This window comes from Novosphingobium sp. KN65.2 (assembly GCF_001368935.1).
In the GTDB taxonomy this organism is placed as follows: Bacteria; Pseudomonadota; Alphaproteobacteria; order Sphingomonadales; family Sphingomonadaceae; genus Novosphingobium; species Novosphingobium mathurense.
In genome coordinates this window covers 54,994-109,429 of sequence record NZ_CCBH010000170.1, presented here as the reverse complement: position 1 = coordinate 109,429, position 54,436 = coordinate 54,994, and the positions used below count along the sequence as shown (strand labels likewise).

General features: G+C 65.1%; 59 protein-coding genes and 1 tRNA gene (1 of these 60 cut by a window edge). 45 read left to right on the top strand and 15 right to left on the bottom strand.

The features are described 5' to 3' along the window. Window positions 1-45: 45 nt before the first annotated feature. The 3 genes from SPHV1_RS16500 to SPHV1_RS16490 are packed head-to-tail and all read left to right on the top strand — an operon-like array spanning window position 46 to window position 2,643. Window positions 46-942 carry a pirin family protein gene (locus tag SPHV1_RS16500; protein ID WP_054947119.1) on the top strand — a complete coding sequence of 299 codons (897 nt, stop codon included), beginning with the start codon at window positions 46-48 and terminating at the stop codon, window positions 940-942. 29 nt (window positions 943-971) lie between these two features. Further along, window positions 972-1,358 carry an OsmC family protein gene (locus SPHV1_RS16495; RefSeq protein WP_054947118.1) on the top strand — a complete coding sequence of 129 codons (387 nt, stop codon included), beginning with the start codon at window positions 972-974 and terminating at the stop codon, window positions 1,356-1,358. A 25-nt stretch (window positions 1,359-1,383) separates the two neighbouring features. Then, window positions 1,384-2,643 (top strand): bifunctional alpha/beta hydrolase/OsmC family protein, encoded by a 1,260-nt coding sequence (locus SPHV1_RS16490; RefSeq protein ID WP_054947117.1) that lies wholly within the window; start codon window positions 1,384-1,386, stop codon window positions 2,641-2,643. Window positions 2,644-2,673: 30 nt separating this feature from the next. Here SPHV1_RS16490 and SPHV1_RS16485 read toward each other — a convergent pair whose 3' ends face one another. Together SPHV1_RS16485 and SPHV1_RS16480 are read right to left on the bottom strand one after the other, a co-directional pair. Then, the gene (locus SPHV1_RS16485; protein ID WP_054947116.1) at window positions 2,674-3,726 is read right to left on the bottom strand and encodes a tyrosine-protein phosphatase; all 1,053 of its coding nucleotides are present in this window, start codon (window positions 3,724-3,726) and stop codon (window positions 2,674-2,676) included. Between the two features lie 17 nt (window positions 3,727-3,743). After that, window positions 3,744-6,353: a TonB-dependent receptor gene (locus SPHV1_RS16480; protein ID WP_054947115.1), complete on the bottom strand. Its 2,610-nt coding sequence runs from the start codon at window positions 6,351-6,353 to the stop codon at window positions 3,744-3,746. A gap of 319 nt (window positions 6,354-6,672) precedes the next feature. On the opposite strand from SPHV1_RS16480, the gene SPHV1_RS16475 reads away from it, so the two are divergent. The 5 genes from SPHV1_RS16475 (at window position 6,673) to SPHV1_RS16455 (ending at window position 11,895) form a co-directional block, all read left to right on the top strand. After that, window positions 6,673-7,089, top strand: a complete 417-nt coding sequence (locus SPHV1_RS16475; protein WP_054947159.1) for a secondary thiamine-phosphate synthase enzyme YjbQ — start codon at window positions 6,673-6,675, stop codon at window positions 7,087-7,089. A 19-nt stretch (window positions 7,090-7,108) separates the two neighbouring features. Beyond that, window positions 7,109-7,963 carry a cytochrome b/b6 domain-containing protein gene (locus SPHV1_RS16470; protein ID WP_054947114.1) on the top strand — a complete coding sequence of 285 codons (855 nt, stop codon included), beginning with the start codon at window positions 7,109-7,111 and terminating at the stop codon, window positions 7,961-7,963. Then, window positions 7,960-8,727: a molybdopterin-dependent oxidoreductase gene (locus SPHV1_RS16465; protein ID WP_054947113.1), complete on the top strand. Its 768-nt coding sequence runs from the start codon at window positions 7,960-7,962 to the stop codon at window positions 8,725-8,727. The genes SPHV1_RS16470 and SPHV1_RS16465 overlap by 4 nt, the downstream gene beginning before the upstream one ends. A 121-nt stretch (window positions 8,728-8,848) precedes the next feature. Continuing rightward, window positions 8,849-10,228, top strand: a complete 1,380-nt coding sequence (locus SPHV1_RS16460; RefSeq protein WP_054947112.1) for an L-serine ammonia-lyase — start codon at window positions 8,849-8,851, stop codon at window positions 10,226-10,228. 158 nt (window positions 10,229-10,386) lie between these two features. Continuing rightward, a complete protein-coding gene (locus SPHV1_RS16455) occupies window positions 10,387-11,895 on the top strand; it encodes a sodium:alanine symporter family protein (RefSeq protein WP_054947158.1) in 1,509 nt (502 codons plus the stop codon). Between the two features lie 32 nt (window positions 11,896-11,927). On the opposite strand, the gene wecC is transcribed toward SPHV1_RS16455, so the two are convergent. Together wecC and wecB are read right to left on the bottom strand one after the other, a co-directional pair. After that, the gene (gene wecC, locus SPHV1_RS16450) at window positions 11,928-13,229 is read right to left on the bottom strand and encodes a UDP-N-acetyl-D-mannosamine dehydrogenase (RefSeq protein WP_054947111.1); all 1,302 of its coding nucleotides are present in this window, start codon (window positions 13,227-13,229) and stop codon (window positions 11,928-11,930) included. Beyond that, window positions 13,207-14,346: a non-hydrolyzing UDP-N-acetylglucosamine 2-epimerase gene (gene wecB, locus SPHV1_RS16445; RefSeq protein ID WP_054947157.1), complete on the bottom strand. Its 1,140-nt coding sequence runs from the start codon at window positions 14,344-14,346 to the stop codon at window positions 13,207-13,209. Before wecB ends, wecC begins: the two co-directional genes overlap by 23 nt. A 683-nt stretch (window positions 14,347-15,029) precedes the next feature. Here wecB and dcd point away from each other — a divergent pair. The 6 genes from dcd (at window position 15,030) to SPHV1_RS16415 (ending at window position 20,726) form a co-directional block, all read left to right on the top strand. Next, entirely contained in the window at window positions 15,030-15,584 is a 555-nt protein-coding gene (gene dcd / locus SPHV1_RS16440; RefSeq protein WP_054947110.1) for a dCTP deaminase, read from the top strand. 451 nt (window positions 15,585-16,035) lie between these two features. Continuing rightward, entirely contained in the window at window positions 16,036-16,524 is a 489-nt protein-coding gene (gene ectA / locus SPHV1_RS16435) for a diaminobutyrate acetyltransferase (protein ID WP_054947156.1), read from the top strand. Between the two features lie 17 nt (window positions 16,525-16,541). Beyond that, window positions 16,542-17,873: a diaminobutyrate--2-oxoglutarate transaminase gene (gene ectB, locus SPHV1_RS16430; protein WP_054947109.1), complete on the top strand. Its 1,332-nt coding sequence runs from the start codon at window positions 16,542-16,544 to the stop codon at window positions 17,871-17,873. A 67-nt stretch (window positions 17,874-17,940) separates the two neighbouring features. Then, the gene (locus tag SPHV1_RS16425; RefSeq protein WP_054947155.1) at window positions 17,941-18,354 is read left to right on the top strand and encodes an ectoine synthase; all 414 of its coding nucleotides are present in this window, start codon (window positions 17,941-17,943) and stop codon (window positions 18,352-18,354) included. An 18-nt stretch (window positions 18,355-18,372) separates the two neighbouring features. Beyond that, the gene (gene thpD / locus SPHV1_RS16420; RefSeq protein WP_054947108.1) at window positions 18,373-19,287 is read left to right on the top strand and encodes an ectoine hydroxylase; all 915 of its coding nucleotides are present in this window, start codon (window positions 18,373-18,375) and stop codon (window positions 19,285-19,287) included. Next, a complete protein-coding gene (locus tag SPHV1_RS16415; protein ID WP_054947107.1) occupies window positions 19,284-20,726 on the top strand; it encodes an aspartate kinase in 1,443 nt (480 codons plus the stop codon). The genes thpD and SPHV1_RS16415 overlap by 4 nt, the downstream gene beginning before the upstream one ends. A 33-nt stretch (window positions 20,727-20,759) precedes the next feature. Here the strand turns inward: SPHV1_RS16415 and SPHV1_RS16410 are convergent, their stop codons facing one another. Then, window positions 20,760-22,058: a HAMP domain-containing sensor histidine kinase gene (locus tag SPHV1_RS16410; RefSeq protein WP_054947106.1), complete on the bottom strand. Its 1,299-nt coding sequence runs from the start codon at window positions 22,056-22,058 to the stop codon at window positions 20,760-20,762. Window positions 22,059-22,265: 207 nt separating this feature from the next. On the opposite strand from SPHV1_RS16410, the gene SPHV1_RS16405 reads away from it, so the two are divergent. The 3 genes from SPHV1_RS16405 (at window position 22,266) to SPHV1_RS16395 (ending at window position 25,581) form a co-directional block, all read left to right on the top strand. After that, window positions 22,266-22,341: transfer RNA gene (locus SPHV1_RS16405), tRNA-Val, on the top strand. 225 nt (window positions 22,342-22,566) lie between these two features. Next, window positions 22,567-23,496: a LysR family transcriptional regulator gene (locus SPHV1_RS16400; protein WP_054947105.1), complete on the top strand. Its 930-nt coding sequence runs from the start codon at window positions 22,567-22,569 to the stop codon at window positions 23,494-23,496. 111 nt (window positions 23,497-23,607) lie between these two features. Then, complete coding sequence (locus tag SPHV1_RS16395) at window positions 23,608-25,581, top strand: TonB-dependent receptor domain-containing protein (RefSeq protein ID WP_082431038.1); 1,974 nt, start codon at window positions 23,608-23,610, stop codon at window positions 25,579-25,581. Window positions 25,582-25,717: 136 nt separating this feature from the next. On the opposite strand, the gene SPHV1_RS16390 is transcribed toward SPHV1_RS16395, so the two are convergent. Next, the gene (locus tag SPHV1_RS16390) at window positions 25,718-26,302 is read right to left on the bottom strand and encodes a TlpA disulfide reductase family protein (RefSeq protein ID WP_054947104.1); all 585 of its coding nucleotides are present in this window, start codon (window positions 26,300-26,302) and stop codon (window positions 25,718-25,720) included. 19 nt (window positions 26,303-26,321) lie between these two features. Here SPHV1_RS16390 and argH point away from each other — a divergent pair, with 19 nt between their 5' ends. The 7 genes from argH (at window position 26,322) to SPHV1_RS16360 (ending at window position 32,318) form a co-directional block, all read left to right on the top strand. Next, window positions 26,322-27,695 (top strand): argininosuccinate lyase, encoded by a 1,374-nt coding sequence (gene argH / locus SPHV1_RS16385; RefSeq protein WP_054947153.1) that lies wholly within the window; start codon window positions 26,322-26,324, stop codon window positions 27,693-27,695. 7 nt (window positions 27,696-27,702) lie between these two features. After that, entirely contained in the window at window positions 27,703-27,942 is a 240-nt protein-coding gene (locus tag SPHV1_RS16380; protein WP_007013028.1) for a hypothetical protein, read from the top strand. An 18-nt stretch (window positions 27,943-27,960) separates the two neighbouring features. Continuing rightward, on the top strand, window positions 27,961-29,241 hold the full coding sequence (lysA, locus tag SPHV1_RS16375) for a diaminopimelate decarboxylase (protein ID WP_054947103.1): 1,281 nt from the start codon (window positions 27,961-27,963) through the stop codon (window positions 29,239-29,241). Between the two features lie 7 nt (window positions 29,242-29,248). Beyond that, window positions 29,249-30,046 carry a bifunctional precorrin-2 dehydrogenase/sirohydrochlorin ferrochelatase gene (locus tag SPHV1_RS16370; protein ID WP_054947102.1) on the top strand — a complete coding sequence of 266 codons (798 nt, stop codon included), beginning with the start codon at window positions 29,249-29,251 and terminating at the stop codon, window positions 30,044-30,046. Between the two features lie 210 nt (window positions 30,047-30,256). Further along, window positions 30,257-30,430 (top strand): hypothetical protein, encoded by a 174-nt coding sequence (locus SPHV1_RS25060; protein ID WP_156367370.1) that lies wholly within the window; start codon window positions 30,257-30,259, stop codon window positions 30,428-30,430. Window positions 30,431-30,441: 11 nt separating this feature from the next. Beyond that, the gene (locus SPHV1_RS16365) at window positions 30,442-31,419 is read left to right on the top strand and encodes a hypothetical protein (RefSeq protein ID WP_054947101.1); all 978 of its coding nucleotides are present in this window, start codon (window positions 30,442-30,444) and stop codon (window positions 31,417-31,419) included. After that, window positions 31,407-32,318: a hypothetical protein gene (locus tag SPHV1_RS16360; protein WP_054947100.1), complete on the top strand. Its 912-nt coding sequence runs from the start codon at window positions 31,407-31,409 to the stop codon at window positions 32,316-32,318. Before SPHV1_RS16365 ends, SPHV1_RS16360 begins: the two co-directional genes overlap by 13 nt. Before the next feature lie 22 nt (window positions 32,319-32,340). On the opposite strand, the gene ruvX is transcribed toward SPHV1_RS16360, so the two are convergent. The 6 genes from ruvX to pyrE all read right to left on the bottom strand — a co-directional run bounded on the left by ruvX (window position 32,341) and on the right by pyrE (window position 36,849). Then, window positions 32,341-32,823 carry a Holliday junction resolvase RuvX gene (gene ruvX, locus SPHV1_RS16355; protein WP_054947099.1) on the bottom strand — a complete coding sequence of 161 codons (483 nt, stop codon included), beginning with the start codon at window positions 32,821-32,823 and terminating at the stop codon, window positions 32,341-32,343. Further along, complete coding sequence (locus SPHV1_RS16350) at window positions 32,802-33,959, bottom strand: DUF3089 domain-containing protein (RefSeq protein ID WP_054947098.1); 1,158 nt, start codon at window positions 33,957-33,959, stop codon at window positions 32,802-32,804. Before SPHV1_RS16350 ends, ruvX begins: the two co-directional genes overlap by 22 nt. Beyond that, window positions 33,959-34,927: a signal peptidase I gene (lepB, locus tag SPHV1_RS16345; RefSeq protein WP_054947097.1), complete on the bottom strand. Its 969-nt coding sequence runs from the start codon at window positions 34,925-34,927 to the stop codon at window positions 33,959-33,961. The genes SPHV1_RS16350 and lepB overlap by 1 nt, the downstream gene beginning before the upstream one ends. A gap of 24 nt (window positions 34,928-34,951) precedes the next feature. Then, window positions 34,952-35,380 (bottom strand): holo-ACP synthase, encoded by a 429-nt coding sequence (gene acpS, locus SPHV1_RS16340; protein ID WP_054947096.1) that lies wholly within the window; start codon window positions 35,378-35,380, stop codon window positions 34,952-34,954. Window positions 35,381-35,488: 108 nt separating this feature from the next. Further along, window positions 35,489-36,229: a pyridoxine 5'-phosphate synthase gene (locus SPHV1_RS16335; RefSeq protein ID WP_054947095.1), complete on the bottom strand. Its 741-nt coding sequence runs from the start codon at window positions 36,227-36,229 to the stop codon at window positions 35,489-35,491. 35 nt (window positions 36,230-36,264) lie between these two features. Beyond that, complete coding sequence (gene pyrE / locus SPHV1_RS16330) at window positions 36,265-36,849, bottom strand: orotate phosphoribosyltransferase (RefSeq protein ID WP_054947094.1); 585 nt, start codon at window positions 36,847-36,849, stop codon at window positions 36,265-36,267. 206 nt (window positions 36,850-37,055) lie between these two features. Between pyrE and coxB the strand changes: the two genes are divergently transcribed. From coxB to SPHV1_RS16255, 16 genes are all read left to right on the top strand, one after another. Next, window positions 37,056-38,120, top strand: coding sequence for a cytochrome c oxidase subunit II (coxB, locus tag SPHV1_RS16325; RefSeq protein ID WP_054947093.1), 1,065 nt, complete (start codon window positions 37,056-37,058; stop codon window positions 38,118-38,120). Between the two features lie 30 nt (window positions 38,121-38,150). Continuing rightward, entirely contained in the window at window positions 38,151-39,836 is a 1,686-nt protein-coding gene (ctaD, locus tag SPHV1_RS16320) for a cytochrome c oxidase subunit I (RefSeq protein WP_054947092.1), read from the top strand. A gap of 129 nt (window positions 39,837-39,965) precedes the next feature. Continuing rightward, entirely contained in the window at window positions 39,966-40,880 is a 915-nt protein-coding gene (locus tag SPHV1_RS16315; RefSeq protein ID WP_054947091.1) for a heme o synthase, read from the top strand. Between the two features lie 11 nt (window positions 40,881-40,891). Beyond that, window positions 40,892-41,020, top strand: a complete 129-nt coding sequence (locus SPHV1_RS26005; protein ID WP_255352304.1) for a hypothetical protein — start codon at window positions 40,892-40,894, stop codon at window positions 41,018-41,020. Window positions 41,021-41,025: 5 nt separating this feature from the next. Continuing rightward, window positions 41,026-41,616 (top strand): cytochrome c oxidase assembly protein, encoded by a 591-nt coding sequence (locus SPHV1_RS16310; protein ID WP_054947090.1) that lies wholly within the window; start codon window positions 41,026-41,028, stop codon window positions 41,614-41,616. 79 nt (window positions 41,617-41,695) lie between these two features. Then, the gene (locus tag SPHV1_RS16305) at window positions 41,696-42,517 is read left to right on the top strand and encodes a cytochrome c oxidase subunit 3 (RefSeq protein ID WP_054947089.1); all 822 of its coding nucleotides are present in this window, start codon (window positions 41,696-41,698) and stop codon (window positions 42,515-42,517) included. A 2-nt stretch (window positions 42,518-42,519) separates the two neighbouring features. Then, entirely contained in the window at window positions 42,520-42,909 is a 390-nt protein-coding gene (locus SPHV1_RS16300) for a DUF983 domain-containing protein (protein WP_054947088.1), read from the top strand. An 11-nt stretch (window positions 42,910-42,920) separates the two neighbouring features. Next, entirely contained in the window at window positions 42,921-43,487 is a 567-nt protein-coding gene (locus tag SPHV1_RS16295) for an SURF1 family protein (RefSeq protein ID WP_054947087.1), read from the top strand. 110 nt (window positions 43,488-43,597) lie between these two features. After that, on the top strand, window positions 43,598-45,001 hold the full coding sequence (thrC, locus tag SPHV1_RS16290; RefSeq protein WP_054947086.1) for a threonine synthase: 1,404 nt from the start codon (window positions 43,598-43,600) through the stop codon (window positions 44,999-45,001). Continuing rightward, window positions 45,001-45,891 carry a class I SAM-dependent methyltransferase gene (locus SPHV1_RS16285; RefSeq protein ID WP_054947085.1) on the top strand — a complete coding sequence of 297 codons (891 nt, stop codon included), beginning with the start codon at window positions 45,001-45,003 and terminating at the stop codon, window positions 45,889-45,891. The genes thrC and SPHV1_RS16285 overlap by 1 nt, the downstream gene beginning before the upstream one ends. A gap of 8 nt (window positions 45,892-45,899) precedes the next feature. Then, entirely contained in the window at window positions 45,900-46,271 is a 372-nt protein-coding gene (locus tag SPHV1_RS16280) for a dihydroneopterin aldolase (protein WP_013831889.1), read from the top strand. Window position 46,272: 1 nt separating this feature from the next. Next, on the top strand, window positions 46,273-46,608 hold the full coding sequence (locus SPHV1_RS16275) for a Rossmann fold domain-containing protein (RefSeq protein WP_054947084.1): 336 nt from the start codon (window positions 46,273-46,275) through the stop codon (window positions 46,606-46,608). A 9-nt stretch (window positions 46,609-46,617) separates the two neighbouring features. Further along, window positions 46,618-47,622: a GTP 3',8-cyclase MoaA gene (gene moaA, locus SPHV1_RS16270; RefSeq protein ID WP_054947083.1), complete on the top strand. Its 1,005-nt coding sequence runs from the start codon at window positions 46,618-46,620 to the stop codon at window positions 47,620-47,622. 5 nt (window positions 47,623-47,627) lie between these two features. After that, the gene (locus SPHV1_RS16265) at window positions 47,628-47,870 is read left to right on the top strand and encodes a MoaD/ThiS family protein (RefSeq protein ID WP_054947082.1); all 243 of its coding nucleotides are present in this window, start codon (window positions 47,628-47,630) and stop codon (window positions 47,868-47,870) included. Continuing rightward, the gene (locus SPHV1_RS16260) at window positions 47,809-48,333 is read left to right on the top strand and encodes a molybdenum cofactor biosynthesis protein MoaE (protein ID WP_231634709.1); all 525 of its coding nucleotides are present in this window, start codon (window positions 47,809-47,811) and stop codon (window positions 48,331-48,333) included. Before SPHV1_RS16265 ends, SPHV1_RS16260 begins: the two co-directional genes overlap by 62 nt. A gap of 125 nt (window positions 48,334-48,458) precedes the next feature. Then, the gene (locus SPHV1_RS16255) at window positions 48,459-48,878 is read left to right on the top strand and encodes a hypothetical protein (protein WP_054947152.1); all 420 of its coding nucleotides are present in this window, start codon (window positions 48,459-48,461) and stop codon (window positions 48,876-48,878) included. Window positions 48,879-48,968: 90 nt separating this feature from the next. On the opposite strand, the gene SPHV1_RS16250 is transcribed toward SPHV1_RS16255, so the two are convergent. After that, window positions 48,969-49,505, bottom strand: coding sequence for a hypothetical protein (locus SPHV1_RS16250; RefSeq protein ID WP_054947080.1), 537 nt, complete (start codon window positions 49,503-49,505; stop codon window positions 48,969-48,971). A 261-nt stretch (window positions 49,506-49,766) separates the two neighbouring features. On the opposite strand from SPHV1_RS16250, the gene rplU reads away from it, so the two are divergent. The 4 genes from rplU (at window position 49,767) to SPHV1_RS16230 (ending at window position 51,982) form a co-directional block, all read left to right on the top strand. Next, window positions 49,767-50,063 carry a 50S ribosomal protein L21 gene (rplU, locus tag SPHV1_RS16245; RefSeq protein WP_054947079.1) on the top strand — a complete coding sequence of 99 codons (297 nt, stop codon included), beginning with the start codon at window positions 49,767-49,769 and terminating at the stop codon, window positions 50,061-50,063. Between the two features lie 26 nt (window positions 50,064-50,089). Further along, entirely contained in the window at window positions 50,090-50,359 is a 270-nt protein-coding gene (gene rpmA, locus SPHV1_RS16240) for a 50S ribosomal protein L27 (RefSeq protein WP_038575881.1), read from the top strand. Between the two features lie 258 nt (window positions 50,360-50,617). Continuing rightward, entirely contained in the window at window positions 50,618-51,193 is a 576-nt protein-coding gene (locus tag SPHV1_RS16235) for a GNAT family N-acetyltransferase (protein WP_054947151.1), read from the top strand. A gap of 237 nt (window positions 51,194-51,430) precedes the next feature. Continuing rightward, on the top strand, window positions 51,431-51,982 hold the full coding sequence (locus SPHV1_RS16230; RefSeq protein ID WP_054947078.1) for a GNAT family N-acetyltransferase: 552 nt from the start codon (window positions 51,431-51,433) through the stop codon (window positions 51,980-51,982). A gap of 41 nt (window positions 51,983-52,023) precedes the next feature. On the opposite strand, the gene SPHV1_RS16225 is transcribed toward SPHV1_RS16230, so the two are convergent. Beyond that, entirely contained in the window at window positions 52,024-52,770 is a 747-nt protein-coding gene (locus tag SPHV1_RS16225) for a folate-binding protein YgfZ (protein WP_054947077.1), read from the bottom strand. 50 nt (window positions 52,771-52,820) lie between these two features. Continuing rightward, on the bottom strand, window positions 52,821-53,726 hold the full coding sequence (locus tag SPHV1_RS16220; RefSeq protein ID WP_054947076.1) for a LysR family transcriptional regulator: 906 nt from the start codon (window positions 53,724-53,726) through the stop codon (window positions 52,821-52,823). A 149-nt stretch (window positions 53,727-53,875) separates the two neighbouring features. Here SPHV1_RS16220 and SPHV1_RS16215 point away from each other — a divergent pair, with 149 nt between their 5' ends. After that, window positions 53,876-54,436, top strand: partial view of a pirin family protein gene (locus SPHV1_RS16215; RefSeq protein WP_054947075.1) — the 5' portion only. Its footprint extends 138 nt past the window's final position; 561 of the gene's 699 nt are visible here — the first part of the coding sequence; it begins with the start codon at window positions 53,876-53,878; its stop codon lies beyond the right edge, outside the window.

Below are 54,436 nucleotides of genomic sequence, written 5' to 3'. Positions count from 1 at the left end.
GCATGGCGCGCCCGCCGATCCCCGCAGTTCCTGAGGAGAGTGCCCATGTCCATCCGTTCCACTGACGTCGAAGGCGTCGATTCCGTCATCCTTCCGCCGGTTCGCGACCTTGGCGACGGCTTCAAGGTCCGCCGCGCGCTGCCTTCCGCCCACCGCCGCATGGTCGGCCCGTTCATCTTCTTCGACCAGATGGGACCGGCCGCCTTCGACAGTGGCGAGGGCCTCGACGTCCGCCCGCACCCGCATATCGGCCTTGCGACCGTGACCTACCTGCTGGAAGGCGAGATCCTGCACCGCGATTCGCTGGGATCGCTGCAGCCGATCCGTCCCGGCGAGGTCAACTGGATGACCGCGGGCAGCGGCATCGTCCACTCCGAGCGCACCTCCGATGCGGTCCGCGCCAGCGGCGGCAAGCTGTTCGGCCTGCAGACCTGGGTCGCTCTCCCGCTCGACCGCGAGGAAGTCGATCCCGATTTCGCGCACTACAAGGCGGACCAGATCCCGGTGACCGAGGATGGAGGCACCCGGCTGACCCTCGTCGCCGGCACTTCGGACGGGCTGGTCTCTCCGGTGAATACATTCTCGGACATGGTCTATGCGGACATCGTCATGGCCGAAGGCGCGCGCTACCAGGTCAAGGCCGAGCATATAGAACGGGCGGTCTACGTCGTGTCCGGCGAGGTCGAGGTGATCGGGCAGACGGGTTCCTTTACCACTGGCGAACTCGTGATCTTCCAGCCGGGCGCGGAAGTCGTGCTCAAGGCCAGGGGCGCGGCGCGGCTGATGCTGCTGGGCGGCGAGCCGTTCCCCGAAGGGCGAAATATCTTCTGGAACTTCGTGTCCTCCTCGCGCGACCGGATCGAGCAGGCCAAGCAAGACTGGAAGGCGCAGCGCTTTGCCCCCGTCCCGGGCGAAACCGAATTCATCCCGCTTCCGGCCTGACCGCCGCACACCGCAAGGGAGCATTGCACATGGCACATGGAACTGCCCGCATCGGCCGCGATCGCTATCGTACCGAGATCGAAGTGAGCGGCCACGCTCTCGTGGCGGACGAAGGAGCCGGGCTTGGCGGCGCCAACACCGGACCGGCGCCCTACGACTACATCCTGGCCGGGCTCGGTGCCTGCACCGCGATCACGCTGCGCATGTATGCGGACCGCAAGGAATGGCCGCTCGAATCCGCCGATGTCGACCTGCGGCTGGTGGGCGGCAAGGAGGGGGCGCATATCGAGCGTACCCTGACGCTGACCGGCGCGCTGGATCAGGAACAGCGTGCGCGGCTTGCAGACATCGCGGAGCGCACGCCCGTGACGCTCACGCTCAAGAACGGTATCGGCATCACGACCACGCTGGCCTGACCGGTGGCGCGCTGAGGAGCAGATCATGGCTGCAAGGGCATTCGATTTTACCGGAGCCAATGGACATCGCCTGTCGGGCCGCCTCGATGTGCCCGAAGGCCGGGCGCGGGCCTGGGCGATCTTCGCGCATTGCTTCACTTGCGGGAAGGACAACCTGGCCGCAGTGCGGGTCGGCCGGGCACTCGCGGCGCAGGGCATCGGCGTGCTGCGCTTCGACTTTGCCGGCCTCGGCGCCAGCGAAGGCGACTTCGCGGCTTCGAAGTTCAGCGCCGACGTGGCCGACCTGATCGCCGCCGCCGAAGTGATGACGGGCGAGGGCATGGCGCCTTCGCTGCTGATCGGTCACAGCATGGGCGGCGCGGCGGCGATTGCCGCTGCGGGCGAGATCGCCTCGGTGCGTGCCGTGGCGACGATCGGTGCGCCGTTTTCTCTGCAGGTGGCGATGCACCATTTCGGCGACGAGGCGCTCTCCGCGCTGGAGCGTGACGGGGAAGCAGATGTTCACCTGGCCGGGCGTCCGTTCCGCGTGGGCAAGGCGATGGTAGAGGAACTGCGCGCAACCGACCTCGGCGCAGCGCTCAAGGCCCTGCGCAAGCCGCTGCTGATCATGCACGCTCCGCTGGACGATACGGTGCCGCTGGCGCAGGCGACCAGGATCTTCACTGCGGCGCTGCATCCCAAGAGCTTCGTGACGCTGGACGATGCCGACCACCTGCTGACGCGCAAGGGCGATGCGGATTATGTCGCCGGCATCGTGATGGCCTGGGCGGCGCGCTATCTGGACCTGCCGCAAGCGGTTCCGGCACCGCGTCCCAGCGAGGACGTGCTGGCCGAGGAGACCGGCGCGGGCAAGTTCCAGCTTGCGATTTCGGCGGGCGGAGCGCGCTTCCTGGCCGACGAGCCGCGCAATGTCGGCGGACTCGGCTCGGGTCCTTCACCTTATGATCTGCTGTCTTCGGCGCTGGCGGCGTGCACGACGATGACGCTGCGCCTCTATGCCGACCACAAGGGGCTGCCGGTCACGCGCATCCGTACGGCTGTCGGCCATCGCCGTGAGACCGGGCAGGCGCAGCCCGATGTCTTCACCCGCCGCATCGCCATCGAGGGCGAGATCGACGCCGATCAGCGCCAGCGCCTGCTGGAAATGGCCGAGCGCTGCCCGGTCCATCGCACGCTCGAGAAGGGCGCGCGCTTCGACACGGTGATCGGTGAGCCGCCCGCGGCGGCCGAACCGGAATCGGCCCATGCGGCCGACATGCAGGTGGCGGTGGACGCCCGGGACTGATGCCCGGGCGTTCCGTTCAATAGGCTTCGGTCAGCCGAGCAGTTCGCGGCGCAGCTTGGCGAAGTCCGCGTCGGTCAGCCCGACTTCCTGCTTCAGGTAGCCTTCGGTACCGCCGTACTGCCGGTCCAGATAGGTGAAGAACTGGGCGAGGTGCGAGGCCCCGCTCGGCGTGTAGAGCGGCTGTACGACCTGCCGCTGCTTCTCGTCACCGGACATGTACATCGCGACGATGGGGTTGTTCGGATAGTCCTTCGGATCGACCTTGGGCATCTCGAATTGCGGGCGGCGCAGAGCGGTCGAGAGGTGATAGTCCTTGAGGATCGTCTCGCGGTCGACGCCCAGCAGGTCGTAGATCAGCGCGGTGGCGATCCCCGTGCGGTCCTGCCCGGCCGAGCAGTGGTAGATCACCGCGCCCTCGTCTGCCAGCAGGCGGCGGAACAGCGCCCGGAACTGGGGCACGAGCATCTTCTCCATGCCCTTGTAGGTGTTCTCGCCATCGCCGGCACCATAGGCCGCCAGCAATGGCTTGAGCGAATAGTCGTTGGCAAGGAACAGGGCGCCGGTGCGATCGTCGACCCAGTCGGGTGCGACTTCGCGTTCCTCGAGGGAGCGCAGGTCGACGACGCTGTCGATGTGCAACTGGTCGATCAGGGCATAGTCGGCATCCGAAAGCAGGGGCATGGCGCCCGAGCGGAACGCCTTGCCCCAGCGGACCTGATGGCCGTCCTTCGTGACGTAACCGCCGATATCGCGGAAATTGCTGCCTTGCTGCAGCGGCAGCACGCGCTCGGCAACGACGGTCGAATGTCCGCCTTCGCCAAGGAGGATGACGTAGCGATGCTCGTCGGCGGGGATCGCCAGCTTGACCTTGCGGTCCTTGCCGGTGGCGGTGACGCGCCGGTCGCCATCGTCGACGGTCGTGTCCGCGCTGATCCAGACCGAGACCGGGGCCACGTCTCCCCGATCAAGCTCGACGGTCTGCGCATCGAGACGGGTGAGGGTCGCCATCTCCCGCGCCGACGCGGGAGAGGATGCCAGCACGGCAATCGTGGCAATAAGGGCGGTGCAGGTGGTGTAACGCATGAGGATGTGTTTCCCGATCAGAAGCCGAAGCGTACGCCGAAGAGGTAGCGCGAACCGATGCGCTCGACTTCGGTCGGCATTGCCTGGGTGCCGGCATAGGCGATGTACGTTTCGTTGGTGAGGTTGGCGAGGTCCGCGAAAACCGTGAAGTTCTCGTTCACCGCATAACGCAGCGAGACGTCGAGGTTCTCGTAGCCCTTGCGGTGTTCGCCGCTGCCCATGCCGCCCAGCGTGTCCAGCCAGTCCGAACGCCACTGGTAGCTGACGCGGCCCGAGAAGCCGTACTTTTCATAGAACAGAGAGGCGTTGGCGATCTTCTTGGACATGCCCTGGAAGGGGATTGCCTTCTGCGTCGGGGTGTCGAAGTCGCCGTCGAGCAGGGTCAGGTTGCCCTGGAAGCCGAAGCCGTCGAAGGGCGCAGGCAGGAAGTCGAACTGCTTTTGCGCGTTGAACTCGACACCGTAAAGCTTGCCATGCTTGCCGTTGAAGGTGCCCTTGAGCAGGTAGTTCGAACGGTCGGTCCCGCCGAAGCTGTAGAAGTCGGAGCCGACCGGCTGCTTGCTGGAGTACAGCACATTGTCGACCCAGCGGGAGAAACCTGCAACCGAGAGCAAGCCATTGCCCGGCAGGTAGTATTCGACGCTGGCGTCGAGGCCCCAGGTGTATTCGGGCTTGAGCAGCGGGTTGCCGCCGGAGATTTCGCCGGGCGAAGTCGTATCGTTGATCGAGGCGCCGACGCGGATCGCGCCGTAGGCCGGGCGCGATATGCCGCGCTGGCCGGCAAGGCGCAGGACCAGGTCGTTGGTGGCTTCGTACTTGAGGTTGAGGCTCGGGAAGAAGTCGGTGCGGTTCTTGTGGAAGGTGAGCGGCGTATAGGCGCCGTTCGAGAGGACCGAGCCTGAATTGTCGAGCACGTAGTTCTCTACCCGCAGGCCGGCAATCGCGGTCAGCGCGCCGGTTTCCAGCTTGGCCGAGACATAGCCCGCTAGCGTCTTTTCACGCTGGGCGTAGCGGTCGCTGGCCGGAATGTCCTTGGCCGGATCGTAGAGACCGGCGGCCTCGAGCTTGCCGAGCAGGCTGTCGATGTCACGGCGCATGGCGACGTTGTCGACGTAGTTGAAGTTCAGGCCGAGCGGAAAGTCGGTGTCCCAGGCCTTGTCGGTGACGTAGCTGTTCACGTCGAAGGGCTGGCCGACCACCGAACCGAGCGCGCCGATCGCCGCGATGTTGGAGAACGAGAAGTTGTTGCCCGCGATGTCGCGGTCGGCAAAGAGCCCGCCCGCCGCAAGCGTGAGCGCGCCCATTTCCTTGGCGACGTCGACCTTGGCGGTATAGCTGTCCGAGACGGTCTTTTGCCGCGCGGCGATCATGTAGGCGCGTCCGGTCGAGAGGCTCGCCTGGTTGAATGCACCGCCGGTCAGCGAGACGATCGGGAAGTTCGGATTGCTGTTGTCGTACGTGAACGAGAGGTTGTTCGCGCCGGTTGTCGAGGACTGTACCAGCGGCAGGTAGCTGCTGTTGTCGGTGCGGGTGTAGTTGAGCTTCACTGCGGCGGTGAAGCCGTCGAAGTCGTCGTACTCGCCGCCGATCGTGCCGATGTAGTTGCGGTTGCGATATTCGCCGTAGTTGAAGCTGCCGCGCATCGGCACGCCAGTCAGGTCGCCCGAGGCCTGCGTGCGGGTGCCCGAGGCAGCCTTTTCGAGTTGCAGCTCGTACTGGTTACGCTGCTCGTCGTCGTTGAACTCGGAGAAGATTGCCTTGGCGTAGATGCGCTGGCCGGCTTCCGGGCTGTACTCGACGGCGCCGAACAGGCCGTTGTTCCAGCGTTCGAGCTCGTACTGGCGGATGTCGAACTCGGTCGGGCCCTTGGCATCATAGGCACCCACTTCGCGGTTGTCGGTAAGCTGCTTGCGGCGATAGTGCGAACCGCCCAGCACGAAGCCGAAAGTATCGTTGGACCAAGACAGGCGCAGCGAGCCCTGACGCTGTTCGCCCCCGCCCAGGCCCATGAACCCGTAGCCGAGATCGCCCGACACATGCAGGCCGCGCTGCTCCATCGGCGAGTAAGTCCGCAAGTCGATCGTCGAGACGATGGCATCGGCCTGCATGTCCGAGGTCAGCGACTTGTTGACCACCATTTCAGAGAGCATCACCGCCGGGATCGCGTCGAAGCGATAGGCGCGGGTGTCACCGCCTTCGTCGACGCCGACCATCGGGATGCCGTCGATCGAGACAGAGGTCCAGCGGTTGGGCGCGCCGCGCACCTGGATGTAGCGCTCCTGTCCCTGGTCGCGCTGCACCGCGACGGCGGGCAGGCGGGCCAGCGCGGCTGCGGCGTTCTGGTCGGGGAAGCGACCCACGGCGTCGGCTGCGGCGATGTCGGAGAGGTTGTCGGCCTTGCGCTTGGCTTCGACCGAGGCCTGCTGCGAGGCGAGGATGGTGCCGGTGACGATGATGGTGTTGCCGATTTCGCCGCCCGGGATCATGTCGTCCTGCGGCGCCACCCCTGCTTCGGCAGCGGCAAGGTCGGCCGCGCCGGATTCCGCCGCCTGGGCCACGCCGGCCAGGGACACGGCGATGGCAAGCGCGCTGGCAAGGCCCGCCGCGCGGTACGAAAGGTATTTCATCTGGTGGATTTCCCCTGAAGTGATCTGTCTTCGGGGCGGCGCCTAGGAGGGGTTTGTTACAGGGGGCGAAAAGTTCAGGGACAGTTCGGTTTCAGAATTATATTATAATTATGACAAACGCCGATCGCGTGGAGGCCTTTTTACCCATCATTATCGTTATTTATCAGTATTTTAATGTCACGAATCCGGCTCGATGCCGAGGCGGAAGCGTGCGGCCTTCGCGTTAAATTGATGTCTACTGCAAAAATGTGATGCCCATCGCCGAATGGCGCGGAACAGGTTGAAAGCCTGCCGCGTCCGGCGCAGTATCGCGCCCTTCATGCAGCAGTCCACGACACTCCTAACCATCGATACGCCCGGCCGGGGTCTTACCGAAATCACGCATGCCGTGGCCGACTGGCTCGGCGGGCAGGACGTGGGAGAGGGCCTGCTGACACTGCTGTGCCGCCACACTTCGGCCTCGCTGCTGATCCAGGAGAATGCCGCGCGCGAAGTGCGCCGCGACTTGCTCGACTGGCTGGAGCGGCTGGCGCCGGAAGGCGATCACTATGCCCATGACGATGAAGGGCCGGACGACATGCCCGCGCACTTGCGCGCGACGCTGACCGGCGTGAACCTGTCGATCCCGGTGATCGGGGGGAGGATGGCGCTGGGCACGTGGCAGGGCATCTACCTTGCCGAGCACCGCCGCATGCCGCATCGCCGGCAGGTGGCGATCCACCTTCTGGGACAATAGCCGAATGGAGCCGACACCCATGGCCAGCGATGCATCACCCGAAGCCGCACAGGGCGGAGATCTTGTGCGTCGGCATCGGCTCTCGACGCGCATCTGGCACTGGATCAATGCCGTCACCCTGCTCGTGATGCTGATGAGCGGGCTGATGATCTTCAACGCCCACCCGCGCCTCTACTGGGGCGAATACGGGGCGAACTTCGATCAGCCCTGGCTCAAGATCGGCACCCTGCAGAACACGAGGACCGGAGAATACAGCGGTTTCCTGCAAGTCGGCGACGAACGGATCGACACCACCGGCGTGCTTGGCCTGTGGCAGGACAGCAATGGCCGCCAGCAACGCTATGCCTTTCCGTCCTGGGCGACGATCCCTTCGCGTTACAGCCTCGCCGGTGCGCGCATCTGGCACCTTGCCTTCGCCTGGGTGCTGGCGCTGGGACTGCTGGCCTATCTGGTCCGGTCGCTGGTCAACGGGCACTTGCGGCGCGACATCCACATCACCCGCCGGGAATGGAGCCCACGCCACTTGTGGTATGATGTGAAGCAGCACGCGCGGCTGCGGTTCCCGAAGGGCGCGTCGGCGCTGCGCTACAATGCCCTGCAAAAGCTCGCCTATGCCGGGGTCCTGTTCGTGCTGTTGCCGCTGATGATCGTCACCGGCCTTGCCATGTCGCCGGGCACCGACGCCTGGGCACCGATCGTCACCGAACTGTTCGGGGGGCGGCAATCGGCGCGCTCGGTCCATTTCATCTGCGCCTTCCTGCTTGTGGTTTTCTTCGTCGTCCACATGGTCATGGTCGTGCTGGCCGGGCCCATCAACGAAGTCCGTTCGATGATTACCGGCAAGTACCGGCTGCCGAAGGAGAAGGGCCAATGAGCCGCAAGCTGATCCTCTCGCGCCGCACGCTGATCCGCACCGGCGTGGTCGGCACCGGCGGCCTGCTCCTGTCGGGCTGCGACAAGCTGTTCGAGAATCCGACCTTCCGCTCCGTACTGGAAAGCGGCGAGGACCTGCACAAGGCCAGCCAGCGGGCGTTGGGTCGCAATGCCCTGGCGCGCGAGTTTTCCGTTGGCGACATGTCGCCGGTCTTCCGTGCCAACGGCAGCCGCGAAGGCGCGGGCGGGGAATACCGGCAGCATCTGGCGCAGGGCTTTGCGAACTGGTCGCTCAAGGTCGACGGGCTTGTCGAGCGGCCGCTGGCGATCCCGCTGACCGCACTCAGGCAATTGCCGCAGCGCAAGCAGATCACGCGGCACGACTGCGTCGAGGGGTGGAGCGCGATCGGCCAGTGGCAGGGGCCGCGCCTTGCCCATGTCCTCGATCTCGCGCGGCTGAAGCCGCAGGCGCAGTATATCGTCTTCCACTGCGCGGACCTCTATCGCGGGCGGCCCTATTACGAATCCATCGACCTTGTCGATGCGTTCCATCCCCAGACGATCCTGGCCTGGCAGATGAACGGCAAGCCGCTGGAGCAGCAGCACGGTGCCCCGCTGCGCCTGCGCGTCGAAAGGCAGCTCGGCTACAAGCACGCCAAGTTCGTCACCCGCATAGAGGCGCGTGCGTCGCTGGAAGGGCTCTACGGCGGCAAGGGCGGCTATTGGGAGGACCAGGGCGCCTATGCCTGGTATGCCGGAATTTGACGCCTTGGCCCGTGACGAATTGAGGCATGGGCCTATCCGTGCGTCTTCCCAAGCAGAGACCCCTTGAGGCCGCAGGCCCCCCGGGGATGACTTCACCCGTTCACAGGAATGGCCCCCAGCAGTGATTTCCGCTCTCGACCTGTTTCGCATCGGCCTTGGCCCATCGAGTTCCCACACCGTCGGGCCGATGCGCATTGCGACCGCGTTCCTCCTAGACCTGCGCGAGCGCGGCCGATTGGGCGAGGTGGCGCGGGTGCGCATCGGCTTGCAGGGATCGCTGGCGCTGACCGGGGAAGGGCACGGCACACCCGATGCGTGCATCATCGGCCTGTGCGGCTTTCGCCCGGAGACCGTCGATCCCGAGGCAGCCTATGCAGCCGTCGCCGCCGTGCGCGAAACGGGCCGGGTATCCCTGCTGGGCGAGCACGAGATCGGCTTCGCCCCGCAGACGGACCTCGTGCTCGACTTCGCCTGCATGCCCGACCTGCATCCCAACGGGATGGTGCTCTGCGCCTACGATGCGGCCGGTGCGAAGATCGCCGAAGAGGATTTCTACTCGACCGGCGGCGGGTTCTTTTCCAGCCGCGCGCAGCTTGAGCAGACGGCGCGCAACGACGAGCTGATTTTCGGCCCGCCGGTGCGCCTGCCTTTCGGCTCCGGCGCGCAGCTGCTGGAAATCTGCGCCCGTGAGAACATGGCGATCTGCGAGGTCGTGCTGGCGAACGAGGCCGCCTGGCGTCCGGAAGATGAGACGATGGCGGGCCTCGATGCAATCGCCCAGGCGATGAACGCCTGCATCGATCGCGGCCTGTCGCGCGAGGGGCAGTTGCCCGGCGAACTCAAGGTCCGCCGCCGCGCCCGCTCGATCCACCAGAACCTGATTGCGCGCCCGCAGGACAACCAGGCCGAAACGCTGATGGACTGGCTCAACCTCTATGCCATGGCGGTGAACGAGGAGAACGCCTCGGGCGGCCGGGTCGTCACCGCGCCCACCAATGGTGCGGCAGGCATCATCCCCGCGCTGCTGCGCCAGTACTGCAGCGAGGGCAGCAGCGCGGTGGCCGTCAAGGCGCGCCGCTACCTGCTGACGGCTGCCGGGATCGGCATGCTCTACAAGCAGCGCGCCTCGATTTCGGGCGCGGAGATGGGCTGTCAGGGCGAGGTCGGCGTCGCCTGCTCGATGGCGGCCGCAGGGCTTGCGGCGGTCTGGGGCGGCACGCCCGAACAGGTCACCGCTGCGGCAGAGATCGGCATGGAACACAACCTTGGCCTCACCTGCGATCCGGTCGGCGGGCTCGTCCAGATCCCGTGCATCGAGCGCAATGCCATTGCCGCGGTCAAGGCGGTCAATGCCGCCAAGCTCGCGCTGCACGCAGGCGAAACGCCGCGCGTCTCGCTCGACCAGGTGATCGAAACGATGCGCCAGACCGGCGTCGACATGTCGAGCAAATACAAGGAGACGAGCCAGGGCGGGCTCGCCATCAACGTTGTGGCCTGTTGATCGCGCCGGACTGGACCCCTTGTCCGTTTCGGATAGGACCTTTCCCATCGCGCAACTTTAGTTCACGATCCCGCAATTGAGCCCGTCGATCTGCAGAACGGGGCAAAGACGTCGCAAGGCGGCAAACAGGGGAAAGCCAGCGAATGACGATCTTGAATATGGGGGCGGCTGCGGTTCAGCAGGATACCGGCCTGATCGACCGCATTACCAACATCTCGGACTTCATCTGGGGCGGCACCTGGGACGGCGCTGTCGTCCTGCCTTTCCCGCCGATGGTCATCGTTCTGCTGGGCGTCGGCCTCTACATGATGATCGGCCTGCGCTTCTATCCGTTGCGCAAGCTGGGCAATGCCTTCGCGGGGCTTTTCCGCGGGCGCAAGGGCGCCGGATCGGGTGAAATCAGCCCGTTCGCCGCGCTTTCGACCGCGCTGTCCGGACAGGTCGGCACCGGCAACATGGCCGGCGTCGCCACTGCCCTTGCCCTGGGCGGCCCGGGCGCGATCTTCTGGATGTGGGTTACCGCACTGATCGGCATGGCGCTGGCCTTTGCCGAAGGTTCGCTGGCGATCCGGTTTCGCGAGAAGTCGCTGGAGGGCTACTGGCGCGGCGGGCCGATGACCTACATCGTGCGCGGGCTTGGCCCGAAGTGGACCTGGCTTGCGGTCATCTTCTGTATCGGCACGCTGATCTCGACGATCATCACCGGCAACGCGATCCAGGCCAATGCAGTGGCCGATGGCATGAACGAACTGTTCGGCATCGACGAATGGCTCGGCGGCCTGATCGCCGCGATCGCCGTCTTCGTCGTCATCATCGGCGGCATCAAGTCGATCGGCGCCGTGGCGGAGAAGATCGTGCCGTTCATGGCCGGCACCTACATTCTCATGGCCCTCATCGCGATCCTGCTGGACATCAAGGACATCCCTGAAACGTTCGGGCGCATTTTCGGCGGTGCCTTTTCGGGTCAGTCGGCGGTCGGCGGTTTCGTCGGTGCCGGGATCATGCTCGCCCTGCGCGCCGGCGTCGCGCGCGGCCTGTTCTCCAACGAGGCCGGGCAGGGCACCACCCCGATGGCCCACGCCGTCGCCCAGACCGACGACCCGGAAGTGCAGGGCCGCATGGCGATGATGGGCACTTTCATCGACACCATCGTCATCTGCACCATGACCGCGCTGGTGATCCTCACCGTCGAAGGCAACTTCACCGGCGGCGGACATGCGGTGAAGCACGCCTGGCAATCGGACCTGACCGGCTTCGCGATGACTTCAGGGGCCTTTGCCGCCGCTTTCCCGGTACAGGTCGGGGGGCTTGCGATCGGCAGCATCATTGCCTCGCTGGCGCTGATCCTCTTCGTCTTCTCGACCCTGCTGACTTTCAGCTACTACGGCGAGCGCGCGATCACCTTCCTTTACGACAAGGTGCCGGGCGCCAGTGCGCGGGGCGAGAAAATCCTGCACTACATCTGGCGCGTGCTGTGGTGTCTCGCCGTGTTCATCGGCGCGAGCCAGCCGCTTCAGCTCGTCTGGCGCCTGGGCGACATCGCCAATGCGACGATGGCCGTGCCCAACCTGATCGCGCTGGCGGCGCTGTCGGGCGTGGTGTTCAAGCTCGCCCGGGGCGACAGGAACGCCGGCCGCGATCACCACGTCGCAATGCGCGAAGAATAACGGGGAGGCCGCCCTGCGCGCGTTCGGCGCGATCAGCCGACCAGACGCAGGGCGGTTTCCGTCTCGCGCACCGCGCGGGGCTGGTCGGGCCAGATGCCGCGGGTATCGTAGACCAGCTTGTTCGCCCGTTCGGCCAACGGCACGACGCGGAAGACGTCGTGGTCGACCAGAACGATCAGGATGTCGCAGGCTTCCAGCGCATCGTCGATGTCGATCTGGCGCACCCCGGTGTCGGTAAACTCGATCGGCAATTCGGCTGCATAGGGCTCGACGATGTGGATGCGTTCCCCGAACCTGCGGGCAAGGCGGCTGGCGACGAAACGCGCCGGACTTTCGCGGAAGTCGTCGATGTTGGCCTTGAAGGCAAGGCCGAGGCAGGCGACTTTCGCACCCGGATGCGCTTCCACCAGTGCTTCGGCCTTGGCGATCACGTGGTGCATCTTGCCGTCGTTGACGCCGCGCGCGGTGCGGATCAGCGGAGTCTCCTCCGGAGCACCGTGAACGATGAACCAGGGGTCGACGGCGATGCAGTGGCCGCCCACGCCGGGACCGGGTGACAGGATGTTGACGCGCGGATGCCGGTTGGCGAGGCGGATCACTTCCCACACGTCGAGGCCCATGCGGTCGGCGACGATGGACAGTTCGTTGGCGAAGGCGATGTTGACGTCGCGATAGGCGTTCTCGACCAGTTTGGTCATCTCCGCCGAGCGCGCATCGGTGGTGACGCATTCGCCGCGCACGAAGCGCTTGTAGAAGGCCAGCGCCTTGCGCGCGCAGCGCGGGGTGATGCCGCCGATCGAGCGGTCGTTGTTGGTCAGCTCTTCCAGAATGCGGCCGGGCAGTACGCGCTCCGGGCAGTAGGAAATCGAGATGTCGGGGATCTCGCCGGTCAGGCCGGGAATCTTCAGGTCAGGGCGCATCTCGGCGATCAGGTCGCGCAGTCGCTCGGTGGTGCCGACCGGCGAAGTCGATTCCAGGATGATGACGTCACCCTGCTTGAGCACCGGGGCGATCGTGCGGCCGGCGGACAGGACATAGGAAATGTCGGGCGCGTGATCCTTGTCGAAAGGCGTGGGCACGGCGATGACGAAGACGTCCGCGGGCGCCACTTCGGTCGAGGCGGAAAGCAGCCCGCGCGAGACGACACCGTGGACGAGACCGTCGAGATCGACTTCCTCGATGTGGATTTCGCCGCGGTTGATCGTGTCGACGACCTTCTGCGAAACGTCGAGGCCCAGGACGCGGCATCCGGCGCGGGCGATCACGGCGGCGGTGGGAAGTCCGATATAGCCCAGTCCGACGACGCAGACGTCAGGCTTCTTGTCCGATTTCATTCGCTAGCAGCTCCACGATTCGGCGCGCGGATTGCCCGTCCCCAAAAGGATTGTGGGCGCGCGCCATGGCCTCGTAAGCCACGGTATCGTCGAGCAAGGTTGATATTTCGGTAACGATCGTCTCGGCCGAAGTTCCGACGAGTTTCGCGGTTCCAGCCTCCACGCCCTCGGGGCGTTCGGTAGTCTCGCGCATGACCAGGACGGGCTTGCCCAGCGCCGGGGCTTCCTCCTGCACGCCGCCGCTGTCGGTCAGCATGATCTCGGCGATATTGAGCAGGCGCGCGAAGTGCGGGTAGTCGAGCGGCTCGATCAGGGCGACGTTGTCCAGCCCGGAGAGACGCTCGTTCATCACCCGCCGTACGTTGGGATTGAGGTGGACAGGGAAGATCACCGCCGTATCCGGACGCTCGGCGATGCGGCGGATGGCCGTCGCGATCTGCTCCATGCCTTCGCCGAAATTCTCGCGCCGGTGGCTGGTGACGCCGATGATGCGCTTGCCGGCGAACCTCGCTTCGAGGTCTGCCAGCCCGGCGGCAAGGTGCGGCTGGGCCTCGATCCGCGCGCTCACCCAGTGCAGGGCATCGATCACCGTGTTGCCCGTGACATGGACGCGCGCGGGATCGACGTTTTCCTTTGCCAGCGCCGTGGCCGAGGTTTCGGTCGGCGCGAAGTGCAGGCTGGCCATGGCCCCGATGATCTTGCGGTTCACCTCCTCGGGCCAGGGGTGATAGATGTTGTAGGAGCGCAGTCCCGCCTCGACATGATCGACCGGCACCTTGCGGTAATAGGCGGCGAGCGCGCCCGACATCGCCGTCGCGGTGTCTCCCTGCACGATCGCGCGGTCCGGCTTCACCTGGTCCATGACCTTGCCGATGCCGGTCAGCAGGCTTGCGGTCAGCGCGTCGAGCGTCTGGTCGGGCTGCATCACGTCGAGATCGTGGTCGGGCACGATCCGCGCGATGTCCAGCACCTGGTCCAGCATCTGCCGGTGCTGCGCCGAGACGCAGACGACGCATTCGAAGCGCGGATCGGCCTTCAGCGCATGGATGACGGGGAAGAGCTTGATCGCTTCGGGACGCGTGCCGAAGATAACGAGAATGCGGGAAGGCTGGGTCATCGCGCTCCGGACTATCACCGTGTGGTTAATCATCGTCTAAAGCCGCAAGCGGCGGCGCTGCCGCGAGGCGGCCATGCCGGCCATTGTGCGACTTGACGGCCGCCGCCGCCATGGGGGCTTTCATGGGTGACCGGATTTTAATGTCTTTTCGAGCACTTGGCGCGAAATGATACGTGCAAACGTGAGATTGAGGGTATCTGATCCCAATCAGACGCTGAAGATAAAGTATTGATCGGACTTGCTGGGGGTGGGTCCTGTAAACGATACTTCTCGTTGTCTTTGGCGCGGGAGAGGTGTCTACAGTTTTTGGATAACGATAAAGAAACGGCAGCCCGATTAAGCTGCCGTTCAAGGTGTTAAGAGCCTAATGTATACACAGGCCCTTCGGGTCGCAATTGAAGTAGATCATAGGGCGCCGATTCGATCCAGTCGTAATGAAGGCGCCGTAAACTATCGCCGTTTTCCATGGGGTTATAGCCGAAGTCGGCGCAGCGCCTGCCTCAAGAGGCTGTCTGGCGCGCGATGGGTAATGCCCATGCTGCATATCGCTCCGCGGGGGCGTGCGGGCTGCTTCGGGTCGCTTCGGGTCGCTTCGGTTGTCTGCGCTTCTTCGTGGCTTCGCCTCGGTGGACAAATTTGCGTCGCCACTTGCCCCGAGGGCGGCCTTGGGGAATCAACCGGTCATGGCAATTCTGAGCGACAAGTGGATCCGCCAGCAGGCGCAGGAAAACGGCATGATCGAGCCTTTCGTCGAGGCGCAGCGCCGCGACGGATGCATTTCCTATGGCCTGTCCTCCTATGGCTACGATGCGCGCGTCGCGCCGGAGTTCAAGATCTTCACCAATGTCGATTCGGCCGTGGTCGACCCCAAGGACTTCGCCGCGAATTCCTTCGTCGATCGCGAGACCGACGTCTGCGTGATCCCGCCCAATTCCTTCGCGCTGGCGCGCACGGTGGAATATTTCCGCGTGCCCAAGGACGTCCTCGTCATTTGCCTGGGCAAGTCCACGTATGCGCGTTGCGGCATCATCGTGAACGTCACGCCGCTGGAGCCGGGCTGGGAAGGGCACGTCACCCTTGAATTCTCGAACACGACGCCGCTGCCCGCCAAGATCTATGCGAACGAAGGCGCCTGCCAGTTCCTGTTCCTGAAGGGCAACGAGCCCTGCGAAACGAGCTATGCCGACCGTGCCGGCAAGTACATGGGCCAGCGCGGCGTGACCCTTCCGCGCCTGTAAGGCGCGCCCCCCGAATTCCAGTCCGAATGCAGGCCGTTTCAGATCGGGCCGGCGCGCAATAGCGTCTGGCTCTTTCGCGATTCGCCTTTCGCAACGCGTCTGACGCCCTTCCGACAATAAATTTTTTCGCAGTGCAGTGCAGGTCCCTGCCGGGGCTTCGCCTGGCCCCGCAGACGTCAGTGTTTGCGGGGCTTTGCGGTATATCTGCCGATGCTTTTTTATCCTAACTATCTAATTCGAATTATGAAGGATATGGCCGAGGGGCGCAGGCCTGGCTGTTGCAAAAATTCCACGAAAAACTATGTGAAGCCGTCCAAAGCGTGAGAGCGAGGATAACCAAGCACTAGAATGTGCTTTGGAGGGTGAAGTAATTTTTGAAGAAAGTTTGAGCAAGCCCGGCCACCGGGACGATCCGGAGGGCCCCAAACGAACGACCGGCGATGACCGCCTGGTGCTGAGATGTCCGCAGGCCGAAGACGGGCCCGCGATCTCGGCGCTGATTGCCGCATCGCCGCCGCTCGATACCAATTCCGCTTACTGCAACCTCCTGCAGTGCAGCGACTTCGCCGATACCTGCGTCGTCGCTGAAAGGGATGGCCAGATCGTCGGATGGATTTCCGGCTACCGGCCCCCTTCTCATCCCGAGCGAATCTTCGTCTGGCAGGTTGCCGTCGACGCTTCGGCGCGCGGCCTGGGTCTGGGCGGGCGCATGCTCGATGAACTGATTGCGCGCCCCGCCGTGAAGGGGGCGACCACGCTCACGACGACCGTGACCGAAACCAACGACGCTTCATGGGGCCTCTTCAGGGCCTTCGCGCGCCGCCATGGCGCCGAGCTGACCAAACAACCGCGCTTCGAGCGCGAGGCGCACTTCGCAGGTGCGCATGACACGGAATGGCAGGCGAGCATTTCGCCGCTGCCGTCCGCCCAATTCAACTGAACAGGGAAACACCTGAGATGATGACGACTCCCAAGCCGAGCGCCAAGTCGCCCGACACCGCCATTTACGACCGCCGTGAATCCGGAGTGCGCAGCTACTCCCGTTCCATGCCGCGGCAGTTCAACCGCGCGCAGGGCGTATGGATGCATGACAGCGAGGGCGGACGCTATCTCGACTTCCTGTCGGGCTGCTCCTCGCTCAACTACGGACACAACCACCCGGTGCTCAAGCAGGCGCTCATGGACTACATCGCCAGCGACGGGGTGACCCATGCGCTGGACCTGCACACCGATGCCAAGTCCGACTTTCTCAAGACCTTCGAGGACGTGATCCTGCGTCCACGCGGCCTGGACTATCGCGCCATGTTTACCGGTCCGACCGGCACGAACGCCGTCGAGGCAGCGATCAAGCTGGCCCGCAAGGTGACGGGTCGTGAAATGGTGATCGCCTTCACCAACGGTTTTCATGGCATGACCCTGGGCGCACTGGCCTGCACCGGCAATGCCGGCAAGCGCGGCGGCGCCGGCGTTCCGCTCAACCACGTCAGCCATGAGCCGTTCGACGGCTACTTCGGCGACGATGTCGATACTGCGGACCTGCTCGAGCAGCGCCTTGCCGACCCGTCGAGCGGCCTCGATGCCCCGGCGGCATTCCTGGTCGAAACCGTCCAGGGCGAAGGCGGCCTCAACGCCGCGCGTCCGGAATGGCTGCGCAAGATCGCGGCGCTCGCCAAGAAGCACGGCGCGCTGATGATCGTCGACGACATCCAGGCCGGCTGCGGCCGCACCGGCGGATTCTTCAGCTTCGAGGACATGGGCTTCACCCCAGACGTGGTCACCCTGGCGAAGTCGCTCTCGGGCATGGGCCTGCCCTTTGCGCTGACCCTGTTCCGCCCCGAACTCGACGTGTGGAACCCGGGCGAGCACAACGGCACCTTCCGCGGCAACAACCATGCTTTCGTCACCGCGACGGCGGCATTGCGCGAATTCTGGGCCGATCCGTCCTTTGCCGACGACATTGCCCGCCGCGGTGGCATTCTCGAGCAGCGGCTGGAACGCATTGCGCGCCGCCACGGCCTTTCGACCCGCGGTCGCGGCATGATGCGCGGCATCAACGTCGGCAGCGGCGAGGTGGCCGACAAGATTACCGGGGCCTGCTTCGATGAGGGCCTGATCATCGAGACCAGCGGCGCCCACGACGAGATCGTCAAGGTGCTTGCCCCGCTCGTCATCGACGACGCGACGCTGAATGCCGGCCTCGACATTCTCGAGGAGGCAATCGCCGAGGCGATCGCCCCTGTCGACGACGCGGACACGCGTACCGAACGCAAGCTCAACGTCGCGGCCTGAGGGGCGGCGGCCCCTCGTGGCCGACCTTCACGACGCGGCTTCACACGTAAATACCAAGGAAAACCACATGATCGTTCGCAAGCTCAAGGACATTCGCAAGAGCGACAAGCACGTCAAGTCGGAAGGCTGGACCAGCGACCGCCTGCTGCTGAAGGATGACGGCATGGGCTTCTCGTTCCACGTCACGACCCTGTTCGCCGGTGCGGAACTCCACATGCATTACCAGAACCACCTGGAAGCCGTGCTGATCCTCAAGGGTAACGGCACGATAGAGGATCTGGGTACCGGCGAGACCCACGAGCTGAAGCCCGGCGTGATGTATGCGCTCAACAACAACGACAAGCACATCGTGCGTCCCGAGACCGAGATCCTGTGCGCCTGCGTGTTCAACCCGCCCGTCACCGGCCGCGAGGTCCATGACGAAAACGGTGCCTATCCCGCCGATGTCGACGCGGAGCGCGAACCCGCGCTTTCGGACTGAACGCAGACGGGGGTAGCAATGCAGGATCAATATCCGTCGCGATGCGCCGGGCAGCCCGAACTGCTTGCGCGTCACGAACCTGTCGCGCGGCGTGCCTGGGAACCGGGTGCGCCGCTGACCGCCGAGCAGATCGAGCGGTTTGACCGGGACGGTTATCTCGTACTGGAAAACGTCTTTTCCGAAGCTGAAATAGCCGCGCTCCAGGCCGAGACGGGCCGCCTTCTCTCCAATCCCGCGGGACTGGAGGACGAAACCGTCATTGCCGAGCCGGACAGCCGCGAAGTCCGTTCGATCTTCCGGATCCATGGACAGAGCCGGATGATGGAGCGTCTGGCCGCCGACGAACGGCTGGCGGGTGTCGCCAGCTACCTGCTCGACGACGAGGTGTACATCCACCAGTCGCGCCTGAACTACAAGCCGGGCTTCAGGGGCAAGGAGTTCTTCTGGCACTCGGACTTCGAGACCTGGCATACCGAAGACGGCATGCCCGCGATGCGTTGCCTCTCGATGTCGGTGCTTCTGGCCGAGAACAATCCCCATAACGGGCCGCTGATGCTCATTCCCGGTTCGCAGCGCGTCTTCGTCACCTGCGTCGGTGAAACGCCGGAGGATCACTACAGGCATTCGCTGCGCAGGCAGGAGTTCGGTGTTCCCGACGAGTACAGCCTGGCCGAGCTTGCCCACAAGCACGGCATCGAGGCGCCCACCGGCAAGCCCGGTACGGTGATCCTGTTCGACTGCAACACTATGCATGGTTCGAACGGCAACATCACGCCGTTCCCCCGTTCCAATGCATTCTTCGTTTTCAACGCGGTGAGCAATCGCCTCGTTGCCCCTTTCGGTGCGGCCAAGCCGCGTCCCGATTTCATTGCCGCCCGCAAGGTCGAGCCGATCCGGCCGGTCTCGGGCGAACTCATGGGAGTTGCCGCATGACCGCAGCCCATAGCGTCGAAAAGATCGGCGGTACCTCGATGGCCGCCACGTCGACCGTCTTCGACAATGTCCTGATTGCAGGACGCGAAGGCGCCGACCTGTACAACCGCATCTTCGTCGTTTCGGCCTATGCCGGGATGACCGACCTGCTGCTCGAGCACAAGAAGTCGGGCGAGGCGGGCGTCTATGCCCACTTCGCCAGCAACGATGTCGAAGGCGGCTGGCAGGATGCGCTCGCCCGCGTGCGCGACGCCATGCATGAACGCAACAGGCAGATGTTCGCCAGACCCGAGAGCCTGCGCGAGGCGAACCGCTTCGTCGATGACCGCGTGGCGGCGCTCGATGCCTGCCTCGACGATCTTGACCGCCTGCGTTCGCACGGCCGCTTCTGCCTCAAGGAGCAGATGGTCACCGTCCGCGAGATGCTTGCGGGACTGGGCGAAGCGCATTCCGCACACTCGACCGCGCTGCTGCTGCGCGACCGGGGGGTGAATGCGGTCTTCGTCGACCTGACCACCTGGAACCACGACGAGCTTGCCAGCCTCGACGACCAGATCCTCAAGGCGCTCGAGCCGGTCGACCTGTCCACGCAGATGCCGATCGTCACCGGCTACGCCGGCTGCGAAGGCGGCATGGTGCGCCGTTATGCCCGTGGCTATTCCGAGATGACCTTCTCGCGCATCGCGGTGCTGACCGAAGCGCGCGAGGCGATCATCCACAAGGAGTTCCACCTTTCCAGCGCCGATCCCAGGCTCGTCGGCACCGGTAAGGCGTGCAAGATCGGCCGTACCAACTACGACGTGGCCGACCAGCTTGCGAACCTCGGCATGGAAGCGATCCACCCGCGGGCCGGGCGCGGCCTGCGCCAGTCGGAAATCCCGCTGCGCGTGCGCAACACCTTCGACCGCGAGGACGAAGGCACGCTCATTCGCGGCAACTACGTCTCGGACAAGCCGCGCGTGGAGATCGTCACCGGCTTGCAGACCGTTCAGGCCCTGCAGTTCTTCGAGCAGGATATGGTCGGTGAAAAGGGCTACGATGCCGCGATCCTCGAAACCCTTACCAAACACGGGGCGTGGATCGTCAGCAAGAGCTCGAACGCCAACACCATCACCCATTACCTCAGCGGCATCGGCGCGGCGAAGATGGAGCGTATCGTGACCGACCTAGAGCGGGCCTACCCGGGCGCCGTGATTACATCCCAGCCGGTGGCGATGGTTTCGGCGATCGGCAGCGACCTGTCGGAGCCGGGCCTTGTGCCCCACGCGCTTTCGGCGCTGATGGATGCCGAGGTCGATGTGCTCGCAATGCAGCACCAGATCCGCAACGTCGACGTGCAGTTCATCATCAACTCGCACGATTTCGACAACGCTGTCCGTGCCCTGCACGAGGCGCTTGTCGAGGACGCCGGACGACTGGGGCAGCGCGCTGCCGCCTGATCCCGCCCAATTCAGAGCTCCGCAGGCTGGCGATCAGTCCTGCGGGGTCGGTACTTCCAGGCGGGCGATCAATCCGCCGCTCGGCGAAGCGGCGAAAGAGAGCCCGCCATGGAAGCGCATCATCAAGCGGTGTGCCATGGGAATGCCCAGGCCGAAGCCCTTCGTGTCGCGCTGACGCGCTTCGTCGAGACGGAAGAAGGGGTCGAGGATCGCCTCGAAATAGTCGGGCGGGATCCCCGGGCCTTCGTCTTCGATAAACACAGTGTGGTGTCTGTCCTCCTCCACTATCGAGACTTTCGCCCGCTCGCCGAAATGCACGGCATTTTCGACCAGGGCGCAGACAGCCAGCGCCAGCGGTTCGCGGTAGGTTCGCGCGGTGGACCGGCCCTGTACCTCAATCTTCGCGCGGTCGCCGAACCCGGCGAGCACTTCGGTGAGATAAGGCGCAAGGTCGACCGTCTCGGGCTCTGCCGACAGGTGCTGCGCGCGCAGGAACCGTTGCAGCGAGGCCAGCAGGTCCTCCATTTCATCCACGCTTTCGCGCACCAGCCCGCCGATCTCCGGATCGTCGATCAGTTCGCTGGCGACTTTCTGGCGTGACAGTGGCGTGCGCAGGTCGTGGCTGATCGCTTCGAAGGAAAGTGCCTGGTCGCGCAGCAGGCGTTCGATGCGCGCCTGCATGACGTTCATCGCGTGGCCCAGGTTGCGCAAGTCCTTGGGCCCGCCTTCGCGGATCGTCACCTGCCGTCCCTTGCCGATCGCCTCGGCTGCATCGGTCAGCCGCCGCAGGGGCCGCGTCAGCAGGTGGAGCGCGCCCAGGCCCAGCGCGAGGCAGGCGAGCGTCGTCGCCAGCGTCAGTGCGGTGGCGCGCAGGGCCACCGGCCACATCGAATTGATGTCGCGTGAGCGGAAGTTCAGCCAGTCATCCTCGCCCAGCCGGATAGAACCGATAAGGTCCCGTCCGCCACCGGCCGTTCGCGTGGTCGCAAGGTTCAGCGAACGATCGGCCAGCGAGGGCTCCCATTCCACGATCCGCGCGGCAATCGCCATCAGCGCGGCATCGCCGGTCGGCGCCGCGACCAGCGGCACCGAGGCGACACGGGCGGAGAGATGCCGCGTCGTCATGCTTTCGGCGAGGCGCGCAGGATCGAGCGCGTGGACACGGTCGCTCACCACCAGCAGTTCGGCCACGCGGCGGGCATGATCGTCGCGCAGAGTCTGGCGATCGATCGCGTTGTAGAACAGCAGGCTCGCGGCCAACTGCACCAGCACGAGCACAAGGAACACGACCGCGACATAGGCTGCAAGCCGGGGAGGGACTGGGCGCGTCACTGATCTCGATCCTCTCTCGCTCTGGCCGTTCCTGCAAGCGTCCAGCGGCGCTTGTTACGTGCTCGCTTCCACCGGGCGCGGCCCAGGTCAATTACCAAGCACGGCCAGCAACGATTTGAAACCCTGTGGCCGCCAGACGCATTGCAAACGAAACCGGCGGTTGACGAGCCGCCATTTTCGCGTAAAGGCCCGGGGCTCCGGCATGTCGGGCGGTTAGCTCAGTTGGTAGAGCATCTCGTTTACACCGAGAGGGTCGGGGGTTCGAGCCCCTCACCGCCCACCACGGATCACGATCCATCACATCCCAGTAATCGTTGTGGCCCGCAGAAATCCGGGGCGCCGTCGATGGGAATGCGTCGCGCCTGACGGTCTTGGGTTCCGCGTGCCTGCGCTGCAGGCCTTGTTTTCGGTGCGTATCCGGCCAGTCGATGCGCTCTGTCCTGTGACATAGTGTTTCGCGGTGTTTCGCGCTTGATTGCGAATGAGAATGATGTGCAATAAAGATCCCATGATTCATCAGCACCTGTCCCCCAACCTGATCCTTGTCCTCGCCTACCTGCTCAAGACGAAAAGCGTGGGGACGACGGCGATGATGCTCGGCATGAGCCAGCCCAGTGTGAGCCGACATCTCGCGCGGCTGCGAGAGGTCGTTCAGGACCCGTTGCTGGTGCGCACTGGCAACCGGATGGCCCGCACGGGGCGCGGGGAGGAACTGGTCGACAGGCTTTCCGACTGGGTGACAGCGACCGCTAGCCTGCTCGACGCATCGACATTCGATCCCACCCACCTTCATCGCCGCTTCCGCATAGCAACGACCGATTTTGGCGCCTGGGCAGTATGCCAGCCGGCGCTTCCGGCGATGAGGCAGCATGCGCCTTCGATGGGGCTGGACATTCTTCCGCTCGGGCATGCGCCGCATCGAAACCTGGCCGCAGGTGAGATCGATCTCGCCCTGACCGGCTTCGATCCCTCACCCGAGCAAATTCACCATGATCTGCTCTTCGAGGATTCCTTCATCTGCGTCACGCGCAAGGGCCATCCGCTGACGGAGGCGGACGATGGCGCGGTGGATGTCGACGCATTCGTTGCCTATCCCCATCTCGGCCTGTCGGTCAGCGATGCGGAACTGGATCGGGTGGCAATGGAGCTGGGAGCCGCCGCCCGTCATCGCAAGGTAGCGATGACGATCCCCTATTTTACATTGGCGCCCCAGATGCTCTTGGCGGGAGATCTCGTCATGGTCGTCCCGTCACGCGCCGCGCGGAGCTGGTGCGACAGGCCGGATCTTGCGACCCGGCCCGCTCCTGCCGTTCTGGGAACGCTCAAGTACTGGATCTTATGGCATGAACGCAGCCGACACGATCCGGCGGTGACCTGGCTTCGTACGCAGCTGATCCGGTCAGCCAGCGCCCCCCCGGATCCGGGGTCCGGTGAATGACGGTTATTCATTCTTGAGTGTTGCGGCCTCGGGGCTTTCTCACCAGAGGCGCTAGTGCGAAGCATTCGCAATAGTAATTATTGGTGGGCAATCTTGAGAACTCTGAAATGCATGTTGCGCTCTGGCGTGGCCGCGACAGGTATCGGCATCTGCGCTTTCTCGACCGGGGCATCAGCAGCGGGAATCGATCCGGGGGCGACAAACACTTCCCAGATCGTCGTGACGGCCACGACGCGCGAACAGGAAGTCAAGGATGCGCCAGCTTCGATCAGCGTGATCACGCGCGAAGACATCGAACGGCTGCCATATCGCGAGATCACCGACGCGCTGATGGAAATCCCGGGCGTGACGGTGACCGCGGGCGAAGGCAACAGCCGCGACATTTCCATCCGGGGCATGTCTTCGCAATATACCCTGATCCTTGTCGACGGTCGGCGGCTGAGCGCGCGTGAATCGCGAACCAACGGCGGCAGCATTTCCGAGGGCGGCCTTTTGCCTCCGCTGGAATCCATCGAGCGGATCGAAGTGGTGCGCGGACCGATGTCTTCGCTTTACGGTTCGGACGCGATGGGCGGCGTGGTCAACGTCATCACCCGTGCGATCGCGACCGACTGGTCGCGCAGCCTGCGCGCCAACGGCACGATGCAGTTGGGCCGTAAATTCGGCAATTTCGGCGATGCCAACTTCTATCTCTCCGGGCCGGTCAGCAAGGGCGTCGGGCTCCAGTTGAATGGATCGGTCAACCGCCGCCAGGAGGACAATGTCGCGGGCGGGACACCCGAACGCAAGGACGAGACGATCGCCGGAAAGCTCGGCTTCGAAATCAGTCCCGAGCATCGCCTTCTCGTCGAGGGCGGCTACTATCGCCAGAAAACGACTGCCACCATCGGCAAGTCCGGCATCAGCAATCCGAGACGTCCGGAGCCTGACGGGACGCAAAGCTCGATGACCCAGAACCGCTACGTCGGATCTGTGACGCATATCGGCGACTGGGGCTTTGCCTCGTCGAACAGTTACCTGCAGTACGAAAATGCGGAACATGTCGAGGGACGCAAGCGCATCGCGAATACCGTGGGGCAGTCGATCTGGTCCGTACCGCTGCCGTCGAACAACCTGACGCTTGGTGGCTACTATCGGTTTGAAGACCTGACCGATCTGACCGGTAACGGTCTCGCCGGTTCGACGCGTGTCGGAACGACACGCAGCAGCTGGGCGGTCTTCGCCGAGAACGAGCTGTCGATCCTTGACACGTTGCGCCTTACCGGCGGCATTCGCCTGGACAATGACGAGCAGTACGGAGCGCACTGGACACCGCGTGCCTACCTGGTCTGGAATGTGAGCGACGGGGTGACCCTGAAGGGTGGATACTCGCAGGGTTTCCGCGCGCCCGGACTGCGCCAGACACTCGCCGATTGGGGGCAGACGAGCCGTGGCGGCACGATCTACGGCAATCCCGATCTCGAGGCCGAGACTTCGCGCACCTTCGAGGCTGCGGCCCTCTATGACGGCGGGGGCTTTTCGGCGAGCCTCACCGCCTATGACACGCGCTTCAAGGACAAGATCACGCGTGTGACCTGTCAGGCAGCCGGAGCCTGGTGTGTCGACGAACCGCTGAGCTCGATCGGCCGCCTGCCGACAACATACGTTAACGTCGATGAAGCGCGCATTCGCGGCGTGGAACTGACTTTCGATGTGCGGCTGACGTCGACCTTGCGGCTGAATGCATCCGGGACGCTCACGGATTCCGAACAGCTCACTGGCGCCAATGCGGGGGCGGCGCTCAATGACACGCCCAAGCAGCAAGCCTCGGGCTCGCTCAACTGGCAGCCGAACGATCGCCTGAGCGCCTATGCGCGGGCCATATTCCGCGGCAGGGAGGCCGTGACCGAGGCCCAGATCAGCGGTGAGAACACGGTTGCGCCTTCCTACACCACGGTCGATGTCGGCGCATCCTACCGTATCTCACCGGCTGTGACGGTACATGGCGGGGTCCAGAACCTCCTCGACAAGCGGGTCGACTACGATACCTATGCCTATGTGATCGATCCGGCCCGCCTGTGGATGGGCGTTACCGCCCGTTTCTGAGCACCGATTGCCCCAACCGCCCCCGTCCGGGCGCACGGGGGACGCGCTGTCCGTTCTCCATGGCCCGCCTGCGGCATGGAGAACCGGCTGGCGTGAAGGTGGCTTTCAGGCGGACGGTGTCCCGCTTCCTGAAAGCCTACTTCGCCTCGGCGATCAGCTTGAGCGCGTCCGGGCTCGTCCAGTCGTTGCCGCCGATGTAGCGCCAGACTTCCTTGCCCTTGCTGTCGAACAGCACCGTCACCGGCAGGTTGCCGCCATACTGGAAGCCGAGGTCGCCGTTGTCGTCGACCCAGGGCTGGATGTGGTCCAGCTTGCGGCGGCGCAGGATTTCCACGGCCTTGTCCGGCTGGCCCATGTCCTGTGAGATCGGCAGGACGGCGACCCCGGTCTCGTCCTCGCGGGCGATCAGCGCGTCGAGTGTGGGCATTTCCTCGATGCAGGGCGCACACCAGGTGGCCCACAGGTTGATCAGCAGCGGCTTGCCCCTGAACGAGGCGAGGTCGAGTGTTTCGCCGGTATTGTCGACCAGCGTGATGACCGGCATCGGATCGCCCTTGTGCGAGCGATCCAGCTTTTTCGAGGCGACCTCGGCCGTTGCGGCGGTTTCCGCAGGCGCCTGCGAAGCCTGCGGTTGCGACTCCCCTTCGCTTTGCCTATCGCAGCCCGCGGCCAGCAGGGCGCCAGTAAGGACGAGACACTTGAGCGAGCGGGAAGACAGCAAGATGGGCGGCTCCAACCAGATGTGGGGCGGACGGTTCGCGGAAGGACCGTCGGCAATCATGCGCGAGATAAATGCCTCGATCCCCTTCGACAAGGCATTGTGGCGTCAGGATATCGCCGCCAGCAAGGCGCACGTCGCGATGCTGGGTGCCTGCGGTATCGTCGCGGGCGAGGACGCGGTGCTGATTTCCGAGGGCCTCGACAAGGTTGCCGCCGAGTACGAAGCGAACGGCGTGCCCGAGGACTGGGACCTCGAGGACATCCACATGACCACCGAATCGCGCCTGACCGAATTGATCGGGCCTGCGGCGGGACGCCTGCACACGGCGCGTTCGCGCAACGACCAGGTGGCGACCGACTTCCGCCTCTGGGTGCGCGATTCGATCGACCAGATCGATGCCGGGCTGGAAGCGCTGCAGGTCGCGCTCGTCACCCGCGCCGGTGAGCATGCCGATTCGATCATGCCTGGCTTCACGCACCTGCAGACCGCGCAACCGGTGACCCTGGGCCATCACCTCATGGCCTATTACGAGATGATCTCGCGCGATCGGTCGCGCTTCGCCGATGCCCGCAAGCGGATGAACCGCAGCCCGCTCGGTTCGGCAGCGCTGGCCGGGACCGGCTTCCCGATCGACCGCAAGATGACCGCGCAGGCGCTGGGCTTCGATGCGCCGACCGACAACAGCCTCGATTCCGTTTCGGACCGCGACTTCGCGCTCGACTACCTGATGGCGGCTTCGCAGTGCTCGCTGCACCTTTCGCGCCTGGCCGAGGAATTCATCATCTGGGCTAGCCAGCCCTTCGGCTTCGTGTCGCTGCCCGATGCGCTGTCGACGGGCAGCTCGATCATGCCGCAGAAGAAGAACCCGGACGCCGCCGAACTGGTGCGCGGCCATGCCGGGCGCATCACCGGCTGTCTCACGGCGCTGATGATGACGATGAAGGGCCTGCCGCTCGCCTATTCGAAGGACATGCAGGACGACAAGCCGCCGGTCTTCGAGGCCGCGAGCCTGCTGGCGCTGTCGGTCGCGGCGATGACCGGCATGGTTGCCGATACGAAATTCCGCACCGATCGCATGCGCGGCGCGGCCGAGCTGGGCTTTGCCACGGCCACCGACCTTGCCGACTGGCTGGTGCGCGAAGGCAACATCCCCTTCCGCGAAGCGCATCACATCACCGGCGCCGCCGTGAAGCTTGCCGAAACCCGCGGGCTGGCGCTCGACCGGTTGCCGCTGGCAGACCTGAAAGAGATCGACAGCCGCATCGACGAGCGCGTATTCAAGGCGCTCTCGGTCGAGGCTTCGGTTGCCGCGCGCAGTTCGCACGGTGGCACCGCGCCCGATCAGGTTCGCCTGCGCGTGGCCGAGGCCCGGTCCGCGCTCGGTCTGGAGTAAGTCTACCTTGCGCAAGCTCATCCCGCTCGTTCTCGTTCTTGCGCTGGTTGCCTGCGGCCAGCGCAAGGGGCTGTCGCTGCGGGAAGGGCAGCAATTGCCGCCCGCGCCCTATGGCCGCGCGGAAAAGCCGACTTCGGACGAACTGCTCAATCCGCCGACCCTGGCGATCCCCGAGCGCAGCGTCGAACTGCGCACCCGATCCGAGGAACGCGAGGACGATCCCTACGATCTCCCGCCGCCCGAATAAGCCCCTGACAGGACAACAATGGACCATTTCGAACTGAAGAACGGCGCGCTTCACGCCGAGGACGTGCCGCTCGAAACGATCGCGCGCGAAGTCGGCACGCCGGTCTACGTCTATTCGCGCGCCACGCTGACGCGCCACGCCCGCGTTTTCCGCGAGGCGCTTTCGGCCCTGCCCAGCGTGCACATCGCCTTTGCCGTGAAGTCGAACCCCAACCTTGCCGTGCTCCACCTGCTGGCAAGCGAAGGGTATGGCGCCGACGTGGTTTCGGAAGGCGAGATGCGCCGCGCCCTGGCCGCGGGTATCCCGGCGCAGGACATCGTCTTTTCCGGCGTCGGCAAGTCGAAGCGAGAGCTGAAGGCGGCAGTCGAGGCGGGCATCGGCCAGTTCAACCTCGAAAGCGAGGAAGAAGGCGTCGAGCTGGCGGAAATCGCTGCGGCACTGGGCAGGCGGGCCTCCTGCGCGCTGCGCGTGAACCCCAATGTCGATGCCAGGACCCACGCCAAGATCTCGACCGGCAAGGCCGAGAACAAGTTCGGCGTCGCCTACGACGTTGCCGCTGGCATTTTTGCCCGTCTTGCGGAACTGCCCGGCCTGCTGATGCGCGGCCTTGCCGTGCATATCGGCAGCCAGATCAGCGATCTCGAACCTTCGCGGCAGGCCTTCATCAAGATGGGCGCGCTGATGGAGACGATCCGCGCCGAAGGCCACGAAGTCACGCACATGGACCTCGGCGGCGGGCTTGGCGTACCCTACAAGGTGGGCGAAAGCCTGCCCACGCCGGACGACTACGGCCGCATGGTCCACGATGTGGCAAAGGACTGGGGCGTCATCCTGATGTTCGAACCGGGCCGCGTCATAACCGGCAATTCCGGCGTGCTCGTGACCGAGGTGATCCGGGTGAAGCAGGGCGCTTCGAACCCCTTCGTGGTAGTCGATGCGGCGATGAACGACCTTGCCCGTCCGGCGATGTACGATGCCTGGCACGATTTTGCGGCGGTCAACCCGACCGGGGAGACGATGGTCGCGAACATCGTCGGGCCGATCTGCGAAAGCTCCGACACGTTCGCCATGGGACGCGAGATCGACGTGGTGAGGGCGGGTGACTTCGGGGTGTTCCGCACGGCCGGCGCCTACGGCGCTACCATGGCCAATACCTACAACAGCCGCGCGCTGGTGCCTGAGGTGATGGTCGATGGCGAAAAGTGGGCGCTTGTCGCCAACCGCATTGAACCGGAAACCATCCTGTCCGCCGAACGCGTGCCGGAGTGGCTGAAGCAAGAGCAAGACGCAGCGGAGTGATCCGAAGATGATCGAGACCCTTCCCCTGTTCCATCGCATCGCCGGCCAGCCGGTGGTTGTGCTGGGCGCGGGGGAAGCGGCCGAGGCGAAGCGGCGGCTGGTCCAGCGGGCGGGCGGCATCGTCGTCGACGACCTGCAGGAAGGCATCGACAAGGGCGCGCGGCTCGCCTTCATCGCCCATGAGGACGAGACGGCGGCCGAAGGCGATACGGTTCGTGCGCGCTGCGCGGGGTTGCTGGTGAATGCCACCGACCGTCCGGCGCTGTGCGACTTTACCGTGCCCTCGATCCTCGATCGTTCGCCGGTTCTCGTCGCCATTGGTACCGGAGGCGCTTCGGCGGGCCTCGCCAAGCAGTTGCGCCTGCGCCTCGAAGTGCTGTTGCCGCAGTCGCTCGGCGCGCTTGCGAAGGCGCTGGGCGCAGCGCGGGCCGCCGTGCGTGGGCGCTTTCCCGATGCCGGTGACCGCCGCCGTGCGCTCGATGCCGCGCTCGGCTCGGGCGGGCCGCTCGATCCTCTGGACGAGGCCAGCGCAGGCAGGATCGACGACTGGCTTTCGGCCGCCGATCACGAGCGGGTCGGGGCGGTGGAAATCGTCTTGCACAGCGATGATCCCGAGGACCTTACCTTGCGCCAGGCGCGCCTCATGGGGTCGGCCGACCTGATCGCCTACGAAGCCGAAGTTCCCCGCGCGGTGCTGGACCGCGCCCGCGCCGATGCTGCGCGTGTCATGGTCGCCCCGGGAGAGAGCCCCCGTCCGGGCGAAGGGCTCACCATTCTCCTGCGCATGGCTCGCATGGCCGACTGAGTTGCCCCTCGCGCACGACGCGAGTCGCCCGGGCTCCAACCGCGTCTTTGCCCGGTCGGTAACCCGATCCTAAACATCGTGCCCGGCAGTTATCCTCGGAACGCGCAGTTCCGCGTTGTTATTACAATGTTTTAATTGCTCGCATGGCGAACGTTAAGCGTAATTTGCTAACGGCGAGGCAGTGCCTGGCCCAATGGGGGACACCACGACATGACCGAACCTGGGTTTCTGCACTTGCCGGAAATCGATCCCGCGTCGCTGCCGGATCCGGCACAGCCGACCGGCCTGTTCGGTAGCTATACCGATGCTGCGGGCCGCCAGGTCCATGACGCGGCAGAGGCTTCGCTGGAGGCCTATCTCTACGAACTCCACCCCGGCACCTGATCCGAACGCATATGTTTCATGACAAGGCGCTGGCGGACCTGCGCGAGAATGACGAAGGCTGGACGAAGGGGCAGCGCGATCTCGCGGTGCTTCTGGGGCAGTGGCGCGCGCGCCCCGAGGCAAGCCGGGTTCTCGCCGACTTCGAACGCTTCGGTGAAGGAGAAGCGCTGGAGGCCTGCCCTTCGCTCGCCGCTCTGTTCGAAAGCGGGAGCGGCGCGACACGCGAACTGGTCGCCAACTTCGTAGAGCTTGGCCTGTGGGGGCTGCGCTCGCACCCGCTGGGGCACCTGCCGCTGCGCCATGGGGTAAGCCATGCCGGGCAGACCCTGCTGCTTTCGCATTGGGGCACCGCGACGCTCGCCCTTGTATCCTATGAAGGCGAGCGGCTCTGCGCGCTGCCGCAGGCGCGGGCAGTGGCCTTCACCCCGCTTCAAAGCTGGTCCTTCGTTCTGGCCGGTTCGGCTACGGCCGACCGCGTCCGCTGCGCGGCGGTGGAGGACCGCTGCGCCGAACTGCAGATCGAGACGCTGGCCTTGGAGCCGGGTGACGTGATCCACAGGGACGGCCGGCGCGAGACGATACAGGTGCGCGGCGCACGCGGTTGCCTGGTGAAACTGCGTTTGCAGCGCTTCCTTGGCGGGAGTGAACCGGTCCGCGAATTCGCGCTCGCCGATGGCGCGCTCATGCACCAGGCCGCCTCCAACCTGCACGACAGCCGCTGCGAGCTGGCCATTTCGGTGCTTTCGCGCATGGGCCGGCGTGACGCCGTGCCGGTGATCTCGCGCATCGTGATCGGCAGCGGGCATGAAGGGCTGCGTTGGCAGGCCATGCGCGAACTGCTCGCGCTCGATACCCGCGCCGGGATGATCCTGCTCGGCCAGGTCGCGGCGTCGGAAGACGATCCCCTTGCCGCATTGGCGCAGGAAACCCAGCGCCGGCTGCTGTGCACCTGGCCGGAGCTGGAAAGGATATCGCAATGGCGCAGCTGATCGAGACGCGCGATCCGACACCGGCATCGCTGTCGGAATGCATCGAGGCGCTGTCCTCGTGGGGTTTCGATCCGGGCGAGCGGGAAAGCGTCGAACACGCCGCGCACTGGCTGCGCCGTCTCGGCAACGACCGGCAGTTCCTCGGCGACCTGCTGATCGACCTGCTGGCGGGCTTTGCGCCGTCCCCGGCGGCGGTGGACGCGATCAGCAGCGGTGGTCCGCAATCGATCGTCCTGGCAACGCCGGGGCGCGGCAACTTCTGCATTCGAGCCAATATCTGGCCGGCCGCCTCGGACTACGCGATGCGGGCCAGCGGCGCGCGGGCCTTCGGCTATGGCGTCGCCCACGACCACAACTACGACTTCCTTACGCTGGGTTATTTCGGCCCGGGCTGCGAGATCGAGGACTTCGAGTACGACGGTCAGCGCGTCATCGGCAGGGCAGGGGAGGCGGTCGCGCTCAAGCGGCTGGGCCGCAGCCGGTTGCGCAAGGGCATGATCCACCATTACCGCCCGCACCGCGACATCCATCGGCTCAACCCGCCCGCTTCGCTCTCGGTCTCGCTCAAGCTGGTCCACACCCAGGCGGTGCAGGGGTGGCTCAGCCACTATGAGTTCGACACCGGCGAAGCGCGCATCACGCGCGTCATGGGCGACGGGCCGAGCGAGACCTTCCTGCGCCTTGCCGTGGCACTGGGCAGTGAGGACGCCAAGGACCTCGCGCAGCATTTCGGGCGCAGTCACGCCAGCGAGAGAATGCGCCTCAATGCCTGGGAGGCGCTGGCCGCCTGCGCCGATAGCGAGGATGCACGCGATGGGGTCTGGCGTGCGGCTGAAGCCAGCGGCAGTCGCCTCGTCGCGCAAGTGGCGAAGCACAGGCGCGGTGCGCTTTCCGGATAACGCCGGCTTCGAAGAACGGCTCTTAGATGAAGCCCCCGGCCAGTGCGTCGATTGCGCCCTGCAGGATCACGGCGGCAGCCGCGGAATCGATGCGTTCGGCGCGCTTGGCGCGGCTCATGTCCTGGGCAAGCAACCCGCGTTCGGCGCCCATGGTCGACCAGCGTTCGTCCCACAGCAGGATCGGCAGGCCCAGCGCGGAGAGATTGCGCGCGTAGGCGCGGCTCGATTGCGAGCGCGGGCCTTCCGAGCCATCCATGTTGAGCGGCAGGCCGATGACGATGCCCCTGATCGACCGCTCGCGGATCAGCCCTTCGAGCAGCGCCCTGTCGGCGCCGAACTTGCCGCGCTTGATCGTTTTCCCGGGCGAAGCGAACTGCCAGCCGGCGTCGCAGAATGCCGTGCCGATGGTCTGCGTGCCGAGGTCGAGGCCCAGCAAGGCCCCGGCGTCGGGCAGCGCGTCGCGATAGTCGAGCGCGCTGGTGGTTATGAGTGCTGTTTCTGCCATGCCGCTATCCGCCGTTCGAAGTCGGCCCTGATGTTCGCCCAGAACAGGGTGTAGTCATAGACGTGGTAATTGTTGCCCGGCAGCACATAGGGGCCGAGGTCGAGCTTGGGCGGCGGTCCGATGTGCAGGAACATGTCGCTTTCGCAGGCGGCGGGCACCACCTGTTTCACCAGTTCGCCGTTCCAGTTCGCCGGATCGGGCACCAGCGTGCCGAGATTGGCCCGCGCATCCGCCGCGCCATTGCGGGTGCCGGTCAGTGGATTGCTGCACAGGAATGGGCTGTCGATCGCCACGCCCTGCGCCGTCGTCTGCGTAAGCGGCTGTCCGTCGAGGCCGCGGCGGCGCACGTAGGCCTTGACCAGTTGCGCGGTCTCGGCGGGGTCGGCCACGGTGAGCCAACTCAAAACGCAGCCGGCCTGGTCGGGCCTGTCGCAGGGGGCGAGGCCCATCTTCGGCAGGTCGTGGTCGATCGAGACCGGCCAGCCCACGATGTAGGCCGCGGCGATGCGCTCGGCCAGCGGCGTGCCGGCCACGCGGTCGCGCAGCAGGCGGCGCAGCAGGAACGCGCCCTGGCTGTGCCCGGCCAGAACGACCGGTTCGTCCTGGGGTACCGTCTTGATGAAGGCGTCGAAGGCGGCAAGGACGTCGCCATAGGCAAGGTCGATCGCCTTGTCGGCCTGCGGGTCGTCGGTCAGGAACGCGCCGACCGCGGCCTGGCGATAGCGCGGGGCCCAGAGCCGGTCGGTGGCGTTGAACGGCGTGGCCATGCCCTTCACGTAAAGGCCAGCGAGGTCGCGCGAGGCCTTGTCGTTCAGGCTCGCGTTCCACGCGTCCTTTTCGACGTAGCTCGTGGGATGAACGAAGAAGACTGCGGCGGAGAGGGGCTTTCCGGCGGGCTGGCTTGCGCCTTGAGGCAGGTAGCGGGAGGGATCGGCTTCGGGCATCATGCCCGGGCGCGAGATCCACATGTCCGACTTGTCCCAGGCGTTCATTGCCATCGCGGGCTGCGGCTGGAACGTGACGTCGGGGACGAAGGCCATCTCGGTCAGGTCTTCGGCCCAGAACAGCAGGGCAATGCGGCCCAGCGTGATCAGGACGATGATGGCGGCGATCGCATAGAGGAACTTGCGGACCATCAGGTGGCCGTCCCGCCGGGCTGGCCGGTGCTGCTGTCGGAGGGGTGCTTTTCGATCCGCGGGCGCAGGCTGGTGAAAGTGCGCCCGTCGCGCAGCGCGCTCCACCAGGTCAGCGGGTTCCAGTTCTGCGTGCCATCGAGCGAGAAGGTGATGAACTCGGCACGTCCGCCGATGTCGGACAGCGGCACCGGTCCGCCAAGGCCGCCGCCCGGGGTGCCCCGGTAGTCGGTCTCGAAGGGAAAGCGGCTGTCGGCCGAACGGTCGCGATCGTCGCCCATCAGGAAGACATGGCCTTCAGGCACGGTGATCTCCGGATAATTGTCCATGACCTGCGTCGTATAGTCGATCACCTGATAGGTCGCACCGTTGGGCAGCGTCTCGCGATAGGCGGGCAGGTCGAAGACATCGCGGCCGCTGGGCAGGCGGCGGCGGTAAAGCTCGAAGCCCTTGTAGCAATGGCCCGGCTGGGCATCGCCCTCGCACTGCAGGGCATCGTCGGCGGCGATCTCGACCGGCGGCTCGACTTCGCGTGGGATGAACTTGCCGTTGAGGCGGATGCGCCCGTCGACCACGGCGATGCGGTCGCCGGGAAGGGCGACGACGCGCTTGATCAGGTCGGCCTTTCGGTTGCCCGGCACCACGATGACGATGTCGCCGTACTCGGGCGTCGAGCCGAACAGCCGCCACTCGGCGCGCGGCAGCATGTGAAAGCTCACCGAGGACCAGTTCCAGCCGTAGGCGTACTTGGAAACCACCAGCCGGTCGCCCACCAGCAGGTTGGGCATCATCGAGATCGACGGGATGTAGAACGGCTTGGCGATCAGCGAATGGAACGCCAGCACGCCCAGCAGCATCAGCGCCAGGCCGCGCAGTTCGTGGAACCAGTTGACCTTGGGCTTGTCCGGATTGCTAACGGGGCTCTCCTGCGCGCGAAGGGGGGAGGCGGGATCGGCGGTGTGTTCGGTCATTCTCGGTGGAGCGCTCGGAAAAGTCTAGGAACCGGAAGGGGCAGGAGCCGCCGCAAGCGGACGGGCCTCGATCACGACGAATGCCTGGGCCCATGGATGATCGTCGGTGAGCGTCAGGTGAACCACGGCCTCGTGTCCCGCGGGAACCATCAGGTCGAGCCGGGCCTTCGCGCCGCCGGTGAGGGCAAGGGTAGGGGCGCCGGATTTCGCATTGACGACGCCGATGTCCTTCATGAACACACCGGCCTTGAAGCCGGTGCCGACCGCCTTGGAATAGGCTTCCTTCGCGGCGAATCGCTTGGCGAGGGTCCCCGCCTTGGTGAACGGGCGGCGATTGGCCTTGGCCTGCTCGATCTCGGTGAAGACGCGTTTCTCGAAGCGCTCGCCGAAACGGTCCAGCGAAGCCTGGATCCGCTCGATATTGCACAAGTCGGAACCCATTCCGATGATCACGACGCATTCTCCGTCCTGCGGCCGGTTGCACAGCCGGCCTTGTGTTCCCGATGGCGAATCGGGACCTTTCGCGAAGGCGCTCGCCGAATCGCGGCGAGAGCCATCAAGTCAGCGGACTTCGTCCATCAGCGCACGCATTCTGGTCACGCTCGCCTCGAGTCCGCAAAATATCGCTTCTCCGATCAGATAGTGTCCGATGTTCAGTTCCGCGAGCTGCGGAATGGCCGCGATCGGCTGGACGTTCTCGTAGGTGAGGCCGTGTCCGGCATGGGGTTCGATGCCGTTCTTGGCAGCCAGCGCGGCCATGTCGACGATGCGCTTGAGTTCGACCGCGATCTGTTCGCCCTCGGCATGGGCATATTCGCCGGTATGGAACTCGACGACGGGCGCGCCGAGCTTCATCGCCGCCTCGATCTGCCGCGGGTCCGGGGCGATGAACAGGCTCACGCGCACGCCCGCATCCGACAGGCGCGAGACGATCGGGGCGAGTTGGTTGTGCAGCCCGGCCGCGTCGAGCCCGCCTTCGGTGGTGCGTTCCTCGCGCTTTTCCGGGACGATGCAGGCCGCATGCGGCTTGTGGCGCAGTGCGATCTCCAGCATCTCGTCGGTGGCCGCCATCTCGAGGTTGAGCGGCAGCCCGGTGGCGGCCTGCACGCGCATCAGGTCCTCGTCGCGGATGTGGCGGCGATCCTCGCGCAAGTGCACGGTGATGCCGTCACCCCCGGCCTGCGCGACGATCTGCGCCGCGCGGGCCGGATCCGGATGTTCGCCGCCGCGCGCATTGCGGATCGTCGCGACGTGATCGATGTTCACGCCAAGACGCAGGCGCGAAGGTGTAAGGGCGTTCATCCGGTAATCCTAAGGTTTTTCGTCGGTTGGAAGGGTCAGGGCTGGACGCGGCTGCCCGGTTTCACCGCGGGTGTCGCCGCCAGTTCGGGCGGCAGTTCGTCGTCGGCGTAAGTCGGGAAGTTGATCTCGACCAGCGGGAAGTAGGGCACCCCAAGGTCCACGGCGCCGCCCGAGCGGTCGACCAGCGAGGCTGCCGCGATGACCCGGCCGCCAGCGGCCTCGATCGCCTTGATTGCCTCGCGTGAGGACTTGCCGGTGGTGACCACGTCCTCGACCATCAGTACCCTGTCGCCGGGTTCCAGCTCGAAGCCGCGGCGCAGCTCGAAAGTGCCTTCCGGGCGCTCGACGAACATCGCGTCGACCTGTAGCGCGCGGCCCATTTCCTGGCCGATGATCACGCCGCCCATGGCGGGCGAGACGACCTTGTCGATCTGCTTGCGCACGTCGTGCGGCAGCTTGCTGGCGAGTGCGACGGCGAGTCGTCCGGCGCGGTCGGGGTTCATGAGGACACGCGCGCACTGAAGGTAATGTGCACTGTGGCGGCCGGAGGAGAGCAGGAAGTGCCCCTCAAGCAATGCCTTGCTGGCGCGGAACTCTGCGAGGACTTCTTCTTCCTGCATTACGACCTATTCCTTCGATGCATATTTCATTGATCTGGCGCATGTTCGACACGCCGTTTGCCAAAAATTCCCCTAGAGGCGCTTGAGACACGCGGCAAGCGCGCGTATAGGCCCCGCGGAAGGGGGGCCTCCGGCTCCGCATCAGGGCGCGCGTATGCGGGGTCGACTCGCGTGCGCGGATTTGGAAAACGGAAGCGCAAAAAAATATGAATTTGGGCAAAACCGCACGCGCCGCGAGCCATACCGCAAAGGCTCTGGGCCTGTCCCTTGGAAGCATCATGGCTGGTGCAGTCATGGCACCCCAGGCGGCACTGGCCGCCGCGGCATCCGAACCTGCCGCCGCCGCGACTGCGGACGCCGCCGCTTCTGCCGGCAGCTATACGCCGATGGCCCCGACTCCGGGAATCGGCATGCCCGTCGAAGGCGGCATCGGCTTCCAGCAGCAGTTCTCCAAGCTCGGTGAATACGGCGAGTGGATCCACAACTCGGTGTTGCTCCCGATCATCGCCGTGATCACCGTGTTCGTGCTGCTGCTGCTCGTCGTCATCATTGTGCGCTTCAACCGTCGCGCCAACCCGGTGCCTTCGAAGACCAGCCACAACACGCTGCTCGAAGTGGTCTGGACGCTGGTCCCAGTGCTGATCCTCATCGGCATCGCGGTTCCCTCGATCGACCTGCTGGCCAAGCAGTACAAGCCCGCCCCGAAGGGCGCGCTGACCATCAAGGTCACCGGCAACCAGTGGTTCTGGACTTATGGCTATCCCGACAATGGTGAGTTCGAGGTCGTCTCGAACATGCTCAATGTCCCGGGGCAGCCGACCATCAACAACGGCGTGCGCGAAGTCGGTTCCGAGCCCTGGGACGGCCCGTCGCACCTCGAGGTCGACAACCGCATGGTCGTTCCGGTCGGCGAACCGATCCGTCTGCAGATCACCGCTTCGGACGTGATCCACTCGTTCGCCGTGCCTTCGCTCTGGTTCAAGCTGGACGCGGTTCCGGGCCGGATCAACGAGAAGGTCCTCTTCGTCGAGAAGCCGGGCGTCTATTACGGCCAGTGCTCCGAGCTTTGCGGCGCGAAGCACGGCTACATGCCGATCGCGGTCGAGGCTCTGCCGCGCGACAAGTATGACGCCTGGGTGCTGATGCATGCCGGCGGCAAGATCGACGGTCAGGCGACCGCCGCATCCGAGACCGATTACCTGCCGGGTGAAGAGCCCGCCGGCGATGCTTCGGAGGCTCCGGCCGCCGACGCCACTGCTGCCGCCGAATAAGCCCGCATTCAAGGACAGGGTCACCAGAACATGGCAACCACAGCCCCAGAACACTTCCCGGCGCACTCCGACGATCACGCGCACGACCATGACCACAAGCCGGGCTTCTTCGCCCGCTGGTTCATGTCCACCAACCACAAGGACATCGGCACGATGTACCTGATCTTCGCGATCATCGCGGGGATCATCGGTGGTGCCTTCTCCGGCATGATGCGTGTCGAGCTGGCCCAGCCGGGCATCCAGTACCTGGACACTTTCGCCAAGTGGTTCGGCGCGGTTAACCCGGACTTCAACTCGACGCTGCACGTCTGGAACGTCCTGATCACCGCACACGGCCTGATCATGGTCTTCTTCATGGTCATGCCCGCGATCATCGGCGGCTTCGGCAACTGGTTCGTCCCGATCATGATCGGCGCGCCGGACATGGCGTTCCCGCGCATGAACAACATCTCGTTCTGGCTGACCGTCGCGGGTTTCTGCTCGCTGCTGTGCTCCGCCTTCGTGCCGGGCGGCACGGGCCTGGGCGCCGGCACCGGCTGGACCGTCTATGCGCCGCTGTCGACCACCGGCTCGCCCGGACCTGCCGTCGACTTCGGCATTTTTGCGCTGCACCTTTCCGGTGCCGGCTCGATCATGGGCGCGATCAACTTCATCACCACCATCTTCAACATGCGCGCACCTGGCATGACCATGCACAAGATGCCGCTGTTCGTGTGGTCGGTGCTCGTCACCGCGTTCCTGCTGCTGCTCGCACTGCCGGTTCTGGCCGCGGCGATCACCATGCTGCTGACCGACCGCAACTTCGGCACCACCTTCTTCGATCCTTCGGGCGGTGGCGATCCGGTCCTGTACCAGCACCTGTTCTGGTTCTTCGGTCACCCCGAAGTGTACATCATGATCCTGCCGGGCTTCGGCATCATCTCGCAGATCGTCTCGACCTTCTCGAAGAAGCCGGTGTTCGGCTACCTCGGCATGGCCTACGCCATGGTCGCGATCGGCGTGGTCGGCTTCATCGTGTGGGCCCACCACATGTACACCACCGGCCTTTCGGTTAACACGAAGATGTACTTCACCGCGGCGACCATGGTCATCGCAGTTCCGACCGGCATCAAGATCTTCTCGTGGATCGCGACGATGTGGGGTGGCTCGATCACCTTCAAGTCGCCGATGGTCTGGGCGATCGGCTTCATCTTCCTGTTCACCGTCGGCGGCGTGACCGGCGTCGTGCTCGCCAACGGCGGCATCGACGACAACCTGCACGACACCTACTACGTCGTGGCGCACTTCCACTACGTTCTCTCGCTGGGTGCAGTGACCGCGCTCTTCGCCGGGTTCTACTACTGGTTCCCGAAGATGAGCGGCCGCATGCACTCCGAGTTCCTGGCGCATGTCCACTTCTGGGTGTTCTTCGTCGGCGTGAACCTGATCTTCTTCCCGATGCACTTCCTCGGGCTGCAGGGCATGCCGCGTCGCTACCCCGACTACGCCGAGGCCTATGCGCACTGGAACCAGATCGCGACCGACGGCTACATGATCATGGCGGCTTCGCTGGTGATCTGGTTCGCCAACATTGCCTACGCGTTCGTCGCCGGCAAGAAGGCTGAAGACAACTACTGGGGCGAAGGTGCGACCACGCTCGAGTGGACCCTGTCGAGCCCGCCGCCGTTCCACCAGTTCGAGACGCTTCCGGTTATCGAGGAAGTGCATCACCACTGAGAACGCAACCGCGCGTCATTGCGGGTATGAACGAAGCAATCCAGGGCCTCCTTCGCGAGCCGCTCTGGATTGCTTCGGCGCATTGGCGCCTCGCAATGTTGGCCCTTGTGAGTGTAAGATCCTAAGATCATGTCCGTGACGAGTCCCAGTTCAGCGCAGCAGCTTCCGGCCGATTGGCGCGATCTCTTCGCGCTGACCAAGCCGCGCGTGATGAGCCTGGTGATCTTCACCGGCCTTTGCGGGCTGCTGGCCGCGCCCGAACGCATCCACCCGGTTCTCGCCTTCACCGCGATCCTGTGCATCGCGATGGGTGCAGGCGGCGCCGCCGCGCTCAACCAGTGGTGGGAAGCCGATCTCGACGCGGGCATGAAGCGCACCGCGAACCGTCCGCTGCCGCAAGGGCGGCTTGACCGCACGACCGCGCGCGATTTCGGCGGCGTGCTGTGTGCCGCTTCGGTATTCCTCATGGGTTTTGCGATCAGTTGGCTGGCCGCCGCGATCCTGGCGCTGTCGATTGCCTACTACGCCGTCGTCTACACGATGTGGCTCAAGCCGCGCACGCCGCAGAACATCGTCATCGGTGGTGGCGCCGGGGCCTTTCCGCCGCTGATCGGCTGGGTTGCGGCCACCGGGCACATCACGCTGATGCCGGTCGTGCTTTTCGCCATCATCTTCATGTGGACGCCGCCGCACTTCTGGGCGCTCGCGCTATTCGTGAAGAGCGACTACGCCAAGGTCGGCATTCCGATGATGCCGGTCGTCGCCGGTGAAAAGTCGACCCGCCGCCAGATCCTCGCCTACGCCGTCCTGCTCCTGCCGCTCAGCGTCGTCCCCTGGTGGATCGGTGGCACGCACGCGGTCTACGGCATTTCCGCCATCGTCCTGTCCACCCTGTTCCTCGCGCTCTCGGTCCGTGTCGGCCTGCGCGAAAAGGACGGGCCGGAGGACACGATGAAGCCGGAAAAGCAGCTCTTCGCCTATTCGGTAATCTATCTCTTCGCACTCTTCGCAGCGCTCGTCGTCGACCGCTTCGTGGTCATCTGAGGACCCTGCCCATGGCCGATAACGATCCTACCCCGCGCACGCCCGAGGACATCCGCAAGAGCCGCAACCGGGTTCTTGCCCTCAGCCTTGCGGCATTCGTGATCCTCGTGTTCTTCATCTCGATCGCCAAGATGAGCTGAACTGCATGACGGCCGTGACCCACCAGCAGCGCAGCAACAGGAAGACGGCCTTCATCGCGCTTGCGATTGCGCTGGGGATGCTCGGCCTGGGCTACGCTTCGGTTCCGCTCTACCGGATCTTCTGCCAGGTCACCGGCTACGGGGGCACCACCAAGCGGGTGGACGCAACGCAGGCGGCCACCGTCAAGGACAGCGGCCGGACCATCACCGTGCGCTTCGATGCCAATGTCGCGCGTGACATGCCGTGGGAATTCAAGCCCCTGCAGGTTACCGACACCGTCTCGATCGGTGCGCGCGACATGGCGCTGTTCTGGGCGAAGAACGATTCGGACCAGACCGTCACCGGCACCGCCAGCTTCAACGTGGAGCCGGAACAGGCGGCAAAATACTTCAACAAGATCCAGTGCTTCTGCTTCACCGAACAGACCCTGAAACCGGGCGAGGAAGTGCGCATGCCGGTGCTGTATTACATCGATCCGGCCATCCTCGACGATCCCGACAACAAGGACGTTGAGCTGATAACGCTCAGCTATACCTTCCACGTCACATCGATCGGGGATGCAAAGACACTGGACCGCGAACAAACTGGCGGTTAAGGGCCGCATGGGAAACCTGCGTGCCGGCCCCGCCGGATGCGCTCGTGTGACATATTCGATAAACGGGGACGAAGGCACCATGGCCGGTACCAAGCACCACGATTACCATATTCTTCCGCCGGACATCGTTCCGCTGGCGACTACGATCGGCGCCTTCACCTTCACCTCGGGCATGGTTCTGTTCATGCACGACATGCCGGGCGGCCACTTCGTGCCGTGGCTGGGCATGGCGCTGCTGTTGGCCTCGATGTTCGCCTGGTTCTCGAAGATCGTGAAGGAAGCGCATGCCGGCGATCACACGCCGGTCGTGCAGCTTCACCAGCGCTATGGCATGATCCTGTTCATCGCTTCGGAAGTGATGTTCTTCGTCGGCTGGTTCTGGGCCTTCTTCGACTTCTCGCTGTTCCCCTCGACCATTGCGGACGTGGTCGGCGGCCAGTGGCCGCCCAAGGCGATCGAAGCGGTCATGGATCCCTTCGACCTGCCGCTGCTCAACACCCTGATCCTGCTCTGCTCGGGCACGACCGTCACCTGGGCGCATCACGCGCTGATCCACGGTGACCGCGAAGGCCTGAAGAAGGGCCTCTGGGCGACCGTGCTGCTCGGCCTGCTGTTCACCTCGATCCAGGCATACGAGTACGTCCACGCGCCGTTCCCCTTCGGCCAGAACACCTACGGTTCGGCTTTCTACATGGCGACCGGGTTCCACGGCTTCCACGTCATCGTCGGCACGATCATGCTGATCGTCTGCCTGATCCGCGCCTACAAGGGTGACTTCACCCCGCGCCAGCACTTCGGCTTCGAAGCGGCGGCATGGTATTGGCACTTCGTCGACGTCGTGTGGCTGTTCCTCTTCGTTGCAGTCTACATCTGGGGTGGCTGGGGTTACCCGATCCACTGATCATGGCTGACAGCCACGAATCGAACACTGGAGGGCAGCCGGAGATCGCTTCGGCTGCCCTTTTCGGTCTTTGCCCCAAGTGCGGCGCGCGCACCCTGTTCGCCGGGTTGGCCTCGTTCGCTCCGCGGTGCCGTGCCTGTGGGCTGGATTACGCGCAGTTCAACGTCGGCGACGGGCCCGCGGCCTTTCTCACCCTGATCGTGGGGGCGGTGATCGCCATTCTCGCGATCTGGGTGCAGCTTTCGTTCGAGCCGCCGTTCTGGGTCCACGCCCTGCTGTGGATCCCCCTATCGACCGCGCTGGTCATCGGCGGGCTGCGAATCGCCAAGGCCTGGCTGCTCGGCGCCGAGTATCGCCGCCGTGCCGGTGAAGGCCGGCTCAAGGAAGACTGACGGGAGCCCTCATGCGCAAATTTCCGATATTCGCGACGCTTGTCGTGCTGGTGGCCGTTGCGATCATGATCGGCCTCGGGCTGTGGCAACTCAAGCGCCTCCATCAGAAGGAAGCGCTGCTCGCGCATTACGCGCAGGCGCAGACCAACGCCGAGGAAGTCATCTGGCCGCGCGACGAAGCGGAGCAGACCGATCTGCTCTATCGCCATGCGCGGCTGACCTGCGAGGGCGTGACCGAGCATTCGAGCATGGCCGGGCGCAATGCTTCGGGCGAATCGGGCGCGGCGCAGACTGCGCGTTGCATGTTGCCCGACGGTGCCAAGGCGCTCGTCGTGCTGGGTTGGTCGCGTCAGCCCAATGCCGCGGCCAACTGGCAAGGCGGCAAGGTCCACGGCATTATCGCACCGGGCCCCCGCCTCGTTGCCAATCCGCCGCTCGATGGATTGGAGGCCAATGCGATCCCCGATCCATCGGAAATCCCGAACAACCACTTCTCCTACGCAATGCAGTGGTTCTTCTTCGCCGCGACAGCGCTCGTCATCTACGTGCTGGCATTGATGAAGCGCTCCCGGGGCTAGGGAAGGGCTCATTGCGCCTTCCCAATTCGCCGATCGGAAGGCCGTCGTCGCAGCGACAATGTCATGCGAGGATTGCGTAAGCCGCGCTCCCCCGCTAACCGCGCATTCCCATGGACTACATCAGCACTCGCGGCAGCGCTCCGGCGCTCGATTTCGAAGGCGCAACGCTCGCCGGTCTCGCTTCGGACGGCGGCCTTTACGTGCCGCGCGAATGGCCCCGCTTCTCGAAAGACGAGATCGCGGCCATGGCGGGCCTGCCCTATGCAGAGCTGGCTGCGAAGATCATGTTCCCTTTCGTCGAGGGCAGCCTCACCCATGAGCGCCTGCTCGAACTGACGACCGAAGCCTACGGCCGCTTTGCACACAAGGCGGTGACGCCGCTCAAGCAGTTCGACGAACAGCAGTGGCTGCTGGAGCTGTTCCACGGCCCGACGCTCGCGTTCAAGGACGTGGCGCTGCAGCTGCTCGGCCTGCTCTTCGAGGAATTCCTTTCGCGCTCGGAGCGCAACCTGACGATTGTCGGCGCGACTTCGGGCGACACCGGTTCGGCCGCGATCGACGCGGTTGCCGGGCGCGCCAAGGTCGACATCTTCATGCTGCACCCCAAGGGCCGCGTGTCGGACGTGCAGCGCCGCCAGATGACGACGGTGCTGGCGCCCAACGTTCACAACCTCGCGCTTGAGGATGCCAGCTTCGACGATGCCCAGGCCATCGTGAAGCGCATGTTCAACGACAGGGGCATGACCGACCGCTTCGCCATCGGCGCGGTCAACTCGATCAACTGGGCGCGCCTGATGGCGCAGGTCGTGTACTACTTCGCCGCCGGGCTCCAGCTTGGCGCCCCGCATCGCAAGGTCGCCTTCTCGGTTCCGACCGGCAACTTCGGCGACGTCTTCGCCGGCTATGTCGCGGCGCAGATGGGCCTTCCGGTCGAAAAGCTGATCGTGGCGACCAACGTCAACGACATCCTCCACCGCGCTCTGGCCAATGGCGACTATTCGCAGGGCACGGTGACGCCGACTGCGGCGCCCTCGATGGACATCCAGGTCTCGTCGAACTTCGAACGCCTGCTGTTCGACCTGGGTGGCCGCGACGGCAAGGCCCTGGCCGAGCAGATGGCCGGCTTCGAAGCGACCAAGGCGATGCAGCTTACCAATGCGCAGCGCGAGGGGGCTTCTGCCCTGTTCCAGTCCGCACGCGCCGATGCCGACGAGATGGCCTCGACGATCCGCTGGGCCTGGGAGAACTGCGGCGAACTGATCGACCCGCACACCGCCTGCGGCCTTTTCGCCGCACGCAGTGCCGGGATCGACGCCTCGATTCCGGTCGTCACGCTGGCGACCGCGCATCCGGCCAAGTTCCCTGAAGCGGTCGAGCGCGCCACCGGGCACCGCCCGGGCCTGCCCGAGCGTGTGGGCGACCTGTTCGAGCGCGAGGAGCGCTTCACTTCGCTGACCGGCTCGTTCGAGGCGGTTGCCGAATTCGTCGCCCAGCACGCCGCGCCCAAGGTCTGATGGTCGAGATCGCCACCCAACCCCTGATCCTCACGGGTGAAGGCTGGGCGGACTACGGCCTTGTCGATTCGGGACAGGGCCGCAAGCTCGAGCGTTACGGCGACTATCGCTTCATTCGCCCCGAGCCGCAGGCGATGTGGACGCCGCGCCTCGCAAACTGGGACGCGCACGGCGAGTTCGTGCCCGGTTCGGACGAGGATGGCGGCGGCCGTTGGCAATTCGAAAAGTCCGTCCCGCGCGAAGGTTGGCCGCTTGCCTGGAACGAGGTGTCCTTCACCGCGCAGTGCACGCCGTTCCGCCATCTCGGCTTCTTCCCGGACATGGCCCCGGTGTGGGACTGGATGCGCACCATGCTGGCCGGTCGCGACGATGCCAGCACCCTCAACCTCTTCGGCTATACCGGGGTCGGCACGCTGGCGCTGTCCGCGCATGGCCCGGTCACCCATGTCGATGCCTCCAAGAAGTCGGTGGCGCAGGCGCGCGAGAATGCCGCGCTTGCCGGGCTGGAGGATCGCCCGGTGCGCTGGCTGGTCGACGATGCCGCCAAGTTCGCCGCACGCGAGGTGCGCCGCGAAAAGCGTTACGACGGGATCATCCTCGATCCTCCCAAGTTCGGGCGCGGACCGGGCGGCGAGACCTGGCGTCTGGAGGAGGGGCTGCCGGGTCTGCTTGGCGATTGCCGCAAGCTGCTCGATCCGGACAGCCGTTTTCTTTTCCTCACCGTCTATGCAGTGCGCATGTCCTCCCTCGCCCTTGCCGGGCTGATGGGGGAACTCTTCGCCGACTTGCCCGGGACCATCGAGCACGGCGACCTTGCGGTGCGCGAGGATGGGCAGGACGGGCGGCTGCTGCCCACTGCCATATTCGCACGCTGGTCCAATCCCGGCTAAGGGACGCCATGGCTGATTCGCTTACACTTCAGATCGATGACTTCGAGGTCGATGTCCTCACCGGCATCTATTCGGAGGAGACCGGCAAGCCGCAACCGCTGCGCTTCTCGATCATGGTGCAGATGAAGCCGGCCGATCGCTACACCCCGGACACGCCGCTCAGCGAGAGCAAGAACTACATGGACCTCAAGTTCGCGGCGTCCGAAGCGCTGCCGCCGGGGGTCCATTTCAAGCTGATCGAGGCGGTTGCCGACCACGTCTGCGAAACCCTGTTCCTGCAGGATGCGCGCGTGGAGGCGGTGACGGTCAAGATCGTCAAGCTCGCGATCAGCGAGGCTGGCGAAAAGATCGGCATGACCCTGCACCGGGAGCGGCGCTGAGGTGAAGGACGTGCTGCGTGTCGGACCGCTCCCCGAGGAGCCTCTGGCCGCTGCTGCCGATTTCCATGCCCGGCTGCTGCCCGCCATCGAGGCGGCCTTGCGCGGCGGAAGCGATCCGCTGGCGGTCGTCTTCCTCCCGGCCAGCCATGAACATCGCGGATGGCGGCTTGCCGCGATCCAGTCGCTTGCCCGCACCTACGCGCCTTCGCGTGTCAATGCGCTTGAGAGCGACGATGAGGCGGCGATCGCTGCCGCGCTGGACTGGCTCTCGGGCGCGGCCAGCGTCACCGGGCAGGTCATGGCTTTGGATGGTGCCGGCGCCGGACCGGTGCTATAACCCCTTGCAATGACGAAGCGCGCGCCACTCGTTGACCAGTTCCAGAGGCGGATAACCTACCTGCGCATGTCGGTGACCGACCGCTGCGATCTGCGCTGTGCCTATTGCATGCCCGAGCGCATGACCTTCCTGCCGCGCAAGGACGTCCTCAGCCTTGAGGAACTGCACGATCTCGCACTCGGCTTCATCGACCGGGGCATCACCAAGCTGCGCCTGACCGGAGGCGAACCGCTCGTCCGGCGTGACATGATGGAACTGGTCCACGCGCTCGGCCGCAAGATCGGCGACGGGCTGGAGGAATTGACCCTTACCACCAACGGCACCCGTCTCGCCGAATTTGCCGACGATCTCTTCGCTTTCGGCGTGCGGCGCATCAACGTGTCGCTCGATACCCTCGACCGCGAGACGTTTGCGAAGCTCTCGCGCCGCGATTCGCTGCCGCAGGTGCTCGAAGGGCTGGCCGCGGCGAAAGCGGCGGGCCTCAGGGTCAAGCTCAATACCGTCGCGCTCAAGGGCGTGAACGAGGACCATATCGCCGATCTCGTCGCCTGGGCGCACGGGCAGGGCTTCGACGCTACGCTGATCGAGGTCATGCCGCTGGGCGAGGTCGAGGAAGACCGCTTCGATCACTACCTGCCGCTCGTCGCCGTGCGCGACGCGCTGGAGCGGCGCTGGACGCTCGATCCCAGCGATCACCGCAGCGGTGGCCCGGCGCGCTATTTCGACGTGGCAGAGACCGGCGGAAGGCTGGGCCTGATTACGCCGCTCACCAACAATTTTTGCGACGGGTGCAACCGGATCCGCGTGACGGCGACAGGCCAGCTCTATGCCTGCCTCGGCGGGAACGAGCGGGTCGACCTGCGCGCGGCGCTGCGTAGCGAGGACCCAGAGGCGGCGCTGTCCGATGCGCTCGACGTGGCCATGCGGATCAAGCCCGCGCGCCACCATTTCGCCATCGAGGAACCAGGCGCGGCCCCGGCACTTTCCCGTCATATGTCCATGACAGGAGGCTGACTTCGATGTCGCTCAATCTCGTTTTCCTCGGTCGGCTCGAGGATGTGGCCGGTAGTGGAAAGCTCTCGGTTCCGGTGTTGCCGTGTATCGATGCCGTGATCGATTCGCTCGAGCCGTCGCTCGGGCAGGCGCTCAAGGCGCCCAGGGTGAAGCTCGCGGTCAACGGAATCCTGGTGCAGGATACCGATGCGCCGGTTCTCAAGGACGGCGACGAGATCGCCTTCCTGCCGCCGGTATCGGGCGGCTGAAGCCGTGGGCTGCGAGAGGCACTCCGACGTCCGCCTGTTGACCTCGCCCTTCGCTCCGGCGGAAGAGATCGCCTCGTTCGCCCGCGCGAATCCCGAATCGGGCGGCATCGTCAGCTTCATCGGCCAGGTGCGCGAAGGCGATGGCGTCGAGGCGCTCGAGCTGCAGCATTACGAACCGCTGACCCTGCCGGCGATGGAGAAGCTGGCCGTGAGCGTCCATCGCCGCTGGGATCTCGACGCGGTCCTTATCGTCCACCGCAGCGGCGTCATGGTGCCTGGCGATCCGATCGTGCTGGTCGCCGCGGCGGCCCGTCACCGGCGCGATGCCTTCGCCGCAGCCGACTTCGCAATGGATCACCTCAAGAGCGAATCGTGGTTCTGGAAGCGCGAGAAGCGCGGGCGGCAATGGCACTGGATCGAACCGCGCGAGCAGGATTTCGACGATATCGCCCGCTGGGGCTGACGGGGCTGCGCGGCGCTGGCAGGCCTGCCGCAAAAAAATTTCACTCCGCTTTCGCGATTTGACCGCCGTCAAACAAATCGCCTGCATGCCGAAGCATGGTCGTCTTCGAGAAGGAGATCAGCACCATGTCGCAACGTTTGTCCCATGAACAACTCCAGCAACTTGCCAGGATCACCGATGCGCCCGTGCGCACCAAAGTGGAACGCAATTTCGGTCTTCCGACCGGGCTCTATGTTGCGACCGTAGCGCTCTATCTCGGCTTTATCGGGGTCATGGCCAGTCTGTTCATGAACCCTGAACTCGCCATTCCGATGGTCATTTTTGCGGGCTTCGTGGTCTTCGCGTTCGGCCTGGCCGGCTACTGGGCGAAGATGAAGCCCGACCATGATACCGCGTCGCTGACATGGGGGCAGTTCGGCAGCCGCGGTATCGATACTCTGAGCGGAAGGCTGACCGCAAGCGAGGCGGCGATTCAGGTCCTCATGCTGCCCGTGCTGATCCTGGGCTGGGGCCTGGCCGTCGCGGTCATCGTGGCCTTTACCTGAGCCGGGGGGCTTTCAGGTTCCATTTCGATGGACGTTCGGAGACCCCTCCCTCGCAAGAGGGAGGGGTTTTCGCATGTCCGGAAGTTCGGTTCAGCTGCGCAGGCGCGCGGCAAGGCCGGCTATGACGCTGTCCTGGCGCGCAACAATGTCGCTGACCTGCGCACGTGCCCTCTCGATCGCCTCGGCGCTGGGCGAGAGTTCGAGCGGGGCGGCATCGCGCGCCTCTGCATAGAGCGTGTCGAGTTCGGCGAGCGGGGCCACGGTTGCCCCGCGGCGCGATTCGAGGGCGGCAAGGGCGATCTGCGCGGTGGCCCAGCTGTCGCTGGTCACGGCGGCGCCGGCAGCGCCTGCAACGGCGCGCTCGGCAGAGCCCTGCTGCTCCCTGAACTGTGCGTCGGTTTCCTGCGCGGCCGCCACCAGCCCGTCGAGGCGGGTGACGAGATCGGTATTGGCCGGGGGCAGGGCCGGCTCCTCAGGTGTCTGCTCAGCGGCGACCGGGGTTGCGGAGCCGCCGATTCGCTCGATGTCGCGTTGGCCGAGCGAGGGATAGCCGCTGGTGGTGGAACAGGCCGCCAGCGCGACAGGCAGGGCGGCGGACAGAAGCAGGCTTGCAGTTGCGCGGATCATGGCCCCGCCATAGCACGGCGGGGGCGTTGCGCGAGGGGGAAACGCGAGGCTGGCGGTGCGGGGGAATTGCCTTCATTCGCCAGACTCTGGTTGACACGACTCAGGGCTTGGACTAACGGCACGCACTCTTTCCGGCCCCCGCATCAGGTGGGGTGTCCGGCGCGTCGCCCGCAAGGCTCCACGGTTCTTCCTGGACCAGAGCGGCCGGGGCAAGGTTGTTTCGGCTCGTTTTCGGGCAATTTGAGATTAGGTAAGGGCACCATGTTCGCAGTTGTGCGCACGGGCGGCAAGCAGTACCGGGTTGCCGCCGGAGACAAGATCGCGGTCGAAAAGCTGGCTGGTGAAGCCGGTGAGACCATTACCCTGGGCGACGTTCTGCTCGCTGGCAAGGACGGCGAAGTTGCTGACGCCTCGAAGATCAAGGTTTCGGCCGAGATCATCGCTCAGGCTAAGAGCGAGAAGGTCGTGGTGTTCAAGAAGCGCCGTCGTCACAACTACCGTCGCAAGAACGGCCACCGCCAGCAGATGACCCTGCTGCGCATCGTGTCGGTCGGCTGAGCCCAGACTTCGGAAGGAACTGAGCAATGGCACATAAAAAAGCAGGCGGCTCGTCGCGTAACGGTCGCGACTCAGCAGGTCGCCGCCTCGGCGTGAAGAAGTTCGGCGGTCAGGAAGTGATCGGCGGCAACATCATCGTGCGTCAGCGCGGCACCCGCGTGTATCCGGGCGTGAACGTCGGCATGGGCAAGGATCACACCCTGTTCGCCACCGCCGAAGGTCGCGTGCGCTTCCACGATGGCAAGCAGGGCCGCAAGTACGTCTCCGTAGACGTAATGGCAGAAGCCGCCGAATAATCGGATGGTCTTGCAAAGGGCCATCCTGATGGGATGGCCCCCGCTGGACTGCACCAGTCCGGCAGAATGAGGGAGAGGGCCCCGCCCGTCTCCCTCTTTTCGTATCTCCCTCTCCCGTTGCCCGTATCGAGCCGATGCGGATGCATGTGCCGCAATTGTCCAATCCGCGGCGGCATCCCTGTGCTTGAAGGTCCGGGCGTAACGTCAATGTCACGTGTCCGCGCTAAGGGGGACCGGGACTGATGAGTGGAGACCGAAGTGTTCATTCGCAGCGATAGGCTGTTCCTGCGCCCGGCATGGCCGGAAGACCTGCAGGAGCTGGAAACATTGATCGCGCACGACAGCGCCGCCTGCAACCTCGCCAGTGCGTGCTGGCCGTGCGCCCATGACGATGCCCGGCGCTTTGTCGCGCATGAGCAGGCCCATGCCCTGCCGCAGTTCGTCATTACCGTGCCCGGTACCGGCGGATCCCGTATCGTCGGCTGCATCGGCCTCGACCGTCGCGATGGCGAAGTCGAGCTGTGCTACTGGATTGCGCGCGACCAGCGCGGGCGGGGCTATGCCGGAGAGGCGGTCAAGGCGGTCGTCGACTTGGCATGGACGCTGGGTCATGCGCGAATCGTCGCCAATCACTTCGTCGACAGCCCGGCTTCGGGCAGGGTCCTGCACGGTGCGGGTTTCCGGCGAACCGGACGCGTTGCCGAGCGTTACAGCGTCACGCGCAAGCGGGTTTTCCCGGCCCGCGAATATGTCCTGGCGCCTGCCGGTTCGGATGGCTTCGACGATGAAATGAATGGCTTGCGGGTGGACGACGAACAGAAGCGCGCCGCCTGATACGTCATGCTCGGCCGCGTCCCGCCCCGGGGCGCGGTTCCGGCAAGATTTTTGCTGAAATTCTCGCCGGAATGTTGGATAAGGGGTTGCCCTGAGGCAGATCGCAATAATTCCTTAATGCGGCAGAGTCAGGGTAAAAAAGGGAGAGAGTTCGGCCTGAACCCGATTGGGCGCGTGATCGCGTGCCGATCAGGAAAAGCTGAAATCGCGGAGCAGATAATAACGGAGAACCGTGAAATGTTCGTCCGCACTGAGAGACTGTTTTTAAGACCCGGATGGCCCGAAGACCTTGAGGATCTGCTCGAGGTGTTCGAGGACGACGACGTCCAGCAGGACGCCTTCGTCGCGCCCCTTCCGCGCACGGCCGGAGAAGTGCGCGAGTTTCTCGAACGTCCGCGCGATCCGCGCCTGCCCCATTTCGTCATGTACCTGCGTTCCGCCAAGGGCGCGGAACTGGTGGGCGGCATCGGCTTTGCCCGCGAAGGCGACCGCATCGAGATGGGCTACTGGATCGTCCCGCGCTTCCGCGGCCGCGGCTATGCGGCAGAGGCCGTGCGGGCCGTGCTCAACCAGGCGCGCACGCTCGGCTATCGCAAGGTCTATGCGAATCACTTCGTGGACAGCAGCGCTCCGGCCAAGGCTCTCGAAAGCGCCGGCTTTCACGATACCGGGCGGGTGCATTCACGCTACAGCGCCGGGCTGGGCATGGAAACGACCGCGCGGATCTATGTGGCCGAACTCGAACGCCGGACGAGCCCGCGCATCGAACCGACCCTGGCGTCACTCTGAGTCCCGGATTTCCGGGCGACTGACCGCTGCCGGGCGCTGGCTCACGCCTCGAGCTTGAGCCAGCTCGGCCAACGGGCGGCAGGGACGCTTTCCGTCTTCGCATGGTCCACGGCGAGGCCAAGGTCCGGATAGGCGATCCGCTGCCGCTTCTCGTCCGATTCGGTCAGCGGCAGCACGATCAGCCGGCGATTGACCTTCTGGCGCCAGTTCATGCGCGCGGTGTTCTCCTGACCGACGTAACAGCCCTTGGCGAAACTCACGCCGTGGAGTTCGGCGGCGTTGCATTCCAGCCAGAGCGTCGTGCCGTCGCCCAGTTCGGCGCGGCCTTCCGTCACCCCGAAGCGCAGGCGGTGGGCGCGCCACGCCTCGTCCGCGCTTTCCATCTCGTGCTCATCGCTCGTGTCGATGGAGGAAATCCAGCGCTCGCCCAGCGCCGACAGGCGCGGGTCGGGGGCAGCACCGTCGCCGACATGGGGGCGCCAGTGGACGGCCAGCTTCTCTTCATGCGTGATGTCGATTGCGCGGCGCAGCCGGTACATCGACAGGCGCTTGGCAAGGGCGTCGGCGAATTCCGCTTCGCAATCGATCAGCAGGTCCGTGCCCGAAGGCCAGACGATGAAATCGAACAGGACCTTGCCTTGCGGCGAGAGCAGCCCGGCCCAGACCGGGAGCTTGCCCTTGACGTCGGAGGTGACGAGTCCTTGCAGGAAATCGGCGACATCTTCGCCTGAACCATCGCGGGGGGAGAGCCGCAGCACGGCGCGCTCGAATAAACGTGTCGCTGACATGCCCACAAGATGAGGATTTCTCTCGGGTCGGCAAGGGTGGGGCGACAGTTTTACACGCCCGGGCCGAGCCTTTCGCGCACCTCGTCGAGGACCCAGAGCGCGGCGGGGCCGGGCGGGGCGTCCTTGCGCCACAGTGCGACGAGTGAATAGTCGAGCGGGGGGCGCTCGGGCAGGTGCAGTTCGACAAGCGCCCCGCTTTCGAGGTCGGCCCGGATGGCGTGGCGCGGCATCGAGCCCCAGCCGATGCCCTCCTTGAGCAGAACGTGCTTGGCTCCAAGATCGGCTAACCGCCAGGTACGAGGACTGAACACCGAGAAATCGCGTCCCGCGGTCAGCGGCGAGCGGTCGGTCAGAACAAGCTGGAGGTGCTTGCGCGATTCGCCGGGGGCGATCGATTCGGCGTGGGCGAGTGGGTGAGTAGGGGCGGCAACCGGAACCATTTCCACCGAACCTATCATTTCGCGGTGCAGTTCCGGCAGGTCCTGGATGTCCGGGCCGGCGATCGCGAGGGTCGCCCTGCCTTCGAGAACGAGGCTGGCGACGGCGCCCAGCGCTTCGACATGCAGGCGCAGGGCCACGCTGGGGAACATCAACTGGAAAGCGCCGAGCAGCGAAGCGAGGACGGGGCCGGGAACCATGACGTCGACCGCCAGCGACAGCTCCGCTTCCAGTCCCTGGCGCAGGCTGCGCACTTTGGCGAGGAGGGCGTCCACGTCGTCGGAGATGGCGATGGCCTCGGTCAGCAGCGCCTTGCCGGCCTCGGTCAATTGCGGTTTGCGTGAACCTTCGCGGTCGAACAGCGACACGTCGAGCTGGTTTTCGAGCTGCGAGATGGCGTAGCTGACCACCGAGATGGCGCGGCCCAGCTTCTTCGCGGCGCGGTTGAAGCTGCCTTCCTCGACCACGGCAAGAAAGCAGCGCAAGTGATCGAGACTGGGTGGGGCGATGTCGGGCATGGAACCTCGTCTATTCGACTTTATCGAACATTTCAGTCGATTTTATCACAATTATCCGAGATGCCCGCAAGCTCTATCTGATGTGCGAACACTGGCCGAACCTGCAAGTGCAGCGGCGCCGAACGCCTCTGGAGAAAGGAGGGCAAGCGATGATTGAACTGCGTCCCTTCGACACGATCGGAGCCGCCAACCACGGCTGGCTCGATGCGCACCATCACTTTTCTTTCGCCGATTATCACGATCCGGCGCGGACCAACTGGGGACGCCTCAGGGTCTGGAACGACGATACCGTCGCGCCAAGGTCCGGCTTCCCGCCGCATCCGCACCGCGACATGGAAATCGTCACTTATGTCCGCAAGGGCGCGATCACGCACCGGGACAGCCTCGGCAACGAGGGCCGCACCGGCGCTGGCGACGTCCAGGTCATGAGCGCGGGGTCGGGCATCGTCCACTCCGAGTTCAATCTGGAGGACGTGGACACCACCCTGTTCCAGATCTGGATCCTGCCCGACGAGCGCGGCGGCGAGCCGGGCTGGGGCGCACGTCCCTTTCCCAAGGGCGACCGCGCCGGCCGTTTCGTGACGCTTGCCAGCGGTATCGCCGGTGACGACGACGCGCTGCCGATCCGCGCCGATGCCCGCGTGCTGGGCGCGACGGTCAAGGCGGGCGACACCGTGACGTACCCGACTGCCGCAGGCCGCCATGCCTAT

What these genes read in the sequence shown, in the direction of transcription:
- SPHV1_RS16395 (WP_082431038.1), top strand. Translation starts at nt 23,608, where the DNA reads ATGTTGCGCTCTGGCGTGGCCGCGACAGGTATCGGCATCTGCGCTTTC.
- SPHV1_RS16480 (WP_054947115.1), bottom strand. Translation starts at nt 6,353, where the DNA reads ATGAAATACCTTTCGTACCGCGCGGCGGGCCTTGCCAGCGCGCTTGCC.
- SPHV1_RS16360 (WP_054947100.1), top strand. Translation starts at nt 31,407, where the DNA reads ATGGCGCAGCTGATCGAGACGCGCGATCCGACACCGGCATCGCTGTCG.
- SPHV1_RS16500 (WP_054947119.1), top strand. Translation starts at nt 46, where the DNA reads ATGTCCATCCGTTCCACTGACGTCGAAGGCGTCGATTCCGTCATCCTT.
- wecC (WP_054947111.1), bottom strand. Translation starts at nt 13,229, where the DNA reads ATGAAATCGGACAAGAAGCCTGACGTCTGCGTCGTCGGACTGGGCTAT.
- SPHV1_RS16315 (WP_054947091.1), top strand. Translation starts at nt 39,966, where the DNA reads ATGTCCGTGACGAGTCCCAGTTCAGCGCAGCAGCTTCCGGCCGATTGG.
- SPHV1_RS16485 (WP_054947116.1), bottom strand. Translation starts at nt 3,726, where the DNA reads ATGCGTTACACCACCTGCACCGCCCTTATTGCCACGATTGCCGTGCTG.
- SPHV1_RS16495 (WP_054947118.1), top strand. Translation starts at nt 972, where the DNA reads ATGGCACATGGAACTGCCCGCATCGGCCGCGATCGCTATCGTACCGAG.
- coxB (WP_054947093.1), top strand. Translation starts at nt 37,056, where the DNA reads ATGAATTTGGGCAAAACCGCACGCGCCGCGAGCCATACCGCAAAGGCT.
- thrC (WP_054947086.1), top strand. Translation starts at nt 43,598, where the DNA reads ATGGACTACATCAGCACTCGCGGCAGCGCTCCGGCGCTCGATTTCGAA.
- SPHV1_RS16350 (WP_054947098.1), bottom strand. Translation starts at nt 33,959, where the DNA reads ATGGTCCGCAAGTTCCTCTATGCGATCGCCGCCATCATCGTCCTGATC.
- SPHV1_RS26005 (WP_255352304.1), top strand. Translation starts at nt 40,892, where the DNA reads ATGGCCGATAACGATCCTACCCCGCGCACGCCCGAGGACATCCGCAAG.
- rpmA (WP_038575881.1), top strand. Translation starts at nt 50,090, where the DNA reads ATGGCACATAAAAAAGCAGGCGGCTCGTCGCGTAACGGTCGCGACTCA.
- ctaD (WP_054947092.1), top strand. Translation starts at nt 38,151, where the DNA reads ATGGCAACCACAGCCCCAGAACACTTCCCGGCGCACTCCGACGATCAC.
- SPHV1_RS16415 (WP_054947107.1), top strand. Translation starts at nt 19,284, where the DNA reads ATGACCGCAGCCCATAGCGTCGAAAAGATCGGCGGTACCTCGATGGCC.
- SPHV1_RS16335 (WP_054947095.1), bottom strand. Translation starts at nt 36,229, where the DNA reads ATGAACGCCCTTACACCTTCGCGCCTGCGTCTTGGCGTGAACATCGAT.
- SPHV1_RS16220 (WP_054947076.1), bottom strand. Translation starts at nt 53,726, where the DNA reads ATGCCCGACATCGCCCCACCCAGTCTCGATCACTTGCGCTGCTTTCTT.
- pyrE (WP_054947094.1), bottom strand. Translation starts at nt 36,849, where the DNA reads ATGCAGGAAGAAGAAGTCCTCGCAGAGTTCCGCGCCAGCAAGGCATTG.
- SPHV1_RS16285 (WP_054947085.1), top strand. Translation starts at nt 45,001, where the DNA reads ATGGTCGAGATCGCCACCCAACCCCTGATCCTCACGGGTGAAGGCTGG.
- SPHV1_RS16300 (WP_054947088.1), top strand. Translation starts at nt 42,520, where the DNA reads ATGGCTGACAGCCACGAATCGAACACTGGAGGGCAGCCGGAGATCGCT.
- SPHV1_RS16400 (WP_054947105.1), top strand. Translation starts at nt 22,567, where the DNA reads ATGATTCATCAGCACCTGTCCCCCAACCTGATCCTTGTCCTCGCCTAC.
- SPHV1_RS16370 (WP_054947102.1), top strand. Translation starts at nt 29,249, where the DNA reads ATGATCGAGACCCTTCCCCTGTTCCATCGCATCGCCGGCCAGCCGGTG.
- ruvX (WP_054947099.1), bottom strand. Translation starts at nt 32,823, where the DNA reads ATGGCAGAAACAGCACTCATAACCACCAGCGCGCTCGACTATCGCGAC.
- thpD (WP_054947108.1), top strand. Translation starts at nt 18,373, where the DNA reads ATGCAGGATCAATATCCGTCGCGATGCGCCGGGCAGCCCGAACTGCTT.
- lysA (WP_054947103.1), top strand. Translation starts at nt 27,961, where the DNA reads ATGGACCATTTCGAACTGAAGAACGGCGCGCTTCACGCCGAGGACGTG.
- lepB (WP_054947097.1), bottom strand. Translation starts at nt 34,927, where the DNA reads ATGACCGAACACACCGCCGATCCCGCCTCCCCCCTTCGCGCGCAGGAG.
- SPHV1_RS16475 (WP_054947159.1), top strand. Translation starts at nt 6,673, where the DNA reads ATGCAGCAGTCCACGACACTCCTAACCATCGATACGCCCGGCCGGGGT.
- dcd (WP_054947110.1), top strand. Translation starts at nt 15,030, where the DNA reads ATGGCAATTCTGAGCGACAAGTGGATCCGCCAGCAGGCGCAGGAAAAC.
- SPHV1_RS16230 (WP_054947078.1), top strand. Translation starts at nt 51,431, where the DNA reads ATGTTCGTCCGCACTGAGAGACTGTTTTTAAGACCCGGATGGCCCGAA.
- ectB (WP_054947109.1), top strand. Translation starts at nt 16,542, where the DNA reads ATGATGACGACTCCCAAGCCGAGCGCCAAGTCGCCCGACACCGCCATT.
- SPHV1_RS16305 (WP_054947089.1), top strand. Translation starts at nt 41,696, where the DNA reads ATGGCCGGTACCAAGCACCACGATTACCATATTCTTCCGCCGGACATC.
- SPHV1_RS16255 (WP_054947152.1), top strand. Translation starts at nt 48,459, where the DNA reads ATGTCGCAACGTTTGTCCCATGAACAACTCCAGCAACTTGCCAGGATC.
- SPHV1_RS16260 (WP_231634709.1), top strand. Translation starts at nt 47,809, where the DNA reads ATGCGCCGGTTCTCAAGGACGGCGACGAGATCGCCTTCCTGCCGCCGG.
- SPHV1_RS16425 (WP_054947155.1), top strand. Translation starts at nt 17,941, where the DNA reads ATGATCGTTCGCAAGCTCAAGGACATTCGCAAGAGCGACAAGCACGTC.
- argH (WP_054947153.1), top strand. Translation starts at nt 26,322, where the DNA reads ATGTGGGGCGGACGGTTCGCGGAAGGACCGTCGGCAATCATGCGCGAG.
- SPHV1_RS16280 (WP_013831889.1), top strand. Translation starts at nt 45,900, where the DNA reads ATGGCTGATTCGCTTACACTTCAGATCGATGACTTCGAGGTCGATGTC.
- moaA (WP_054947083.1), top strand. Translation starts at nt 46,618, where the DNA reads ATGACGAAGCGCGCGCCACTCGTTGACCAGTTCCAGAGGCGGATAACC.
- SPHV1_RS16225 (WP_054947077.1), bottom strand. Translation starts at nt 52,770, where the DNA reads ATGTCAGCGACACGTTTATTCGAGCGCGCCGTGCTGCGGCTCTCCCCC.
- rplU (WP_054947079.1), top strand. Translation starts at nt 49,767, where the DNA reads ATGTTCGCAGTTGTGCGCACGGGCGGCAAGCAGTACCGGGTTGCCGCC.
- SPHV1_RS16310 (WP_054947090.1), top strand. Translation starts at nt 41,026, where the DNA reads ATGACGGCCGTGACCCACCAGCAGCGCAGCAACAGGAAGACGGCCTTC.
- SPHV1_RS16250 (WP_054947080.1), bottom strand. Translation starts at nt 49,505, where the DNA reads ATGATCCGCGCAACTGCAAGCCTGCTTCTGTCCGCCGCCCTGCCTGTC.
- SPHV1_RS25060 (WP_156367370.1), top strand. Translation starts at nt 30,257, where the DNA reads ATGACCGAACCTGGGTTTCTGCACTTGCCGGAAATCGATCCCGCGTCG.
- SPHV1_RS16295 (WP_054947087.1), top strand. Translation starts at nt 42,921, where the DNA reads ATGCGCAAATTTCCGATATTCGCGACGCTTGTCGTGCTGGTGGCCGTT.
- SPHV1_RS16455 (WP_054947158.1), top strand. Translation starts at nt 10,387, where the DNA reads ATGGGGGCGGCTGCGGTTCAGCAGGATACCGGCCTGATCGACCGCATT.
- SPHV1_RS16465 (WP_054947113.1), top strand. Translation starts at nt 7,960, where the DNA reads ATGAGCCGCAAGCTGATCCTCTCGCGCCGCACGCTGATCCGCACCGGC.
- SPHV1_RS16470 (WP_054947114.1), top strand. Translation starts at nt 7,109, where the DNA reads ATGGCCAGCGATGCATCACCCGAAGCCGCACAGGGCGGAGATCTTGTG.
- wecB (WP_054947157.1), bottom strand. Translation starts at nt 14,346, where the DNA reads ATGACCCAGCCTTCCCGCATTCTCGTTATCTTCGGCACGCGTCCCGAA.
- SPHV1_RS16265 (WP_054947082.1), top strand. Translation starts at nt 47,628, where the DNA reads ATGTCGCTCAATCTCGTTTTCCTCGGTCGGCTCGAGGATGTGGCCGGT.
- SPHV1_RS16365 (WP_054947101.1), top strand. Translation starts at nt 30,442, where the DNA reads ATGTTTCATGACAAGGCGCTGGCGGACCTGCGCGAGAATGACGAAGGC.
- SPHV1_RS16490 (WP_054947117.1), top strand. Translation starts at nt 1,384, where the DNA reads ATGGCTGCAAGGGCATTCGATTTTACCGGAGCCAATGGACATCGCCTG.